Source organism: Campylobacter sp. CFSAN093227 (genome assembly GCF_012897855.1).
Classification (GTDB): domain Bacteria; phylum Campylobacterota; class Campylobacteria; order Campylobacterales; family Campylobacteraceae; genus Campylobacter_D; species Campylobacter_D jejuni.
On sequence record NZ_CP040610.1, the window covers coordinates 1 to 57671 of the forward strand.

The 57671-nt window shown below is 32.3% G+C and carries 35 protein-coding genes, 2 tRNA genes, 3 rRNA genes and 3 pseudogenes (1 of these 43 running past the window's edge); 23 read left to right on the forward strand and 20 right to left on the reverse strand.

What is annotated here, in order from left to right; genetic code table 11:
• The 3 genes from dnaA to gyrB all read left to right on the forward strand — a co-directional run bounded on the left by dnaA (position 1) and on the right by gyrB (position 4888).
• On the forward strand, positions 1-1323 hold the full coding sequence (dnaA, locus tag FBF06_RS00005) for a chromosomal replication initiator protein DnaA (protein WP_002869878.1): 1323 nt from the start codon (positions 1-3) through the stop codon (positions 1321-1323).
• Between the two features lie 159 nt (positions 1324-1482).
• Positions 1483-2550 (forward strand): DNA polymerase III subunit beta, encoded by a 1068-nt coding sequence (dnaN, locus tag FBF06_RS00010; protein ID WP_032587525.1) that lies wholly within the window; start codon positions 1483-1485, stop codon positions 2548-2550.
• A 28-nt stretch (positions 2551-2578) separates the two neighbouring features.
• Entirely contained in the window at positions 2579-4888 is a 2310-nt protein-coding gene (gene gyrB, locus FBF06_RS00015; RefSeq protein WP_032586418.1) for a DNA topoisomerase (ATP-hydrolyzing) subunit B, read from the forward strand.
• A 25-nt stretch (positions 4889-4913) separates the two neighbouring features.
• Here gyrB and FBF06_RS00020 read toward each other — a convergent pair whose 3' ends face one another.
• Both FBF06_RS00020 and FBF06_RS00025 read right to left on the reverse strand, forming a co-directional pair.
• A complete protein-coding gene (locus tag FBF06_RS00020; protein ID WP_002867504.1) occupies positions 4914-5255 on the reverse strand; it encodes a monoheme cytochrome C in 342 nt (113 codons plus the stop codon).
• 2 nt (positions 5256-5257) lie between these two features.
• On the reverse strand, positions 5258-6496 hold the full coding sequence (locus tag FBF06_RS00025) for a sulfite oxidase (protein WP_002886500.1): 1239 nt from the start codon (positions 6494-6496) through the stop codon (positions 5258-5260).
• 203 nt (positions 6497-6699) lie between these two features.
• On the opposite strand from FBF06_RS00025, the gene FBF06_RS00030 reads away from it, so the two are divergent.
• The 3 genes from FBF06_RS00030 to FBF06_RS00040 all read left to right on the forward strand — a co-directional run bounded on the left by FBF06_RS00030 (position 6700) and on the right by FBF06_RS00040 (position 14086).
• Complete coding sequence (locus FBF06_RS00030; RefSeq protein WP_077409349.1) at positions 6700-8007, forward strand: Na+/H+ antiporter family protein; 1308 nt, start codon at positions 6700-6702, stop codon at positions 8005-8007.
• 133 nt (positions 8008-8140) lie between these two features.
• Positions 8141-12631, forward strand: coding sequence for a glutamate synthase large subunit (gltB, locus tag FBF06_RS00035; protein WP_002859726.1), 4491 nt, complete (start codon positions 8141-8143; stop codon positions 12629-12631).
• 9 nt (positions 12632-12640) lie between these two features.
• Positions 12641-14086, forward strand: a complete 1446-nt coding sequence (locus FBF06_RS00040) for a glutamate synthase subunit beta (protein ID WP_002859727.1) — start codon at positions 12641-12643, stop codon at positions 14084-14086.
• On the opposite strand, the gene FBF06_RS00045 is transcribed toward FBF06_RS00040, so the two are convergent.
• The 3 genes from FBF06_RS00045 to FBF06_RS00055 all read right to left on the reverse strand — a co-directional run bounded on the left by FBF06_RS00045 (position 14087) and on the right by FBF06_RS00055 (position 15646).
• Entirely contained in the window at positions 14087-14662 is a 576-nt protein-coding gene (locus FBF06_RS00045) for a ribonuclease HII (RefSeq protein WP_002853153.1), read from the reverse strand.
• Positions 14663-14694: 32 nt separating this feature from the next.
• Positions 14695-14934, reverse strand: coding sequence for a ComEA family DNA-binding protein (locus FBF06_RS00050; RefSeq protein WP_002853093.1), 240 nt, complete (start codon positions 14932-14934; stop codon positions 14695-14697).
• 64 nt (positions 14935-14998) lie between these two features.
• Positions 14999-15646, reverse strand: a complete 648-nt coding sequence (locus tag FBF06_RS00055; protein WP_002855562.1) for a ferritin family protein — start codon at positions 15644-15646, stop codon at positions 14999-15001.
• 159 nt (positions 15647-15805) lie between these two features.
• Between FBF06_RS00055 and ilvD the strand changes: the two genes are divergently transcribed.
• Positions 15806-17482 carry a dihydroxy-acid dehydratase gene (gene ilvD, locus FBF06_RS00060; RefSeq protein ID WP_002860154.1) on the forward strand — a complete coding sequence of 559 codons (1677 nt, stop codon included), beginning with the start codon at positions 15806-15808 and terminating at the stop codon, positions 17480-17482.
• 11 nt (positions 17483-17493) lie between these two features.
• Here ilvD and FBF06_RS00065 read toward each other — a convergent pair.
• Positions 17494-17890 (reverse strand): annotated as a pseudogene (locus FBF06_RS00065) (DUF1440 domain-containing protein).
• A gap of 91 nt (positions 17891-17981) precedes the next feature.
• Complete coding sequence (locus tag FBF06_RS00070; protein WP_002855588.1) at positions 17982-19208, reverse strand: HD domain-containing protein; 1227 nt, start codon at positions 19206-19208, stop codon at positions 17982-17984.
• A gap of 77 nt (positions 19209-19285) precedes the next feature.
• On the opposite strand from FBF06_RS00070, the gene queC reads away from it, so the two are divergent.
• Complete coding sequence (gene queC, locus FBF06_RS00075; RefSeq protein WP_002859730.1) at positions 19286-19960, forward strand: 7-cyano-7-deazaguanine synthase QueC; 675 nt, start codon at positions 19286-19288, stop codon at positions 19958-19960.
• Between the two features lie 20 nt (positions 19961-19980).
• Here queC and dsbI read toward each other — a convergent pair whose 3' ends face one another.
• The 6 genes from dsbI to FBF06_RS00105 form a co-directional block, all read right to left on the reverse strand.
• Positions 19981-21507, reverse strand: coding sequence for a disulfide bond formation protein DsbI (gene dsbI / locus FBF06_RS00080; protein ID WP_002859731.1), 1527 nt, complete (start codon positions 21505-21507; stop codon positions 19981-19983).
• An 11-nt stretch (positions 21508-21518) separates the two neighbouring features.
• On the reverse strand, positions 21519-21686 hold the full coding sequence (gene dba / locus FBF06_RS00085) for a disulfide bond formation protein Dba (protein WP_002779270.1): 168 nt from the start codon (positions 21684-21686) through the stop codon (positions 21519-21521).
• 105 nt (positions 21687-21791) lie between these two features.
• The gene (locus FBF06_RS00090; RefSeq protein WP_002853148.1) at positions 21792-23570 is read right to left on the reverse strand and encodes a methyl-accepting chemotaxis protein; all 1779 of its coding nucleotides are present in this window, start codon (positions 23568-23570) and stop codon (positions 21792-21794) included.
• Positions 23560-24474 carry a cytochrome-c peroxidase gene (locus FBF06_RS00095; protein ID WP_032587527.1) on the reverse strand — a complete coding sequence of 305 codons (915 nt, stop codon included), beginning with the start codon at positions 24472-24474 and terminating at the stop codon, positions 23560-23562. The genes FBF06_RS00090 and FBF06_RS00095 overlap by 11 nt, the downstream gene beginning before the upstream one ends.
• A 63-nt stretch (positions 24475-24537) precedes the next feature.
• Positions 24538-25416: a fumarylacetoacetate hydrolase family protein gene (locus tag FBF06_RS00100; protein ID WP_002857697.1), complete on the reverse strand. Its 879-nt coding sequence runs from the start codon at positions 25414-25416 to the stop codon at positions 24538-24540.
• A gap of 112 nt (positions 25417-25528) precedes the next feature.
• Complete coding sequence (locus tag FBF06_RS00105; protein WP_002877921.1) at positions 25529-26431, reverse strand: RluA family pseudouridine synthase; 903 nt, start codon at positions 26429-26431, stop codon at positions 25529-25531.
• A 77-nt stretch (positions 26432-26508) separates the two neighbouring features.
• Between FBF06_RS00105 and purB the strand changes: the two genes are divergently transcribed.
• A complete protein-coding gene (gene purB / locus FBF06_RS00110) occupies positions 26509-27837 on the forward strand; it encodes an adenylosuccinate lyase (RefSeq protein ID WP_002877927.1) in 1329 nt (442 codons plus the stop codon).
• A gap of 15 nt (positions 27838-27852) precedes the next feature.
• Positions 27853-30222 (forward strand): ribonucleoside-diphosphate reductase subunit alpha, encoded by a 2370-nt coding sequence (locus FBF06_RS00115; protein ID WP_002877929.1) that lies wholly within the window; start codon positions 27853-27855, stop codon positions 30220-30222.
• Positions 30223-30259: 37 nt separating this feature from the next.
• On the opposite strand, the gene FBF06_RS00120 is transcribed toward FBF06_RS00115, so the two are convergent.
• Together FBF06_RS00120 and thyX are read right to left on the reverse strand one after the other, a co-directional pair.
• On the reverse strand, positions 30260-31645 hold the full coding sequence (locus tag FBF06_RS00120) for a cation:dicarboxylase symporter family transporter (RefSeq protein WP_019109162.1): 1386 nt from the start codon (positions 31643-31645) through the stop codon (positions 30260-30262).
• 119 nt (positions 31646-31764) lie between these two features.
• Complete coding sequence (gene thyX, locus FBF06_RS00125) at positions 31765-32388, reverse strand: FAD-dependent thymidylate synthase (RefSeq protein WP_002853111.1); 624 nt, start codon at positions 32386-32388, stop codon at positions 31765-31767.
• Between the two features lie 119 nt (positions 32389-32507).
• Here thyX and FBF06_RS00130 point away from each other — a divergent pair, with 119 nt between their 5' ends.
• The 12 genes and pseudogenes from FBF06_RS00130 (at position 32508) to FBF06_RS00185 (ending at position 51424) form a co-directional block, all read left to right on the forward strand.
• Complete coding sequence (locus tag FBF06_RS00130) at positions 32508-34139, forward strand: CTP synthase (protein WP_002855601.1); 1632 nt, start codon at positions 32508-32510, stop codon at positions 34137-34139.
• A complete protein-coding gene (recJ, locus tag FBF06_RS00135) occupies positions 34126-35697 on the forward strand; it encodes a single-stranded-DNA-specific exonuclease RecJ (protein ID WP_052805636.1) in 1572 nt (523 codons plus the stop codon). The genes FBF06_RS00130 and recJ overlap by 14 nt, the downstream gene beginning before the upstream one ends.
• A gap of 83 nt (positions 35698-35780) precedes the next feature.
• A complete protein-coding gene (locus FBF06_RS00140) occupies positions 35781-36788 on the forward strand; it encodes a type II asparaginase (protein ID WP_261007750.1) in 1008 nt (335 codons plus the stop codon).
• Positions 36789-37376: 588 nt separating this feature from the next.
• Positions 37377-38889: ribosomal RNA gene (locus FBF06_RS00145) — 16S ribosomal RNA — on the forward strand.
• Positions 38890-38991: 102 nt separating this feature from the next.
• Positions 38992-39067: transfer RNA gene (locus tag FBF06_RS00150), tRNA-Ala, on the forward strand.
• Positions 39068-39075: 8 nt separating this feature from the next.
• Positions 39076-39152 (forward strand) — tRNA-Ile (locus FBF06_RS00155).
• Positions 39153-39686: 534 nt separating this feature from the next.
• Positions 39687-42593 (forward strand): 23S ribosomal RNA (locus FBF06_RS00160).
• Positions 42594-42828: 235 nt separating this feature from the next.
• Positions 42829-42945, forward strand: a 5S ribosomal RNA gene (gene rrf / locus FBF06_RS00165).
• The 16S, 23S and 5S rRNA genes sit together here with 2 tRNA genes alongside, the layout of an rRNA operon.
• Before the next feature lie 105 nt (positions 42946-43050).
• Positions 43051-44251, forward strand: a pseudogene (locus FBF06_RS00170) (PD-(D/E)XK nuclease family protein).
• 60 nt (positions 44252-44311) lie between these two features.
• Positions 44312-48068: pseudogene (locus FBF06_RS00175) on the forward strand (TaqI-like C-terminal specificity domain-containing protein).
• Positions 48056-49249 carry a hypothetical protein gene (locus tag FBF06_RS00180; RefSeq protein ID WP_002875468.1) on the forward strand — a complete coding sequence of 398 codons (1194 nt, stop codon included), beginning with the start codon at positions 48056-48058 and terminating at the stop codon, positions 49247-49249. Before FBF06_RS00175 ends, FBF06_RS00180 begins: the two are co-directional and overlap by 13 nt.
• A 72-nt stretch (positions 49250-49321) precedes the next feature.
• Positions 49322-51424: a pentapeptide repeat-containing protein gene (locus FBF06_RS00185; protein WP_032583917.1), complete on the forward strand. Its 2103-nt coding sequence runs from the start codon at positions 49322-49324 to the stop codon at positions 51422-51424.
• A 29-nt stretch (positions 51425-51453) separates the two neighbouring features.
• On the opposite strand, the gene FBF06_RS00190 is transcribed toward FBF06_RS00185, so the two are convergent.
• Positions 51454-52155: an SIMPL domain-containing protein gene (locus tag FBF06_RS00190; RefSeq protein WP_002888660.1), complete on the reverse strand. Its 702-nt coding sequence runs from the start codon at positions 52153-52155 to the stop codon at positions 51454-51456.
• On the reverse strand, positions 52152-53354 hold the full coding sequence (locus FBF06_RS00195; RefSeq protein WP_002888661.1) for a multidrug effflux MFS transporter: 1203 nt from the start codon (positions 53352-53354) through the stop codon (positions 52152-52154). The genes FBF06_RS00190 and FBF06_RS00195 overlap by 4 nt, the downstream gene beginning before the upstream one ends.
• Before the next feature lie 102 nt (positions 53355-53456).
• Between FBF06_RS00195 and FBF06_RS00200 the strand changes: the two genes are divergently transcribed.
• Entirely contained in the window at positions 53457-54806 is a 1350-nt protein-coding gene (locus FBF06_RS00200) for a DUF2130 domain-containing protein (protein WP_002888662.1), read from the forward strand.
• A 23-nt stretch (positions 54807-54829) separates the two neighbouring features.
• Here the strand turns inward: FBF06_RS00200 and FBF06_RS00205 are convergent, their stop codons facing one another.
• The 3 genes from FBF06_RS00205 to typA form a co-directional block, all read right to left on the reverse strand.
• Complete coding sequence (locus tag FBF06_RS00205) at positions 54830-55873, reverse strand: c-type cytochrome (RefSeq protein WP_002859743.1); 1044 nt, start codon at positions 55871-55873, stop codon at positions 54830-54832.
• Between the two features lie 177 nt (positions 55874-56050).
• Entirely contained in the window at positions 56051-56698 is a 648-nt protein-coding gene (locus tag FBF06_RS00210; protein WP_002888663.1) for a hypothetical protein, read from the reverse strand.
• Positions 56698-57671 carry the 3' portion of a translational GTPase TypA gene (typA, locus tag FBF06_RS00215; protein WP_002859745.1) on the reverse strand. 835 nt of this gene lie beyond the right edge of the window, so 974 of the gene's 1809 nt are visible here — the last part of the coding sequence; the start codon falls outside the window, past its right edge — the gene reads right to left on this strand; its stop codon occupies positions 56698-56700. The genes FBF06_RS00210 and typA overlap by 1 nt, the downstream gene beginning before the upstream one ends.

Sequence of the window (57671 nt, forward strand, 5' to 3'; positions counted from 1 at the left end):
ATGAATCCAAGCCAAATACTTGAAAATTTAAAAAAAGAATTAAACGAAAACGAATACGAAAACTATTTATCAAATTTAAAATTCAACGAAAAACAAAGCAAAGCAGATCTTTTAGTTTTTAACGCTCCAAATGAACTCATGGCTAAATTCATACAAACAAAATACGGCAAAAAAATCGCGCATTTTTATGAAGTGCAAAGCGGAAATAAAGCCATCATAAACATACAAGCACAAAGTGCTAAACAAAGCAACAAAAGCACAAAAATCGACATAGCTCATATAAAGGCACAAAGCACGATTTTAAATCCTTCTTTTACTTTTGAAAGTTTTGTTGTAGGGGATTCTAACAAATACGCTTATGGAGCATGTAAAGCCATAGCACATAAAGACAAGCTTGGAAAACTTTATAATCCTATCTTTGTTTATGGGCCTACAGGACTTGGAAAAACACATTTACTTCAAGCAGTTGGAAATGCAAGCTTAGAAATGGGAAAAAAAGTTATTTACGCTACCAGTGAAAATTTTATCAATGATTTTACTTCAAATTTAAAAAATGGCTCTTTAGATAAATTTCATGAAAAATATAGAAACTGCGATGTTTTACTTATAGATGATGTGCAGTTTTTAGGAAAAACCGATAAAATTCAAGAAGAATTTTTCTTTATATTTAATGAAATCAAAAATAACGATGGACAAATCATCATGACTTCAGACAATCCACCCAACATGCTAAAAGGTATAACCGAACGCTTAAAAAGTCGTTTTGCACATGGGATCATAGCTGATATAACTCCACCTCAACTAGATACAAAAATAGCCATCATAAGAAAAAAATGTGAATTTAACGATATCAATCTTTCTAATGATATCATAAACTATATCGCTACTTCTTTAGGGGATAATATAAGAGAAATCGAAGGTATCATCATAAGTTTAAATGCTTATGCAACCATACTAGGACAAGAAATCACACTCGAACTTGCCAAAAGTGTGATGAAAGATCATATCAAAGAAAAGAAAGAAAATATCACTATAGATGACATTTTATCTTTGGTATGTAAAGAATTTAACATCAAACCAAGCGATGTGAAATCCAATAAAAAAACTCAAAATATAGTCACAGCAAGACGCATTGTGATTTACCTAGCTAGGGCACTTACGGCTTTGACTATGCCACAACTTGCGAATTATTTTGAAATGAAAGATCATACAGCTATTTCACATAATGTTAAAAAAATCACAGAAATGATAGAAAATGATGGTTCTTTAAAAGCAAAAATCGAAGAACTTAAAAACAAAATTCTTGTTAAAAGTCAAAGTTAAGTGAAAGGATGTGAAAAATAAATTCTAGAGTGTGAAAAAAAGAAATTAAGCAAAGTATGATAAAATACAAATTTGATTATTTTGCTTTGAAGAATTTCACAATTTCAACAAGCTTATTATTACAACGAATTTAAAATTAAAATAAACCAAGGAGAAAAAATGAAGTTAAGTATCAATAAAAATACTTTAGAATCTGCAGTGATTTTATGTAATGCTTATGTAGAAAAAAAAGACTCAAGCACCATTACTTCTCATCTTTTTTTTCATGCTGATGAAGATAAACTTCTTATTAGAGCTAGTGATTATGAAATAGGTATCAACTATAAGATAAAAAAAATCCGCGTAGAATCAAGTGGTTTTGCTACTGCAAACGCAAAAAGTATTGCAGATGTTATTAAAAGCTTAAACAATGAAGAAGTTGTTTTAGAAACCATTGATAATTTTTTATTTATAAGACAAAAAAGCACAAAATACAAACTTCCTATGTTTAATCATGAAGATTTTCCAAATTTTCCAAATACAGAAGGAAAAAACCAATTTGACATTGATTCAAGTAACTTAAGTCGTTCTCTTAAAAAGATATTACCAAGTATTGATACAAACAACCCAAAATACTCCTTAAATGGTGCATTTTTAGATATAAAAACAGATAAAATTAACTTCGTAGGAACTGATACAAAACGCCTTGCAATCTATACTTTAGAAAAAGCAAATAATCAAGAATTTAGTTTTAGTATCCCTAAAAAAGCTATTATGGAAATGCAAAAACTTTTCTATGAAAAAATAGAAATTTTTTATGATCAAAATATGCTTATCGCTAAAAATGAAAACTTTGAATTCTTTACAAAACTTATCAATGATAAATTTCCAGATTATGAAAAAGTTATACCAAAAACTTTCAAACAAGAACTCAACTTTTCAACTGAAGATTTTATAGATAGTCTTAAAAAAATCAGCGTTGTAACTGAAAAAATGAAACTTCATTTTAACAAAGATAAAATCATCTTTGAAGGTATAAGTTTAGACAATATGGAAGCAAAAACAGAGCTTGAAATTCAAACAGGAGTAAGTGAAGAATTTAATCTTACTATAAAAATCAAATATTTACTTGATTTCTTAACTTCTATAGAAGAAGAAAAATTCACTTTAAGTGTAAATGAACCTAATTCAGCATTTATAGTCAAATCCCAAGGACTATCAATGATTATTATGCCTATGATTTTGTAATAAAACAAGTAAAAGATAAAGGAAAAATATGCAAGAAAATTACGGTGCGAGTAATATTAAAGTCCTAAAAGGCCTAGAAGCTGTTAGAAAACGCCCAGGTATGTATATAGGAGATACAAACATAGGCGGACTTCATCATATGATTTATGAAGTTGTGGATAATTCTATCGATGAAGCTATGGCAGGACATTGTGATACTATAGATGTAGAAATCACTACTGAAGGAAGCTGTATAGTTAGTGATAATGGTCGTGGTATTCCTGTTGATATGCACCCAACTGAAAATATGCCAACTTTAACTGTTGTTTTAACTGTCCTACATGCAGGGGGAAAATTCGATAAAGATACTTACAAAGTTTCAGGCGGTTTGCACGGTGTTGGGGTTTCAGTTGTAAATGCACTCTCTAAAAAACTTGTAGCTACAGTTGAAAGAAATGGAGAAATTTATCGTCAAGAATTTTCAGAAGGTAAAGTTATCAGTGAATTTGGTGTGATAGGAAAAAGTAAAAAAACAGGAACAACTATAGAATTTTGGCCTGATGATCAAATTTTTGAAGTGACTGAATTTGATTATGAAATTTTGGCTAAAAGATTTCGTGAACTTGCATACTTAAATCCAAAAATCACTATAAATTTTAAAGATAACCGCGTAGGCAAACATGAAAGTTTTCACTTTGAAGGTGGAATTTCTCAGTTTGTTACAGACTTAAATAAAAAAGAAGCTTTAACTAAAGCAATTTTCTTTAGCGTAGATGAAGAAGATGTAAATGTTGAAGTAGCTTTGCTTTACAATGATACTTATAGTGAAAATTTACTCTCTTTTGTAAATAATATCAAAACTCCAGATGGTGGAACACACGAAGCTGGTTTTAGAATGGGTTTAACTCGTGTGATAAGTAACTATATAGAAGCAAATGCAAGTGCTAGAGAAAAGGATAATAAAATCACAGGCGAAGATGTGCGTGAAGGTTTGATTGCTATTGTGAGTGTAAAGGTGCCTGAACCACAATTTGAAGGACAAACCAAAGGAAAACTTGGTTCAACTTATGTGCGTCCTATAGTTTCAAAAGCAAGTTTTGAATATTTGACTAAATATTTTGAAGAAAATCCTATCGAAGCTAAAGCTATAATGAACAAAGCCTTAATGGCAGCTAGAGGAAGAGAAGCAGCAAAAAAAGCTAGAGAATTAACGCGTAAAAAAGAAAGTTTAAGCGTAGGAACTTTACCAGGGAAATTGGCTGATTGTCAAAGTAAAGATCCAAGTGAAAGTGAAATTTATCTTGTGGAAGGGGATTCTGCAGGAGGTTCTGCAAAACAAGGTAGAGAAAGATCTTTCCAAGCTATACTGCCTTTGCGTGGTAAAATTTTAAATGTTGAAAAAGCAAGATTAGATAAAATTTTAAAATCTGAGCAAATTCAAAATATGATTACCGCTTTTGGCTGTGGTATAGGTGAAGATTTTGATCTTTCAAAACTTAGATATCATAAAATCATCATCATGACAGATGCGGATGTTGATGGATCACATATACAAACCTTGCTTTTAACTTTCTTCTTCCGTTTTATGAATGAACTTGTAGCAAATGGACATATTTATCTAGCACAACCACCTTTATATCTTTATAAAAAAGCTAAAAAGCAAATTTATTTAAAGGATGAAAAAGCTTTGAGCGAATACCTGATAGAAACAGGAATAGAAGGTTTAAACTATGAAGGTATAGGAATGAATGATTTAAAAGATTATTTAAAAATCGTTGCAGCTTATCGTGCGATTTTAAAAGATCTTGAAAAACGTTTTAATGTGATTTCTGTGATACGCTATATGATAGAAAATTCAAATTTAGTTAAAGGAAATAATGAAGAATTATTTAGTGTAATCAAACAATTTTTAGAAACACAAGGACACAATATCTTAAATCATTATATCAACGAAAATGAAATTCGAGCTTTCGTTCAAACTCAAAATGGCTTAGAAGAACTTGTGATCAATGAAGAACTTTTCACTCATCCACTATATGAAGAAGCAAATTATATTTTTGATAAGATTAAAGATAGAGGCTTGGAATTTGATAAAGATATTTTAGAAGTTCTTGAAGATGTTGAAACCAATGCTAAAAAAGGTGCTACTATACAACGCTATAAAGGTTTAGGGGAAATGAATCCTGAGCAACTTTGGGAAACCACAATGGATCCAAGTGTAAGAAGACTTTTAAAAATCACTATTGAAGATGCACAAAGTGCAAATGATACCTTTAATCTCTTTATGGGTGATGAGGTTGAACCAAGACGCGATTATATCCAAGCACACGCTAAAGATGTAAAGCATTTGGATGTGTAAATTTATCATTGAAGAAATGATTTCTTCAATGAGTTTTGTTTTGTAAGAGTATAGCTAGAGGAATTCTTCTTCTTGTATCGTATTTTTCTCCATAATATTTTTCAAGATAATTTAAAATTTTTTCTTCATCTTCAGGTTCTATTTCCCAAAGTCCTTCACTATCTTGCATCCATCTTATAGCTGCTAACCAAGCTTTTCTACTTGCATGCATATTAGTAATGAGATTGGATCCATGACAAGCTAAACAATTTGCTTCCACTAAAGGTGAATCAGGATCGATAATCAATCCTGTATCAGGGTTAATTTCAAGATTTTGAGCCCAACTTGCACTTAAAAACAATACTAAGATCAATATAATTTTTTTCATACTTAAACTCCATAAACATTAACTCTATGGCATGCATTATTGATATATCCTCCTGGATTCCACTGTGCTAAAACCATAGGTTGACTGTTACCTTGACTATCGATAGCTCTTGCCCAAATTTCATAATATCCTTTTGTTGGTATTGATATTTGAGCACTCCATTTTTGCCATGCTAATCTATTTAATGGTTTTTCTACCTTTGCTTTAGTCCATGTTACGCCATAATCATTGCTTATATAAACTTCACTAACTTCAAGTTCTCCAGCCCAAGCTTTACCTCTAACTTCAAATTTTTTATTTGCTTTTATTTCAGAACCATTTTTGATATTAGTAATTACAGATCTTATAGGCATTGATTCTATGATTTTCATCTCGCCTTTATAGTTAAAATCTCCTGGTTTTACCGGATTTACAGGAACTTTATAAGAACCTTCCATTTTTTCACCATCATGAATTTTATTTCTTACTGAAATTTTATAAAGCCATTTACCGCTTGTACTTGCAGGGTAACCACCACAAACAAGTCTAAGTGGATAGCCATTGACTAAAGGAATATCTTTGCCTTCATAAGCCCAAGCTATTAGAGTTTCATCTTGTAAAGCTTTAGAAATAGGAACTCCTCTACTAATAGGTGAAGTTTCTTCACCATTTAATTTTGTATCTATGCCATAATATCCGATATAAACCGCATCATTTTTGATGCCACAATCTTTTAAAATATCTTTTAAACGCACTCCTGTCCATCTACCGCAAGCTACTGCACCATAACCCCATTGAGTTCCTTTTGTGCTAGGTATAACTTCGGATCTACCATTTCCACCGCATTCAACTGTTAAGGCATAAGTATAGGTTTTAAATTTCTTTTTTAAATCTTCTATGGTGTAAGATTTTTTATTGATAATGCTTTCTCCATCGATTTCTAAAGTCCAACCTTTGTGAAGTCTTTCTTTTATCGTTTCTAGGCTTGGTAGTAAGCCATTATTTCTAACAAAGAAATTTTCAGGTTTGGTAAAATCAGAATCAAGAGCATAAATTTCAGTTTCTGCTGTTAATGGTTTTTCGCCATGGTAGATAAGATCTTTTTTACCTTCTATTTTAAAATCAGGCAATTCTTTTGCCAAAGCCTTACTTCCTAAAAAATTCTCAAAAGAAAAATTTGACAATACACTGATGCCAAGCAAACCAAATCCTATATTTTTTAAGAAATTTCTGCGATCTTCTTTTTGATTGTTTTGTTTCATTGAAATATCCTTATATTTTTATGATTTTTTTATTTTATTATAAATTTTTAGGAATTTAATAATTGATTATATTAATCTTTTTGATTAAAAAAATTAATTATTTTTATAATTTTGCATATTAAAATAAAATCATTATATGTTCGAGTTTTATTACATTTTAACTAAGTTTTTTCTACAATTAAATTTTTAAAATTATTTAAGGAATAATTTTGACTTTACTTACTAATCCTATTATTATCAGTGTTGTTTTGATGACTTTACTTTGTTTGTTTCGTTTTAATGTACTTTTGAGTCTTTTGATCTCAGCTCTTGTTGCAGGTGTATTTTCTCATCTTGAACTCGTAGATACTATGAATATACTTATAAGCGGAATGAAAGAAAATTTAAAAACAGCTCTTAGCTATATACTTTTAGGGGCCATTGCCGCAGCGATTTCAAAGACAAATTTAACTGCATATTTGATTAAGATAGTAAGTCATTTTATATCTCATAAAAAATATTTATTGCTTTTGTCTATAGCTTTGATTTCTTGTTTTTCTCAAAATTTAATTCCTATTCATGTGGCTTTTATACCTTTGTTGATTCCACCTCTTTTAAGTCTTTTTAATAAACTTAAAATCGATCGTAGAGCGGTTGCTTGTGCTTTAACTTTTGGACTTACTACGCCTTATATGGTTTTGCCAGTAGGCTTTGGACTTACTTTTCAAGATCTTTTAAAAGATAATTTAAATGCAAATAATGTAAGTGTATCTTTAAATGATGTTACAAATACTATGTATTTCGCTGCTATTTGTATGATAGCAGGACTTTTTCTAGCGCTTTTTGTGTTTTATCGTAAGTCAAGAGAGTATCAAGAAGTAGAAATTGCTAAAGTGGATTTAGAAAATCTTGAAATGACGCGTAAAGAATGGGGTGTTTTAGCTGGGCTTGTTTTAACTTTAGTTTTGCAAATTTTGACTATGAATTTACCTTTATCAGGGCTTTTGGGTTTTGTTTTAATGGTTATTTTGGGTGGAGTTGAATTTTCAAAAGTCAATGAAGTTTTTGATGATGGGCTTAAAATGATGGGTTTTATAGCTTTTGTTATCCTTGTTGCTGCAGGATATGGAGAAGTTTTAAAAGAAAGTGGATCAGTAGTAGATCTTGTAAATTCAGTCGTTCCTTGGATGGAGCAAAGTAAATTTTTAGCAGTATTTTTCATGCTTTTAATAGGACTTATCATCACTATGGGTATAGGTACTTCTTTTGGAACTATACCTATCATAGCTACGCTTTTTTGTCCTATTTGTTTGGAACTTGGTTTTAGTACAGCACTTATTATATTTATCTTAGGAGTAGCAGGAGCTTTAGGAGATGCAGGAAGTCCAGCCAGTGAAACAACCATGGGAACTACTGTAGGATTAAATGCTGATAAACAACACGATCACATTAAAGATACTTGCATACCAACTTTTATTTTTTATAATGGTCCATTATTGATTTTGGGTAGTATTATCGCCATGTTTTTATAATTTTTGCAAATCTATCAAAATATTTTTTAATTTATTTATTTTTAAGATAAAAATTATATCGATTTTAAAAAAATGTATGCTATAATCCTTATAAAGCTAACAAAATTTAAATCAGTCTTATAAGGAGAGCAAAATGGATTTAGAAAATATCCTAGAAAATAATCAAAGCATAGGTTTATACCACCCAAAGAACGAACACGATGCCTGTGGTATCGCTGCAGTTGCTAATATACGCGGTATTGCTTCTTATAAGGTTATTTGTGATGCTTTAGAAATTTTGATGAATCTTGAACACCGAGGTGGTGCAGGAGCTGAAGAAAATTCAGGTGATGGGGCGGGGATTTTAATCCAAATTCCACATGATTTTTTTAAAACTCAAGAATTGGGTTTTGAACTTCCTAAAAAGGGTGATTATGCTGTAGCACAGATGTTTTTATCACCCAATACTGATGCAAAAGAAGAAGCAAAAGAAATATTTTTACAAGGTTTAAAGGATAAAAAACTTGAATTTTTAGGTTTTAGAGAAGTGCCTTTTAATCCTAGCGATATAGGTGCAAGTGCTTTAAAAGCTATGCCTTATTTTTTACAAGCCTTTGTGAAAAAACCAAGTAAAATAAGTGCAGGACTTGAGTTTGAAAGAGTGCTTTATAGTACGCGTCGACTTATAGAAAAAAGAGCTATTAATGTGCCAAAATTTTATTTTTCAAGTTTTTCTTCACGCACCATAGTTTATAAAGGAATGCTTCTTTCAACTCAATTGAGCGATTTTTATCTTGATTTTAAAGATGTCAATATGAAATCAGCCATCGCTTTGGTGCATTCTCGCTTTTCGACTAATACCTTCCCAAGTTGGGAAAGAGCCCATCCAAACCGTTATATGGTGCATAATGGAGAGATTAATACCATACGCGGAAATGTTGATAGCATAAGAGCTAGAGAAGGCTTGATGCAAAGTGAGTATTTTGAAAATTTAGATGAAATTTTTCCTATCATAGCTAAGCCTAGCAGTGATTCTGCAATGTTTGATAATACTTTAGAATTTTTAGCTCTAAATGGTCGTACTTTAGAAGAAGCTTTTATGATGATGGTGCCAGAACCTTGGCATAAAAATGAAAATATGGAAAGCAAAAAGCGTGCTTTTTATGAATATCATTCTTTATTGATGGAGCCTTGGGATGGGCCTGCTGCTATAGTTTTTACTGATGGAGTGATTATGGGGGCGAGTTTGGATAGAAATGGTTTTCGTCCTTCAAGGTATTATCTTACAAAAGATGATATGCTCATACTTTCAAGTGAAACAGGGGCTTTAAAACTTGATGAAAAAAATATCAAAGCCAAAAAACGCTTAGAACCTGGAAAACTTTTACTCGTTGATACAGCAAGAGGTAGGGTTATAGCTGATAATGAAATCAAAGAGCATTATGCTAATGCTAAGCCTTATAAAAAATGGCTTAAAAATTTAGTTGAACTTGAAAAACAAAAAAGCGGAGTTTATAAACATCAGTTTTTAAAAGAAGATGAGGTTTTAAAACTCCAAAAAGCTTTTGGTTGGAGTTATGATGAGCTTAAAATGAGTGTGGCTGCTATGGCTCAAAATGGTAAAGAAGCTATAGCAGCTATGGGTGTAGATACTCCTTTGGCTATACTTTCTAAAACTTATCAACCTTTGTATAATTATTTTAAACAACTTTTTGCACAAGTAACTAATCCTCCTCTTGATGCCATAAGAGAAGAGATTGTTACTTCTACAAGGATTTATCTAGGAAGCGAAGGCAATTTATTAAAACCTGATGAAAACAATGCAAAACGCGTAAAAATAGCCTTGCCTGTGATAAGCAATGAAGAACTTTTTGAAGTTAAGGCTTTAAATAAATTTCAAGTTAAAGAATTTTCTATACTTTATGATTATTCTAAAAAAACTTTAGAAAAGGCTTTAGATGAGCTTTGCGTTAAGATAGAAGATGAGGTTAAAAAAGGTGTTTCTATTATCATTTTAAGCGATAAAGGAGTGGATGAAAAAAACGCTTATATCCCCGCTTTGCTTGCTGTTTCTGGAGTGCATAATCATCTAGTAAGAAAAAATTTAAGAACACACACAAGTCTTATTATCGAAAGTGGTGAACCTAGAGAAATTCATCATTTTGCATGTCTTTTAGGTTATGGTGCGACTGTTATTAATCCTTATTTGGTTTATGAGAGTATACAAAAACTCATTGCCAATAAAGATTTAAATTTAAGTTATGAAAAGGCGGTAGAAAATTTCATCAAGGCAAGTTCAAGTGGCATAGTCAAAATTGCTTCTAAAATGGGAGTTTCTACCTTGCAAAGTTATAATGGCTCTGCACTTTTTGAATGTCTGGGCTTAAGCTCTAAAGTGATTGATAAATACTTCACTTCTACAACTTCACGCATTGAAGGTATGGATTTAGAAGATTTTGAAAAAGAGCTCATTGCTTTACATAAACATGCTTTTAACGATACGCATAAGGCTTTAGATTCTAAAGGAATTCATGGTTTTAGAAGTGCTAAAGAAGAACATTTAATCGATCCACTTGTGATTTTTAATCTTCAGCAAGCCTGTCGCAACAAAGACTATAAAAGCTTTAAAAAATACTCGGCTTTAGTAGATGAAAAACAAGTTAATTTGCGTTCTTTGATGGAATTTGATTTTAGTGAAGCTATCAGTATAGATAAGGTTGAAAGTGTAGAAAGTATAGTTAAACGCTTTAGAACAGGGGCGATGAGTTATGGTTCTATTTCTAAAGAAGCACACGAGTGTTTAGCACAGGCTATGAATAAAATAGGTGCTAAATCAAATTCAGGTGAAGGTGGTGAGGATGAAGAACGTTATGAAATCAAAGAGGGTGTGGATAAAAACTCAGCCATTAAGCAAGTAGCAAGTGGGCGTTTTGGCGTGGATTTAAACTACTTAAGTCATGCAAAAGAAATTCAAATCAAAGTCGCTCAAGGTGCAAAACCAGGTGAGGGCGGACAATTAATGGGCTTTAAAGTCTATCCTTGGATAGCTAAGGCTAGACATTCTACTGCAGGTGTGACGCTTATTTCCCCACCTCCTCATCATGATATTTATTCTATAGAAGATTTGGCTCAACTTATTTATGACCTAAAAAATGCTAACAAAGACGCTAAAATTTCAGTAAAACTTGTAAGCGAAAATGGCATAGGAACGGTTGCTGCAGGTGTGGCTAAGGCAGGCGCGAATTTAATCCTTGTTTCAGGTTATGATGGAGGTACGGGTGCAAGTCCTAGAACTTCTATACCGCATGCTGGAATTCCTTGGGAGTTAGGCTTAGCTGAAACGCATCAAACTTTGATCTTAAATAAGCTTAGAGATAGGGTAAGATTAGAAACTGATGGAAAGCTTATGAATGGGCGTGATTTAGCCATAGCAGCACTTTTAGGAGCTGAAGAATTTGGTTTTGCAACCGCGCCTTTGATTGTTTTAGGTTGTACAATGATGAGAGTTTGTCATCTAAATACCTGTCCTTTTGGTATAGCCACTCAAGATACAGAACTTAGAGATCGTTTCAAAGGCAAAGTAGATGATGTGATTAATTTCATGTATTTTATAGCCCAGGAGCTTAGAGAATACATGGCAAGGCTTGGTTTTGAACGCCTAGATGATATGATAGGTCGCGTGGATAAACTCCGCCAAAAAAGTGTGCAAGGTAAAGCAGGAAAGCTAAATTTAGATAAAATTTTAAAATCCTTGCCTACTTATAATAGAACCGCTGTGCATTTTAAAGATTATAAAGACAATAAACTTGAAAAAACGATTGATTATAGAATTTTACTACCACTTTGTAAAAATGCTGTGGAGAAAAAAGAGCCTATCAAACTTTCTTTAGAAGTAGGAAATCAAAGTCGTACTTTTGCAACTATGCTTTCAAGTGAAATTTTAAAAACTTATGGAAAAGATGCTTTAGATGAAGATAGTATCCATATCAAAGCTATAGGCAATGCAGGCAATAGCTTTGGAGCGTTTTTGTTAAAGGGTATTAAACTTGAGATTATAGGCGATAGCAATGATTATTTAGGCAAGGGTTTAAGTGGTGGTAAAATCATAGCAAAAATTTCAAATGAAGCCACTTTTTCACCTGAAGAAAATATCATCGCAGGAAATGCTTGTTTATACGGAGCTACAAAAGGTGAAGTGTATTTAGATGGTATAGCAGGGGAAAGATTTTGTGTAAGAAATTCAGGGGCTTTGGCTGTGGTTTTAGGAACAGGCGTGCATGGTTGTGAATATATGACAGGTGGACAAGTTGTAGTTCTTGGAGATGTGGGTGCGAATTTCGCTGCTGGTATGAGTGGGGGCGTTGTTTATATCTTTGGAAGACACAATGAAGCTCATGTAAATACCGAGCTTGTGGATATTAAAGATCTTAATGCTAAGGATGAAAAAGAATTAAAAGCCGTGATAGAAAAACATATCACTTATACAGATTCTAAAAAGGCTAAAGATATTTTAGAAAAATTCGATAAAAAAGACTTTTTTAAAGTCATGCCAAGAGATTATGAAAAGATGTTAAAAATGCTTGATCTTTGTAAAAATGAAAAAGATCCAAATTTAGCAGCATTTTTGAAAATCACACAAAAATAAGGAGTAAAAATGGGAAATGCAAGAGGTTTTTTAGACTTTAAAAGAATGGATTTTAAAAAAATTGCTCCTAAGGAAAGGGTTTTAAATTTCAAAGAATTTACTATACCTTTGGATAAAAAAGAACAAGAAATTCAAGGTGGACGATGTATGGATTGTGGGGTAGCTTTTTGTCATACGGGTGTGATGAGCGAAGGAAAAGATGTGGGCTGTCCTTTAAACAATCTCATTCCTGAATGGAACGATCTTGTTTATCGTTCTTTATGGAAAGAAGCTTATGAAAGACTTGATCTTACCAATCCTTTTCCTGAATTTACCGGTCGTGTTTGCCCTGCTCCTTGTGAGGATTCTTGTGTGTGTGCGATAAATGGTGTTAGTGTGAGCATAAAAAATAATGAATTATCCATTATAGAAAATGCTTTTAAGGAAAATTTAGTAAGAGTAAATAAACCTAAGCAATACAATGGCAAAAAAATCGCTGTCATAGGAAGTGGGCCTGCTGGGCTTGCTTGTGCCAATACTTTAAATTCACTAGGTTATAAAGTAAGTGTTTTTGAAAGAAGCGATAAAATAGGCGGACTTTTGATGTATGGCATCCCTGATATGAAGCTTGATAAAAGTATAGTTCAAAGACGGGTGGATTTGCTTAAAAAAAGTGGGATTGAATTTAAAGTGAATGAAAATATAGACAGCAAAGATAAGGTTTCAAAACTTCTAAAAGAATTTGATGCTTTGGTGCTTTGTACAGGAGCAAGTAAGCCTATAGATCTTGATATAGAAGGTAGAAAGCTAAAAGGGGTTGAATTTGCCCTTGATTTTTTAACGCAAAATACCAAAACTTTGTTAAAAACAGGCAAGGGTGCAGATATGGCCAAAGGTAAAAATGTCTTGGTTATAGGAAGCGGGGATACAAGTGTGGATTGTATCGCTGTAGCGACAAGACAAGGGGCTAAATCTATAGTGCGTTTTGAAAGAAGTCCAAAAAGACCTTTGCAAAGAAGCCAAAACAATCCTTGGCCTTTAAAAGCTGACATTTTTACTACTGATTATGGTTTAGAAGAAGCCATTGCTGTATATGGCAAAGATCCTAGGGAATATCAAAAAATGACAAAGAAATTTTTAGGAAAAACTCATGTAGAAGGTGTTGAAGCAAATGATTTAAAACGCGAGTTTAAAGAAGGCAAAGCTATAAATGTCGAAATTTCAAATTCTAAAAAAACTTATAAAGCGGATTTAGTGCTTTTAGCTATGGGTTTTAGCGGGTGCGAAGAAGCTATCTCTAAAAATTTTGGAGTGAAATTAGATGAGAAAAACAACATAAGCACAGAAAATTTCCAAACCACTCATAAAAAAATCTTTGCTTGTGGAGATGCTAGAAAAGGACAATCTTTAGTTGTTTGGGCTATAAAAGATGGTATAGAATGTGCTTTGAGTTTGCATCAAAATTTAGCAAAATAATCATAAAAGTTTAAAACTTTTTCGGTGGAGTTTGCAAATTCCAAATTTAGCTATAAATTCTTTATGAGCTTTTGTGCCATAGGCTTTGTTTTTTTCAAATTCATAACAAGGAAAGTCTTTAGCTAAGAAATTCATCACCCTATCTTTACTAACTTTTGCAAGTATGCTAGCTGCACTTACTTGCAAAATGCTAGTGTCGGCTTTGATTTGTGTTTTTATCCCGTTTATACCTAGGTTGGTGTTTCCATCATATAAGAAGTTATTTTCTGTTTTAAAATGCTTTTTTATAAGTTTTAAGCCTTTTTTTAAACAAGTGCTTAAGCCTAGTGCGTCGATTTGTTCTGAAGAAAAAGCAAGTATGAGATAGTTTGAATTTTTGATGATGATTTCATAAAGTTCTTCGCGTTTTTTTTCGCTTAGTTTTTTAGAATCACACAACCCATCAAGTTGTTTGTTCAGTTTGCAAGCTGCCATCATCATAGGACCTGCTAAAGCACCGCGTCCTGCTTCATCAATACCGATTAAATTTATATCAAATTCGTTTAAAAGTTCTTTTGTGTCAAATAAAGTTTTCAAATTTTTCTAAAAAGAAGGGCAAAAATGCCCTTTTATTCTATTGTGATATCATTTTTGATTTTTTCAAAAAGCTTATCACCTATGCCTTTAACTTTTTTAAGATCATCAATACTTGTAAAATTTGCTTCTTTGCGGTATTCTAAAATCGCTTTAGCCTTAGCTTCGCCAATACCATTTAAACTTTTTAATTCTTTTAGTGTTGCAGTGTTGATATTTACAGCACCAAAGAGAAAAGCCGTTAAAGCAAAAAATAAAAATAGTAATTTTTTCATTTTCTTATCCTTTTATTAAAAAATAATTATAATATTATCTTAAAAAGGATAAGAATTTCTTAACTTAACCCAAAAATTCGCGTTTAAAATACTCTTTTGGTGCTTTACATAAAGGACAGGCTGCTGGAGCTTTTTTGCCACGATGTATATGTCCGCATACTTCACAAACCCATAATTCTTCTACTTCACTATTAAAAAATTCTTCTTCTTCGAGCATTTTTTTAAGCGCTAGATATTCTCTTTCGTGTTCGATTTCTACTTTACCAATAGCTGTAAATAATCTTGCTATAGCCTTTTTACCTTCATCTTCAGCAATTTTTGCAAAATTTGGATACATAGTTGTGTGCTCATAGTTTTCACCTTCTGCAGCACTTACTAGGTTTTTTGTAGTTACTTCTAAAGGTTTTCCATCAACGATTTCATGATAAGCTTTAAATTCTGCTCTTGCATGCCATTTTTCATTTTCAGCTGCTTCTCTAAAATGTCTAGCAACCGCATGCCAACCTTCTTCTTCAGCTACATCAGCAAATAAATCGTATTTGTTTCTTGCCATAGATTCGCCCGCAAAAGCTTTCATCAAATTTACTGCAGTTAAATCTGTAGTGATACATTTCATTTCTTCACCGCAACAACTAAGCTTACCTCCACCTACATTTTGAACTTCTACTTCATTACCACATTTTTGGCATTTATAGGTTTCATATTGTCTCATTTTGACTCCTTTTTTGATTATCAAAAAGCATTGTATTATAAAAAAATATTTTTGTCAATTAATAATTTTTATCATTTATGAAAATGTATATCAAAATAAATTTCACAAAAATTAAGCTTTGCTAAATATAATTTTAAAAAATTATTATCAGGAGTTACAATGAGAAGCGATGCGATAAAAAAAGGACATTTAAAAGCACCTAATCGTTCTTTACTTCGTGCTTGTGGTTTGAAAGATGAAGATTTTGACAAACCTTTTATAGGTGTAGCAAATAGCTATATAGATATAATCCCAGGACATTATTTTTTAAATAATTATGCTAAAATCATTAAAGATGAGATATGCAAAAATGGTTGTGTGCCTTTTGAGTTTAATACCATAGGTGTAGATGATGGTATAGCTATGGGACATGAAGGTATGCTTTATTCTTTACCAAGTCGTGAAATCATCGCAAATTCCATTGAAACAGTGATGAATGCTCATCAACTTGATGCTTTAATCTGTGTTCCAAACTGCGATAAAATCACTCCTGGTATGTTAATGGGAGCTTTAAGAGTAAATGTTCCAACCATTTTTGTAAGTGGTGGGCCTATGGCTTCAGGGGTAACTAAAAAAGGAGAAAAGATTAGTCTTAGCTCTGTTTTTGAAGCTGTAGGGGCTTATGAAGCCAAAAAAATTAGCGAAGAAGAATTTAAAGATATAGAATGTTCAGCCTGTCCAAGTGGTGGATCTTGCTCGGGAATGTTTACAGCAAATTCTATGAATACCTTATGCGAAGCTATGGGTATAGCACTAGAAGGTAATGGAACCATCTTAGCTTTAAGCAAAGAAAGAGAAGAGCTTTTAAGAAAAGCAGCGCGTCGTATTTGTGAAATCGCCTTAGATGAGCGTTTTAAAATTCGCAATATCATCACTCAAAAAGCCGTGCGTAATGCTATGGTAGTAGATATGGCAATGGGTGGAAGTAGCAATACTGTTTTACACATGCTTGCCATTTCGCGTGAAGCAGGGGTGGCACTAGATATTAAAGATTTAAATTTCATCTCAAGCAAAGTTGCACACATAGCAAAAATAGCCCCGTCGCTAAATAGTGTTTATATGGATGATATCCACAAAGCAGGCGGTGTGAGTGCAGTTATGGCTGAAATTTCAAGCAGACAAGGACATATTTTAGAACTTGATGCACTGACCATTACAGGAGAAAGTCTCAAAGAACGCTTAAAAAATGCCAAAATCAAAGATGAAAATATCATTCGTAAAGTAGATAATGCTTACTCAAAAGTAGGTGGGCTTGCCATTTTGTTTGGAAATTTAGCCGAGCAAGGTTGCGTTATAAAAACCGCAGGAATAATCGGAGAAAGAAAATTTAAAGGCAAAGCTGTTTGTTTTAACTCTCAAGATGAAGCTATAAAAGGCATTATCAAAGGCAAGGTGCAAAAAGGAAATGTTTGTGTAATACGCTATGAAGGTCCAAAAGGGGGTCCTGGTATGCAAGAAATGTTAAGTCCTACTTCACTTTTAATGGGTATGGGTTTAGGTGCTGATGTAGCTTTAATCACCGATGGTCGTTTTAGCGGGGCTACAAGGGGTTTAAGCGTTGGTCATATTTCCCCTGAAGCAGCTGAAGGTGGTCTTATAGGACTTTTAAAAGATGGAGATGAAATAGAAATTGATGTAGATGCTTATACTATCCATGCAAATGTAAGTGAAGAAGAAATTGCTAAACGTAAAAAAGAATTTGCATTGCCTCAAAAAGAGGTGTCTTCAAGATGGCTTAGAATGTATCAAAAACTTGTTAGCAATGCTAGTAAAGGTGCGGTTTTAGATATGGAATGAAAGGTTTCCTTTCATTCTTCTATGTCTTTGGTTATACGATTTCTTATATCTCTACGAACTATTTCCATGCCCCACAGCCAAACAATATGGCCAAAAATTTCAGACAGGTGTTCATCAAAAGGAATTTCAGAAAGTGGTGGAACTTCTGCAATTAAAGGCATTACAATAACATGGGCAAAAAGATAAACAAAAAATCCAAAAACTGCACCTTTCAGTAGGTAAGCCTAGTTGTTCTAGAAAAATTTTAGGTGGAGTAACACGTTCTAAAGCATCTGCTGGTCAAAAAACATTGGGATTTCTTGGAGGAAAAGGTACTTCCCAACCCCATTTAACAATAGCTCCGAAAATACCCGCTAATATACCTATAAAAAAGGCTAAAGTATAGCGCTTTTGAAAGTATTTTTTCATAATAACTCCTTTATATTTTATACAAAATAAAATTTGAAATTATAATATTTTTATTTAAAACATATTGAAAATAGTAGTATAAAAATCTTATTTAAATTTTAAAATACTCTCTTAAACTTTCACAAATTTCAAAAAAATTCACCCCATCTATGGTAGGATTTTCTTTAAAAAACTCATACATTCCTAAAAAACCACTTTCAAGTTCTTTAGACTTTACACCATAACTTATACTAAGTCCTGCTTCTATATAAGCAGCAATTTTATCGCAGTATTTAAGCGCCTTACCATCTATAGCACCAAATTCATTTTCATTAAAAGAGCTTAAACTTCCGCTGCAAAGCTCGATTTTAGCATTTTTATAAGTGCGATTTTCAAACTCATTTTTTACAAAATTTGACTCACCGTTTCTACCTTCTCTAATGCCTAAAATATAAGAAAACTCAGCCCTTAAACCCTCAGGTACAAAGGGTAAAATTCTTTCATTAATAAGTTTCATTTCATAATCATTTATGATATCATGAAGTCCATCAATGCCGTATTTTACAGGGCTGATAATATCACGTGTTAAAGACTCTGGCAAATCATGAAACAAAGCACAATAAAAATTATTCTCAAGTCTTTTATCGCAAGCCTTGATTTTTAGTGAGTAAAAATATCCTAAAATCGCCACCACAAGCATATGTCCTAAAACCGCGGTTTCTGGTATGCGTGGAGTTTGAGCCCAACGTTTTTGAAAGCGAAGTCTTCCGCTAAGATCAATAATTTTGGCTATTTTTTGATTTAAAGCAATTTTTCTAGCTCCTATAAGCTCATAGTAATCTTCTAATTCTTCTTCAACTTTGTTTTTAATCTCATCAATATCATTTAAAAAAGCTGAGGTTTGATAAACTATGTTAAATTCCCATCTTGTAGCAAAATATGAAGCTGCTTTTAAGATAAGTCTTTCTTTAGCATAAGCATTACCGTTTAAATACGCTTCAAAACGCTTTAGAAATTCCCCATCTTCTATATCTTCTATCATAGGTTCGATTTTGCTTAAAACCCAAGCATTAACTTCAGCTTTTTTTTGACGCACGATTTCATGATACACATCAGGGCGTATATCAGTTACCACAACACGACTTAAAAACTCAAAAATTCCCCCTTCTATAATCACTCTCATATCCACATCTTTTTCCATTTTAGCGATAAAATATGCGATGATGAATTTATGAGCTTGTTTGTCAAGTTCAACCAAATTTGCCATTCTTGGATAATCATTCCAACGACTGATAGAAGCGGCTTTAAAAATGTGTTCTATGAGTTTTATGTTTATCATGCTTTTGCCTTTTTTTGCAATTTAAATTTAAAAATTTTCGTTAAAATTGTGAAATTATAGCAAATTTAAGGATAAAAATGAGTAAAAAAGCACTTTGTATCATAAGTGGCGGTATGGATAGTACTTTGTGTGCTTATCTGGCCAAAAAAGAAGGTTATGAAATCATCGCTTTGCATTTTGACTATGAACAACGCACTCAAGAAAAAGAAAAAGAATGTTTTAAGCAAATTTGCAAGGCTTTAAAAGTAGAAAAATCTTATATTTTAGATGTGAGTTTTATCAAAGATATAGGGGGTAATGCCTTAACCGATAAAAGTATAGATATCCCTAAAAATGAGCTTTGCATAAGCGATGTCCCACCTATCACTTATGTGCCTTTTCGCAATGGAATTTTCTTAAGCATAGCAGGATCTTTGGCTGAAAAGGAAAATTGTGAGAGTATTTTTATAGGGGTGGTAGAAGAAGATGGCAGTGGTTATCCTGACTGTACTGATGAGTTTATACAAAAGGCACAAGAATTTATCAATGAAGGTACGAGTAAGAATTTCAAAGTTTGTATAAAAACTCCGCTTGTTAGACTAAACAAAGCTAAAATTGTAGAACTAGCCTTAAAAGAAAATGTACCTTTAGAACTTACTTGGTCTTGTTATGAGAGTGAAGATGAAGCTTGTGGGGAGTGCGATAGTTGTTTGCTTCGTTTAAGAGGTTTTGAAAAAGCAGGATTTAAAGATAAGATTAAATATAAGTCCTAGTTTTCACTAGGACTTAAAGCTTAGTTTAAAGTATAAAGCTTGTTTGCTCCATCTTGATAAGAAAGAATATTGATTTTTCCATCTTTAAAGAAAATGCTTCTAGCATTAGTGATAGAGCTTGGGAAAGCGATAGTTTTCACTACTTCTTCTTTGACTGGATCAATTACGGCAATCACATTGTGATTTTTGCTAAGTGCATAAATTTCCCCATCTTTAAAAGTCATAGAAGTTACATAAAGATCGCCTAAAGTTTTACCTTCTTTAAGATTTGCTTTTGGAGTAAATTCTCCTGAAAGAACACGATCTTTTAAAGAAACTTTAGAGATTACAAAAGTTTTAGCGTCTTTGTTGTTTGGAACAGTTGCAAGATAAAGATAATTTCCATCTGTAGTCATACTTGCTACATGGTTAAATTTTGCTCTTACGGTATCAAGTCTTCCGCGACCTAAACTTTCGCCTTGACCTTTAAATTTATCATTGCCTTTTACAAAGTCAGCGTATTGTTTAGCGATATCTTCTTCACTTGCATTAGGATTTTTTGCAAATCTTAAGAAAGATTTGTTTGAGCCCATAAGAATGAATTTATCGTTCATATAAGGTATGATACCGATGATTGGATCAATAGTAGCTGAAAAATAAGGATCAAGTTCAAAACCTTCTTTAACGCTAAAATTATTATCTAAGAAAGCTACATCCCATTTAGAACTTGCTACAAATTCGTTATTGATATAATCAAGAGTATTGATGGCTTTGTCAAAATTTATGGTTTGTTCATTTGTGATTTTAAGCTCATCATTGATTTTTGCAAATGGAGCATTGTTGATATCATTATCAAATTTTATGCCAAGTTTTTCACTTGCAGGTGCAAAAGCATAATCAGGAGCTTTAACATCGCGTTTTCCTAAGAAAGAAATATTTTGCCATAAACCATTCCAACCTTCTTTACTCCAAATGATGTATTTTGGATTTAAACTAAATCTTACAGGATCGCCTTGTCCTACATAAGGAGGAATACCTGTGCTAACAAAGGCTTGGAAAACATTTGATGCTACGATGATAGCACTGATTAAAACTGCTGCAAAGCTAAATTTAGTATATTTTCTAAACTTTTCTCCATTTAGTTCAGCTTCAAAAGCATTAAATTTAGGAGCAAAAGCAAAAATCACACCTAAGAGCAATACAACAGCCCAAAATACTACTTCAGCCCAAAAATAAGTATGGATACCAAAAACTGCTAAACCAAAACCTTGATCTAAATCTCTATGAGCGTGATTACCATAGTGAGCAAAAGATTGATAAAGCCCTACTGCTGTCATGATTAAAAGAGCAGCAAGGTATTTACCTTTCATACCATAACGAACAATGAAAAGCGCCATTACACCGATAAAGATCATTGCTTCTCTTTGTCCCCAGCAAAGCGTGCAAGGACTATCGCCCAACATATAACCAAATATCAAATTTGCAATACCTACAGGCAAGAGTATGATCAAAAAGCCTGCTAAACACATTAGTGTGTAGAAATTTTTTGTTTTATTGATTTCGTTCATTTAGCCCTTCCTTACAGATTCATTATTGTTAATAGTGCGCCTGTTTTGTGGCCAACATAGAAAAAAACCATTAAAAGCCAAGCTACCATTACCAAACCAAAAGCCAAATTTTCTTTTTCTGGTTTTTTGATAATCAGTATCAAGGCGATTAAAACTAATAAAAGTTCAAGAAACTCCATAGTATCTCCTTTGAAATAAAAACTGCTAATTTTACTTGAAAAACATAAATTAAAAATAAAATTTTTATTGAAATTTCACGTTAAGTTAAATTAACGTGAAAAAAGTTACTGAAAGCTACTTAATTTTTCGGAGAGTTTAGAGGCACCATTTAGAACATTTTGAGAGATATTATTGATTTCACATGATAAATCTTTAACAGAATTTGCAAGTTCGTTAACTTTATCTATATTTGTTCCTAAGATAAGCATTTTATCTTTTACTTCCATGCTTTTATCTTTCATGGTTTGGGTTGATTCTATAGAGCTTTCCAATTTATGCATAGAATTTACAAGTTCTTGTTGTAAATCATTGGTTTTTGAAGAGGTTTCTTTCATAGAATCATGGATAAGATCCATTAAGGCTTTGTTGTCATTGATTTGTTGGACTATAGTATTAACAGTAGCATTGATGTTTAAAAGAGATTTACTTGTTTTATCAGCAAGCTGTCCAACTTCATCGGCTACAACAGCAAATCCACGCCCATGTTCACCTGCTCTTGCAGCTTCGATAGCTGCATTTAGGGCAAGTAAATTAGTTTGATCAGCTATGTCTTTAATGGAGTTTGTGATTTCTATAATATTATCCGCACTTTGGGTTAGATTGTCCATATTGGCTACTATATTTTGTTCTTTTTCATTGTTTTCATTTATTAAATTTACAAGTTCAGATAGAGTAAGTTCTACTTTATCCATTAGTATGTGCATATCTTGCATATTTTCTATACTTTCTTGTGCTAAATTTCCCGCAAGATTGATATGATCATCTAAAACATGAGTGATTTCTTTAACTCCTTGAATTTGTTCATGTTGCGAATTAGAGCTGTTTTCAAGCATCATAGAGTTGTTTTTGAGTTTTTGTGAATTTTGATGACTTGATTTAGCATTTTCTATGGCTTCTATGATTGAGTTTTGAACGGTGGAAATAAATGAATTAATATATTGAGCACTTTGTCCAAGCTCACTTTTTGGATCTATATTTAAACGAGAGTGTAGATTGGCTTCTTTGCTAGCTAAATTAGCGCTTAGTTTTTCTAAAGTATGAATTGGCATGATGACTTTTTTTAGTGTTAATAAAATAAAAAATACAAATAATACAAGAGTGATTCCAAATACTGCTAAAGCGATATAAAATTTAAATAAATTAGATTGTTCTATAGTATTTTGGGTAAAAGTGTTAAGTTGTTTTAACTCTTTCATGAGAGAATTATTCTCATAAATAGAAGAATTATCTTGCATAATAGAAATTTGCTTTACAATCATTTTATAGTGTTTTAAAAAAAGTTGTAAATTTTCACTTTTTGTATCATTTTTGATTTCTTTCATAAGATTGTTGAGTTGATTTAGTGTTGTTTTTTGTAAAATATTTTCAGTTGAAAGAACGCTTAACATAGAACTCATTGTTTTATAGTTGTTTTTATTTGTTTCATGGTTTTGTTCCAATTCTTCAAAATAATTTTTAGCTAGTTCAAATAAATAAAGTTTTGAATTTACTGCTATGGAATTTGCGGATTTAAAATAATTAAGCTGGATTAGTTTGGCATTAAAAATTTCTTCTGCTTTGTTTATGTCAATCCCAAAAGTTTTAAGTTTTGTAAAGTTTTCTTGCATTTTTTTTATTGCTTGCACACTTGGATCGTAGTTGATAAAATTAAAACTATTTTGAAAAATAGAATTGATTTTTTCATCTGAAATTTCTAGTTGCTGAACTATGTTTATCAAGTCTTTGTTATTTTTAGATGAAGAATAGTTATTAAAAATAATAGCCAATAAAACAAGAATGAAAGTCAAAACTAGTATAGATAAGATAATAAATTTTATCAAAAATGAACTTTTTTTATTTGTCATGATATTCTCCTGTTAAGCTTTCTAAGAATGCAACTATATTGTCAACTGTTTCTTGATCTAAAAATTTTCCTAGTTGATAGTAAGCCATAAACTGAACACAAGCATCTAAAGTAGGTATAGAACCATCATGAAAATAAGGCGCGGTTTTGGCTATATTTCTAAGACTAGGAACCTTAAATACCATTTTATCAGCTTCTCTTTTTGTGATTTCATAACGCCCTAAATCTTCTTGGTTTGGGTATTCTTCAAAAATACCGATTTTTTGAAACATATTCCCGCCTATATTTTGACCTTGATGACAAGAGATGCAGCCATTAGCTTTAAAATCTTCGTAACCTTTTTTAGCTTGAGTTGAAATAGCATTTTGATCCCCGCTAAGATAGCGATCAAAAGGAGAATTTGGGGTGATTAAGGTTTTTTCAAATTCAGCAACTGCAAGGGCTATGTTTTTTACCGTAACTTCTCCATAAAGTTTTTTAAAAGTTTTTACATAATTTTCATTTGAATTAACTTTTTGTAAAAGAAGTTCAGGACTTAGCCCCATTTCTTTTGGATTGAAAAAAGGTCCCATAGCTTGTTCTGTTAAATCTTTAGCTCTGCCATTCCAAAATTGCACAAAATTAAACACAGAATTAAAGGTTGTAGGAGTGTTAAAGGGTTTATCGAGTTGATTATCAACTCCTATTGAAAATTCAAGTCCATCAACGCCGTGTTGATCAAGCCTATGGCAAGTATTGCACGAAACTTTTCCATCTTTGGATAAACTTTTATCCATATAAAGACTTTTTCCAAGTTTAGCTTTTTCTTTATCATAAGAGATGGAATTTGGAATAGGGGTTATCATATCTACTGCAAAGACTATATTTGCATAAGATAAACATAAAATCATTATTATTTTTTTCATGATAAATTTCTGCCTTAATTTAAGTTTTTAAAATGCCATTATAGTATAATTTTAGTAAATTATTTAATAATTGATATTTTTTATTTTATTACAAAGTTCTCCTAAATTTTCTATAACGCAACGTACTTTATCTCCTGATTTTAAAAAAGTAGGTGGATTTAACCCCATACCTACTCCACTAGGAGTTCCCATAGATATAATACTTCCAGCTTTTAAAAGCATGCCTGCACTAAGTTCTTCTAAGACATAAGCAATATCAAAAATAAACAATTGAGTGTTAGAGTTTTGGCGTAGTTCATCATTGACATAGCTTTGAAGTTGGAGTTTAGGAGGATAAGAAATTTCATCTACGCTTGTGATATAAGGTCCCATTATAGTGCTACCTTCAAGACTTTTTGCTCGGTAGAATTGTTTGTGGCGTTTTTGAAGTTCGCGAGCTGAAATTTCATTGATAATAGTATAGCCAAAGATATAATCTTTTGCATCTTTAGCTTTGATTTTATAAGCATCTTTACTTAAAATAAATGCAAGCTCACATTCATAATCAAGCTGAGAAGTTACATCTGCATGTAAAGGTATATCGCCAAAAGGTGGCGTAGCTTGATTGCAACGTTTTCCAAAATATACAGGATATTCTCTTTCTTCAAATTTTTCACCCTTAAATTTGGCAGATTCTTTGGCATGATCTAAAAAATTAATCCCAAGACATATAATATCTTGACGAGGTTCTATAATAGGGGCTAGATAATTTTCTTGAGGAATTTCATAGGCTATTTTAGAATCCAAGTCTGTAAGTTTGTGTTTAAATTTATCAAAATGGATAATAAATTCATTCATATCGTTAGTTTCAATGCCAAGATCATCAAAACTTACAATTTTTCCACTAGAATTTAGTACTCCTAGATTGGGTTTTTGACCCTGTATAAAATTAACAAATTTCATTTGGAAAATCTCGCTTTTTTATTTAATTATACTTAAAGTTTTAGCAAGAATTATTTTTTTGTTTTAAAATTTGGTAAAAAAGTGATTGATTGTAGCGTAGTGAAACATCATTTTATTTTATAGAATTGTTGAAAATTTCTTTTATGTTTATTTTTGAGTTGATATTAAAATTTTGATTTTTATATTGAAATTTCAAACGATAAGAATGCAAACACAAACGCAAGGCACCTGTAAGTTTTAAGCGTTCTTTGGGGGTTAATTTTTCATCTAAAATACTTTCGATTTGTTCTTTGCTAAGCCCATAAAGTGGATCGCCTAAAATGGTATGATTTTTATAGTGTAAATGCACTCTTATTTGGTGTTGTCTGCCTGTTAAGGGTTTGCAGAGTAAAAGAGTAGCGTTGATTTTAGGAAAGTATTCTAAAATTTCAAACTCAGTGATAGCTTGTTTTCCTTCCTTGCAAATTTGCATCCTTGTTTTTACATCATCGTAGTTTTTGGCTAAATTTATGGCTTTATCAATTATAAAATTTTCTTCTATTTTTCCGTTAGCTAGAGCAAGGTATTCTTTTTGAACCAGTTTTTTTTCAAACAAAGCTTTAAGATCAATTTGAGCTTTTTTATTTTTGGCTACAAGTATAAGTCCGCTCGTTTCTTTATCAAGTCTGTGTGCTACGCAAGCTTCTTTTCCCCAAAGATGCCAAATTTCATCACTAAGACTGTATTTACAATGTCTACCATTTGGATGACTTAAGATCCCACTTTCTTTTTCAAGTATGGCAAAGTCTTCATTTTCAAAGACAATTTCTACTCCTTTGGGATTGTTTTCATAGACTATAAGCTCTACTAAACCATTTAAAATTTCATTCTTTTCTTCTACTAAAATTCCATCACAAAAAAGTCTTTTTTTGTCTATGAGTTTTTGTGCTTCATTTATGCTAATTTTTAAATTTTCCATAAGGACTTGAAATGCCTTTTTTCCATTATTTGAGAGTTTTATTTTTATGTAAGCCATTTAATAACTTTCTTAGGATAATTTGATATAATTTCTGTTTTTTAAAATATAAAATTATAGCTAAAAAGGTTTCAAAGATGGTTGAAAGATATAGCAGAGAAATCATGGCTAAAAAATGGGACATGCAAGCAAAATACGATGCGTGGTTAAAAGTAGAATTAGCCGCTGTAAAAGCTTGGAATAAACTCGGTCTCATTAATGACACAGACTGCGAAAAAATTCTTAAAAATGCAAAATTTGATATTGCAAGAATAGACGAAATAGAAAAAACCACAAAACACGATGTTATCGCTTTTCTTACAAGTGTAAGTGAAAGTTTGGGAGAAGAGAGTCGTTTTGTGCATTATGCAATGACAAGTTCTGATTGTATAGATACGGCTGTTGCTTTACAGATAAAAGAGAGTTTGGAGCTTATTTTAGAAGATGTTTCTTTGCTTTTAGAAGTGATCAAAAAGCGTGCTTTGGAGCATAAAAATACCTTAATGGTAGGAAGAAGTCATGGAATTCATGGAGAGCCTATCACTTTTGGTTTAGTGTTAGCTATTTGGTATGATGAAATTTTGCATGCAAAAGAGCTTTTAGAACATGCAAAAGAAGTGGTAAGCTATGGAAAAATCAGTGGTGCAATGGGAAATTTTGCTCATGCTCCTTTAGAATTTGAAGAAGAAGTTTGTAAAAATTTAGGTCTTAAAGCTGCCCCTGTTTCAAATCAAGTGATCCAAAGAGATCGTTATGCTCAAGTTATTTCTGCTATTGCAATTTTAGCTTCAAGTTGTGAGCAAATCGCTGTAGCCATAAGACATTTTCAAAGAACTGAAGTTTATGAGGCTGAAGAGTATTTTAGTGTAGGACAAAAAGGAAGTTCAGCTATGCCACATAAAAGAAATCCTGTTTTAAGTGAAAATATCACAGGGCTTTGTCGTGTGCTTAGATCTTTTGTAACTCCAGCTTTAGAAAATGTTGCACTTTGGCATGAAAGAGATATATCTCATTCTAGTGTTGAAAGATTTATTTTGCCTGATGCTTTTATCACGGCTGATTTTATGCTTATGCGTCTTACAAATTTGATTGATAAGCTTTTAGTTTATCCTGAAAATATGATGAAAAATTTAAATCTTACAGGTGGGCTTGTATTTTCAGGGAGGGTGCTTTTAGAGCTTCCATTTAAAGGCATTAGTCGTGAAGAAGCTTATAAAATAGTTCAAAGAAACGCTATGAAAGTTTGGGCAGATTTGCAAAATGGTAAGGCTGCTATCAATGAAAAAAATGAAAGTTTGTTTTTGTTAGCGCTTTTAAGCGATGAAGATTTAAGAAAAAGTTTGAGCGAAGAGGATGTAAGAAAATGTTTCGATTATAACTACTATACAAAAAATGTTGATGTAATTTTTAAAAGAACATTTAAATAAAAAGCAAGGAAGGCAATGAAAGTTATTAAAAGAAATGGTCGTACAGAAGAATTGGATGTTTCTAAGATCAAAAAATGCACCTCTGATGCTGTAAAAGATTTAGAAGGTGTGAATTTAAGCGAACTTGAACTCGATGCAAAGATTCAATTTCGTGATGGAATTTCAACTGAAGAAATTCAAAAAACTTTAATTAAAACTGCAGTAGATAAGATAGATATTGATTGTCCAAATTGGACCTTTGTTGCAGCTAGACTTTTTTTATTTGATTTATATAAAAAAGTTAATGGTATGAATCGCTATAATCATTTGCGTGAGTATTTTGAAAAGGGCGAAAAAGAAGGAAGAATCTTACTTGGTCTTAAAGAAAAATACGATTTAGATGATTTAAATGCTTATATTAAACCTGAACGCGATATGCAATTTACTTATCTTGGTATTAAAACTTTATATGATAGATACTTGATTAAAGATAGTAAAGGTATGCCTATAGAACTTCCTCAACAAATGTTTATGGCCATTGCGATGTTTTTAGCGCAGAATGAATTTAATCCTCAAGAATGGGCGAAGAAATTTTATGATTTAATTTCTAAATTTGAACTCATGCTTGCAACTCCGACTTTATCTAATGCAAGAACAACGCGCCATCAGCTTAGTTCTTGTTATATAGGATCAACCCCTGATAATATTGAAGGTATTTTTGATTCTTACCAAGAAATGGCTTTGCTTTCTAAATTTGGTGGCGGTATAGGTTGGGATTGGTCTAAAGTGCGTGCTATGGGTGGAAGCATAGATGGGCATAAAAATGCCGCAGGAGGGATTATACCTTTCTTGAAAATTACTAATGATATTGCCGTGGCAGTAGATCAGCTAGGAACCAGAAAAGGAGCTATAGCTGTTTATATAGAACCTTGGCACATGGATATAAGTGATTTTATTGATTTGCGTAAAAATTCAGGTGAAGAAAGACGCCGTGCTCATGAACTTTTCCCTGCTTTATGGATCAATGATCTTTTTATGAAGAGAGTAAGAGCTAATGATAAATGGACTCTTTTTGATCCTGCGGATACGGCGGATTTGTGTGATTTATATGGTGAAGCTTTTGAAAAACGCTATGAAGAATATGAAAAAGATGAAAGCATTACCAAAGAAATCGTAGAAGCTAAAGAGCTTTGGAAGAAAATTTTGCTAAATTATTTTGAAACAGGCTTGCCATTTTTATGTTTTAAGGATAGCGCTAACAGAGCAAATCCAAATGCTCATGTAGGAATTATTAGAAGTTCAAATTTATGTACTGAAATTTTTCAAAATACCGAGCCAAATTATTATCAAATTAAAGTAGTTTTTGAAAATGGAGATGAACTTCATTTTGATGAAGAACAAAAAGTTGTAATCGATGGGGGATATGAAAAACCAGCCAAAAAAATCTCAACTTTAGATAGTATTGATGGTAATAAAGTTTATATAGTAGAAAAATATAAAAATGATGGAAAAACAGCCGTTTGTAATCTAGCAAGTATAAACCTTAGCAAAGTGTATACTAAAGAAGATATAGAGCGTGTTGTGCCAACTGCTATTCGTATGCTTGATAATGTGATAGATTTAAATTTTTATCCTCATAGAAAAGTAAAAGATACAAATTTAAAATCTCGCGCCATAGGTCTTGGAGTCATGGGTGAGGCACAAATGCTTGCTGAGGCTAAGATTTATTGGGGAAGCGATGAGCATTTAAATAAAATCGATGAGATTATGGAACAAATTAGCTTTGAGGCTATTAATGCGAGTTCAAATTTAGCTCTTGAAAAAGGTTCTTATGAAGATTTTGAAGGATCAAATTGGAGCAAGGGGATTTTTCCTATTGATGTAGCAAGTCCTAAGGCTAAAGCTTTAACTTTAAGAGAGGGCTTATTTGATCAAAGTGAATGCGACTGGGTTAAACTTAGAGAAAAAGTTAAAAAAGATGGTATGAGAAATGGTTATTTGATGGCCATTGCACCTACTTCTTCTATTTCTATTTTGGTGGGTACTACGCAGACTATAGAACCTGTTTACAAAAGAAAGTGGTTTGAACAAAATTTAAGTGGTATGATACCTGTTGTTGTGCCAAATTTAAGCCTTGATACTTGGCAATACTATACTCCAGCCTACGAACTTGATCAAAAAATTCTTGTAAAGGCTGCTGCTGTGCGTGGTAAATGGATCGATCAAGGGCAGAGTTTAAATATCTTTTTATCGCTTGATAAAGCAAGTGGGGGATATTTAAATGAAATTTATCAACTCGCTTGGGAGCTTGGAGTAAAATCTACTTATTATCTAAGAAGCGAAAGCCCTGATAGTGAAAAAGTCAATGTTGCAGATCGTAGCATAGAATGTGAAGGTTGCCAATAAATACTAAAACCCAATGAAAATATTGGGTTTTAAGAGATTAAGAATTGTAAATTTCTTTATCTAGGGCTTTTAGATTTTTTGCAGTACAAAGTGCCGAAGTCATAGCTCCTGAGACATTACTTGCTGTTCTTGCCATATCTATAATAGGATCTATAGCTAAAATCAAACTTAGCATGACAAAATTATTACCAAATCCAATCCCTGCTAGCATAATAGAAGCTGCCATAGTTGCACTTCCAGGTACTCCAGCTATACCCAAGGATCCAATAACAGCTACCAAAACTATCATTAAAGCAAATGTAAAATCAATATGTGTATGTGTAGCAAAAGCTACAAAAACTGCCGCTAAAGCTGGAAAATATCCCGCACAACCATTAAGTCCTGTTGTTGTACCTATAGATGCTACAAAATTAGCTATAGCTGAATTAACTCCAAATTTATTTTGCAAAGTTGAAGTAGTCATAGGCAAAGTGCCCAAAGAAGATCTTGAGCTAAATGCAAATAACCATACAGGAAATGCTTTTTTTGCATATTTTATAGGGTTTAGCCCTTGTGAAGCAAGAAGTAAAAAATGCACCCCGAACATTATTAACATAGCTATATAAATAAGCATTATAAAAAGTCCAGCTGTTTTGATAGCTTCAAAACCATTGCTTAAAAGCACATTAGCCATCATACAAACTACAGCATAAGGCATAAATCTAATAACTGTAGCAGTCATGTTCATCATAATATTATAAAAGGTTAGGATAAAATTATGAAAACTTTTAAAGGCTTGTTCATGCTCTTCTTTTTTAGAAATTTTTTTAGCACTAATTCCTATAAAAAAAGAAAAAATGACAATAGCTATAATATTTTCTTTATTAATAGCTGCAATGATGTTGCTAGGTATTAGCCCTAGTATAATATTTGAAAAAGTTTGAATTTCGCGAATTTGTTTATTTCCTTCATATATAGCAAAATTACTTCCTAAATCAAAACTATAACCTAAAAATATACCCAAGGTTGCAGCTATGGCTGTGCTAAAGAGTATCCAAAAAAGACTTATTCCAAGCAAGGAGGATATTTTGATATTTTTATCAATTTCTATAATTACTTTTATAATGCAAATGCTTACAAGAGGAACAACCAGCATTTTTATAAAAGCTACAAAAACAGAACTTACAAATGCAAACCAATGTTTTGTTTCGCTATACCAAAGAATATTACTTGCTTCTTTAGCATCTGGAAAATTTGCCAAATATTGCAAAGCAAAACCAAACCCCAAACCCATTAAAAGCGCAAATAGCATGCGAAGAGAAAAATTGATTTTTATATCCCGCATTTTTTTTAATGCGTAAAAAACAACACAAAGCATAGCAAGAGTAGTTATAGTATGAGCTTGTGAAAGCATTAGAAAATCTTGAAAAAATTGTTTATCCATAAAAAGTCCTTATAAGAAACTATAATCAAGCACAAGGTATATGAAAATATACTTGCGTAAAGCTTGATTTTATAAATGGTAGCATAACAATATTTTAAATAAGATAAAATTAGTATGGTTTATTCTATATCTTTATGTAAGCAATGTTCAAATATAAATTTGTGTTCTTGTGGCAAGGCTTCAAATAAAGCATTTGCTAAATTTCTAATCTCCCAAAGAGCTGATTTTGAACTACGCAAAGAAATGAAATTCTGCAAACTTCTTGCATTAATCGTTAGTGTAAGTTCAGTTTTATAGCTTTCTGGTAAGCAGTATTTGGCTATATCTAGACTAATGCTTTTTTGTAAAATAGTGCGTAAATTTTCTAAGGCTTTAATGCTTGCGTTATCAACCTCTTCATTACCACAAAGCACAAGATAACGGCTTGCATTTTCAAAATCTCCTATTTTAAATTCAGCTTCATTGCGAAGTTCTTTTAAGGTATAACGCGTGCTTTTTACACTAGGACTAGTGTGACGGTGTCTTGCAACTTCTTGTAAGCAAGCTCTTGAAATTCCTTGTATATAAAAAGTATAGTTTAGATGTTCTAAGGTTGAAGCGTGTTTGAATTTGTTGCCCACGCGATCGATAAGTTCTTTATCTTTTTCGCCACCGCAATCGCCTTTTTCAAAGCTTTGCCAACAAGTTCTTGTTGCATGAGAACAAACAGATAATGGAGTGTGAAAAAGTAAAGTGATTTGCATGCTTATTCCTTTTTTGATAAAAATATTTTTTGTAATTCTTGCATTTTTTACTTAAAATTCTAATGAAATAAAAAGTTTTATCAAGCTATAATTAGATAAAAAAATAAGGCTTATTATCAATGAAACAAACAAAATATATTTTTGTAACAGGTGGAGTTTTAAGTTCTTTGGGTAAAGGGATAGCCGCTGCTTCTATCGCAACACTTTTAAAAAATTCAGGGCTTAAAGTGAGTATTTTAAAAGCTGATCCTTATATCAATGTTGATCCAGGCACTATGAGTCCTTTTGAGCATGGAGAGGTTTTTGTAACTGATGATGGAGCAGAAACGGATCTTGATTTGGGGCATTATGAGCGTTTTTTGGATGAGAGTTTATCTCAAGATAATAACTTCACTACAGGACGGGTTTATCAAAGTGTGATTGAAAAAGAAAGGCGTGGAGAATATCTTGGCAAAACCATTCAAGTTATCCCTCATATAGTAGGAGAAATCAAAGATCGCATTAAAAAAGCAGGAGAAGGCAAAGATATACTTATCGTTGAAATAGGCGGAACTGTTGGGGATATAGAAGGCTTGCCTTTTTTAGAAGCTATTCGTGCTTTGCGTTTGGAAGTGGGTAAAAATAATGCTATGAATATTCATCTTACTCTAGTACCTTTTATTAAGGCTGCAGGGGAATTAAAAACAAAGCCAACTCAACATAGTGTAGGCGAGTTAAGGCGCATAGGCATTAGTCCTGATATGATTATTTGTCGTAGTGAAAAAGCTCTTGATAGAGATTTAAAAGATAAAATTGCTATTTCTTGCGGGGTGGAAAAAAATTGCGTGATAGAAAGTGTTGATGCGGCTAGTATTTATCAAATTCCACTTAATTTTTTAAAGCAAGATATTTTAAGCCCTATTGCTGAAATTTTGGATTTGAAAAATTTAAAACCTAATATGGAAAATTGGGACTCTTTGGTAAAAAGAGTTATAGCTCCAAGCAATGAAGTTAAAATCGCTTTTGTAGGCAAATATGTGGATTTAAAAGAAAGTTATAAAAGCCTTACTGAAGCTATTATACACGCAGGTGCAGCCCTAGATACTAAAGTGGAGTTAAAATGGGTAGATAGTGAAAAACTTGAAAATATGGAAAGTTCTGAAGTATTTAAAGATGTGAGTGGAATTTTGGTTGCTGGGGGATTTGGATATCGTGGTGTAGAAGGTAAGATAAAAGCCATTCAATACGCAAGAGAAAATAAAATTCCTTTTTTAGGAATTTGTTTAGGTATGCAGCTTGCTTTGGTGGAATTTGCTAGAAATGTATTAAAACTTAAAGATGCAAATTCAAGTGAATTTAATGAAAAATGCCAAAATCCTGTGGTTTATTTGATTGATGAATTTATGGATACAAATGGAGAAAAACAAATTCGTACTGCAAAAACTCCTTTAGGTGGAACTATGCGTTTAGGGGCTTATAAATGTGATATCAAGGAAAAATCCCTTTTGGCTAAGGTTTATAATGAAGTAAAGAGTGTAAAAGAACGCCATCGTCATCGCTATGAAGCAAATCCAAAATATAGAGCAGATTTTGAAAAACACGGTTTGATTGTAAGTGGTGAAAGCAAAGGATTGATTGAAGCAGTTGAGCTTAACTGTCATCCTTTTTTCTTGGCTGTGCAGTTTCATCCAGAATTTACATCAAGACTTGAGCATGTTAATCCTGTGATTTGTAGTTTTATCAAGGCAGCTATAAACTATGAAGATAATTAATAAAAATGAAATTAAAAAAATTTTGGCTTCACGCTTTGAAAAAGATTTGCATACCAAACTTTGTGATCTGCCTTTGCCATGCTGTTTAAAGGATGCATATAAAGCAGCTAATCGCATCAAAGAAGCTGTAGAAAAAAATGAGAAAGTCGCTATAGTAGGAGATTATGATGTTGATGGAATCATTTCTTGTGTTATTATGGCAGAATTTTTCGATGATATAGGTTTTGATTATATTATAAGAATTCCGAATCGTTTTAAAGATGGATATGGATTAAATGCTGAGATCATCAACGAACTTGATGTAAATTTAATAATAACAGTAGATAATGGAATAGCTGCTCTTGAAGCAGCCAAACTCTGTAAAGAAAAAAATATAGATTTGATTATCACTGATCATCATATGCCTCAAGATATTTTACCTGATGCTTTTGCCATTATCAATCCAAAGCAAAAAGATTGTGATTTTCCAGAAATTGAAATTTGTGGAGCTCAAGTCGCATGGTATTTGATAGCGGCTTTAAAAGAGGTGTGCAAGCTTAAATATGACATGTGTAAATTTTTAGAACTTTTGGCGATTGCAATTGTTGCAGATATGATGGAACTTAGAGATTTAAATCGTGCTTTAGTAAGGCGTGGTATAGATCATATTAACAAATCTAAAAGGGCTGCTTTTAGGGCTATTAAGCATTATTATCAAAAGGATAAATTTGCTCTTGATAATATAGGATTTTTAATTGCTCCGCTTATAAATAGTGCTGGAAGAATGGATGATGCAAGTATTTCTTATGAATTTTTACACACTAAAGATTTTAATAAAGCTTTAGAATATCTAGAGCAAATTGTTAGTTTTAATGAAAGTCGTAAAGATGAAGAAAAACAGCTTTTTGAAGATAGTTTAAATCAAATCGATGAAAACGATTCTTGTATTGTGGTATCGGGTTTAAATTGGCATGAAGGGGTTTTAGGGATTGTGGCAAGTCGTTTAGCTAAACATTTTAATAAACCTGCTTTTGTATTTTCTCAAAATGAAGAACACTTAAAAGGTAGTGCAAGAAGTGTTGGCAAGATTGATATTTTGGCTTTAATTTCTAAGACAAATTCTATATTAAGCAATTATGGTGGTCATAAAGGTGCTGCTGGAATCAGTTTAAACTCTGAAAATTTTGAACAATTTAAAAATAAAATCAAAAAAGAATGTTCGCAAATTTCTGAAAGTGAATTTTTGGATACGGATGAAATTTTAGGAATCTTAGAACCTAGCGAAATTGATTTTGAAATGCTTGAAATTTTAGAATCTTTTGAACCTTTTGGACATAAAAATCCACGACCTTTTTTTGTTTTAGAAAATCTTTGTGTAAAAAATAAAAAACTTCTAGGTAAAGATGAAAAACACTTAAAGCTTATTTTAACCAAGGAAAATAAAACCATAGAAGCTTTATTTTTTAATTTTGATAAAGAGCCAGAATTGAATCAAAATATTTCTTTGCTTGGAAGTATTTCTAAGAATGAATTTAGGGGAATGGTAACTCCACAGTTTGTTGTTAAAGAGATTTTATAAAAATTTTTACTTATAATTTGCATTAATAACATTAAAAAATTAATATACAAGAGATTAAAAAATTATTTATATGTTGTCTTTTTATAGGAGTATGTATGAAAAAAGCTAAATCAAGGATTGCTATTTTAGGAACAGGCGGAACGATAGCAGGCTTCATTGATAGCACTATTGCTACAACAGGATATACGGCCGGAGCCATTGATATAGATGTATTAATTAAAGCAGTTCCGCAAATTAGAGATTTAGCAGATATTAGTTGGGAGCAAATAGCAAATATTGATAGTTCAAATATGTGTGATGAAATTTGGTTAAGGCTTGCTAAAAAAATTGCTAAGCTTTTTGCTGAGGGGATAGACGGTGTGGTGATAACTCATGGTACTGATACTATGGAAGAAACTGCTTATTTTTTAAATTTAACCATTAAAAGTGATAAGCCCGTAGTTCTAGTTGGCGCTATGCGTCCATCAACTGCTATAAGTGCGGATGGTTCGAAAAATCTTTATAATGCAGTGGCATTAGTTGCCAATAAAGAAGCTAAGAATAAGGGTGTTATGGTAGCTATAAATGATAAAATTTTAAGCGCTAGAGGCGTAGTAAAAACTCATAGTTTAAATGTTGATGCTTTCTCTTCTCCTGATTTTGGGGATTTGGGTTATATAGTAGATGGTAAAGTCTTTTTCTATAATAATGTTACTAAAGCTCACACAAAAAACGCTCCTTTTGATGTAAGCAAACTCACAAGTTTGCCAAAAGTAGATATTCTTTATAGCTATTCAAATGATGGTAGTGGTGTCGCTGCAAAAGCTTTATTTGAACATGGAACTAAGGGCATAGTTGTTGCAGGAAGTGGAGCAGGAAGTATGCACAAAAATCAAAAAGATGTTTTAAAAGAGCTTTTAAAAAAAGGGCTTAAGGTTGTTGTAAGTTCAAGGGTTGTAGCAGGTTGTGTTGCTGTGAGTGATTCAGATGAAAAATTAGGTTTTATTAGTGCTGAAGATTTAAATCCTCAAAAAGCAAGAGTTTTGCTTATGTTAGCACTTACAAAAACAAGTGATCCTAAAAAAATTCAAGAGTATTTTTTAAAATATTAAAATTTTTTAAATATTTCTAAACTTAGGGAACTTATCTTCCCTAAGTCAAGCCTTTCAATCCTATTAATAGTATATTATATCTTGTATTTTTTATTATCATTAAAATCCCCCCCCCCATTTTTAAACCCACCAAATACTTATATAAATACTTACACAAATATTTATACTATTTAATCCTTTGTTTAATACACTTTTAAGTTTAATTGGTTATACTTTCATTTCCTTTTTTTGAAAAAAGGACTTAAAATCTTTTAAATTATAAAGTTTCACTAGCTTAGTAGATTTTATAAATTAACTCTTTTGGTTTTTGTCTTATAAACTAAAAGCTTTTTTATAAATCTTGTTTTTTAATTTAAAAACTTTTCTTTTAAAAATGATTTTTTGTTTTGTTCTTTTAACTTAGTATTGTTATTCAAATCTTATTAGTCAATCTTTGAAATCTAAATAAGTGATCGATTGAGCCAGAAAGATTTAGGCATAAGTAATTATGTAAAATCTATTCAATCTAATAATTAAAAAGATTAAAAGTTTTTCTTTTAATCTTTCATAACTTTTTCTTTGAAGAAAAAGATTAAACTATCTATAATTTTTATGGAGAGTTTGATCCTGGCTCAGAGTGAACGCTGGCGGCGTGCCTAATACATGCAAGTCGAACGATGAAGCTTCTAGCTTGCTAGAAGTGGATTAGTGGCGCACGGGTGAGTAAGGTATAGTTAATCTGCCCTACACAAGAGGACAACAGTTGGAAACGACTGCTAATACTCTATACTCCTGCTTAACACAAGTTGAGTAGGGAAAGTTTTTCGGTGTAGGATGAGACTATATAGTATCAGCTAGTTGGTAAGGTAATGGCTTACCAAGGCTATGACGCTTAACTGGTCTGAGAGGATGATCAGTCACACTGGAACTGAGACACGGTCCAGACTCCTACGGGAGGCAGCAGTAGGGAATATTGCGCAATGGGGGAAACCCTGACGCAGCAACGCCGCGTGGAGGATGACACTTTTCGGAGCGTAAACTCCTTTTCTTAGGGAAGAATTCTGACGGTACCTAAGGAATAAGCACCGGCTAACTCCGTGCCAGCAGCCGCGGTAATACGGAGGGTGCAAGCGTTACTCGGAATCACTGGGCGTAAAGGGCGCGTAGGCGGATTATCAAGTCTCTTGTGAAATCTAATGGCTTAACCATTAAACTGCTTGGGAAACTGATAGTCTAGAGTGAGGGAGAGGCAGATGGAATTGGTGGTGTAGGGGTAAAATCCGTAGATATCACCAAGAATACCCATTGCGAAGGCGATCTGCTGGAACTCAACTGACGCTAAGGCGCGAAAGCGTGGGGAGCAAACAGGATTAGATACCCTGGTAGTCCACGCCCTAAACGATGTACACTAGTTGTTGGGGTGCTAGTCATCTCAGTAATGCAGCTAACGCATTAAGTGTACCGCCTGGGGAGTACGGTCGCAAGATTAAAACTCAAAGGAATAGACGGGGACCCGCACAAGCGGTGGAGCATGTGGTTTAATTCGAAGATACGCGAAGAACCTTACCTGGGCTTGATATCCTAAGAACCTTTTAGAGATAAGAGGGTGCTAGCTTGCTAGAACTTAGAGACAGGTGCTGCACGGCTGTCGTCAGCTCGTGTCGTGAGATGTTGGGTTAAGTCCCGCAACGAGCGCAACCCACGTATTTAGTTGCTAACGGTTCGGCCGAGCACTCTAAATAGACTGCCTTCGTAAGGAGGAGGAAGGTGTGGACGACGTCAAGTCATCATGGCCCTTATGCCCAGGGCGACACACGTGCTACAATGGCATATACAATGAGACGCAATACCGCGAGGTGGAGCAAATCTATAAAATATGTCCCAGTTCGGATTGTTCTCTGCAACTCGAGAGCATGAAGCCGGAATCGCTAGTAATCGTAGATCAGCCATGCTACGGTGAATACGTTCCCGGGTCTTGTACTCACCGCCCGTCACACCATGGGAGTTGATTTCACTCGAAGCCGGAATACTAAACTAGTTACCGTCCACAGTGGAATCAGCGACTGGGGTGAAGTCGTAACAAGGTAACCGTAGGAGAACCTGCGGTTGGATCACCTCCTTTCTAGAGTACAAAGTAATAAGTCTCACAACTATTACTTCAATATATAAACTCAATTGATTCTTGTTTAGATTTCAAAGATTGATGATAAAGCTAATTGTTTATGGGGAATTAGCTCAGCTGGGAGAGCGCCTGCTTTGCACGCAGGAGGTCAGCGGTTCGATCCCGCTATTCTCCACCATTTATTAAGGGCCTATAGCTCAGCTGGTTAGAGTGCACCCCTGATAAGGGTGAGGTCACAAGTTCAAGTCTTGTTAGGCCCACCATAAAAAAGATTTGAATAAAGAAGCTTTAAAATCTAAAGCAAGTATATAAAATAGATTAAATATAAAATATAAACTCTATACTTAGATTTATTTTTATCTTTAACTATAAAAGAATATACTTTAATAGATATAAGTAGCATATACATTATGCATTTATATTTATAATGATTATGTTAATATATATACTTCCTTTAGGTTTTAAACCTAAATGTTCTTTTTAATTATCATTGTTAAGAGTCACAAGCAAGTTTTAATAAAAACAATTTTACAGGACTTGTTAAAGGATAAAACCTATTTATCTTTTCTTTAGTTTAACTTAACTTTTAGCTGTCTTCTCTTCTATGAATAAAGAGAATATTAGATTTAAGGATTATAAATTAAAGACAAGTTTCAAACTCACTGCTTAGTTGAGACTAAATCATTTAGTTTTATATTAAGTGTTTGAATGCTTTCCGTCTTAAGATAAAGAAGTCTTATCATAAAAACTTTAACAAGGAAGTGATGCGTTTTAGAATCAATAATAAAAGGTAAAAAAGGTAAGCTACTAAGAGCGAATGGTGGATGCCTTGACTGGTAAAGGCGATGAAGGACGTACTAGACTGCGATAAGCTACGGGGAGCTGTCAAGAAGCTTTGATCCGTAGATTTCCGAATGGGGCAACCCAATGTATAGAGATATACATTACCTATATAGGAGCGAACGAGGGGAATTGAAACATCTTAGTACCCTCAGGAAAAGAAATCAATAGAGATTGCGTCAGTAGCGGCGAGCGAAAGCGCAAGAGGGCAAACCCAGTGCTTGCACTGGGGGTTGTAGGACTGCAATGTGCAAGAGGTAAGTTTAGCAGAACATTCTGGAAAGTATAACCATAGAGGGTGATAGTCCCGTATGCGAAAAACAAACCTTAGCTAGCAGTATCCTGAGTAGGGCGGGACACGAGGAATCCTGTCTGAATCCGGGTCGACCACGATCCAACCCTAAATACTAATACCAGATCGATAGTGCACAAGTACCGTGAGGGAAAGGTGAAAAGAACTGAGGTGATCAGAGTGAAATAGAACCTGAAACCATTTGCTTACAATCATTCAGAGCCTTATGTAGCAATACAGGGTGATGGACTGCCTTTTGCATAATGAGCCTGCGAGTTGTGGTGTCTGGCAAGGTTAAGCAAACGCGAAGCCGTAGCGAAAGCGAGTCTGAATAGGGCGCTTAGTCAGATGCTGCAGACCCGAAACGAAGTGATCTATCCATGAGCAAGTTGAAGCTAGTGTAAGAACTAGTGGAGGACTGAACCCATAGGCGTTGAAAAGCCCCGGGATGACTTGTGGATAGGGGTGAAAGGCCAATCAAACTTCGTGATAGCTGGTTCTCTCCGAAATATATTTAGGTATAGCGTTGTGTCGTAATATAAGGGGGTAGAGCACTGAATGGGCTAGGGCATACACCAATGTACCAAACCCTATCAAACTCCGAATACCTTATATGTAATCACAGCAGTCAGGCGGCGAGTGATAAAATCCGTCGTCAAGAGGGAAACAACCCAGACTACCAGCTAAGGTCCCTAAATCTTACTTAAGTGGAAAACGATGTGAAGTTACTTAAACAACCAGGAGGTTGGCTTAGAAGCAGCCATCCTTTAAAGAAAGCGTAATAGCTCACTGGTCTAGTGATTTTGCGCGGAAAATATAACGGGGCTAAAGTAAGTACCGAAGCTGTAGACTTAGTTTACTAAGTGGTAGGAGAGCGTTCTATTTGCGTCGAAGGTATACCGGTAAGGAGTGCTGGAGCGAATAGAAGTGAGCATGCAGGCATGAGTAGCGATAATTAATGTGAGAATCATTAACGCCGTAAACCCAAGGTTTCCTACGCGATGCTCGTCATCGTAGGGTTAGTCGGGTCCTAAGTCGAGTCCGAAAGGGGTAGACGATGGCAAATTGGTTAATATTCCAATACCAACATTAGTGTGCGATGGAAGGACGCTTAGGGCTAAGGGGGCTAGCGGATGGAAGTGCTAGTCTAAGGTCGTAGGAGGTTATACAGGCAAATCCGTATAACAATACTCCGAGAACTGAAAGGCTTTTTGAAGTCTTCGGATGGATGGAAGAACCCCTGATGCCGTCGAGCCAAGAAAAGTTTCTAAGTTTAGCTAATGTTGCCCGTACCGTAAACCGACACAGGTGGGTGGGATGAGTATTCTAAGGCGCGTGGAAGAACTCTCTTTAAGGAACTCTGCAAAATAGCACCGTATCTTCGGTATAAGGTGTGGTTAGCTTTGTATTAGGATTTACTCCGAAAGCAAGGAAACTTACAACAAAGAGTCCCTCCCGACTGTTTACCAAAAACACAGCACTCTGCTAACTCGTAAGAGGATGTATAGGGTGTGACGCCTGCCCGGTGCTCGAAGGTTAATTGATGGGGTTAGCATTAGCGAAGCTCTTGATCGAAGCCCGAGTAAACGGCGGCCGTAACTATAACGGTCCTAAGGTAGCGAAATTCCTTGTCGGTTAAATACCGACCTGCATGAATGGCGTAACGAGATGGGAGCTGTCTCAAAGAGGGATCCAGTGAAATTGTAGTGGAGGTGAAAATTCCTCCTACCCGCGGCAAGACGGAAAGACCCCGTGGACCTTTACTACAGCTTGACACTGCTACTTGGATAAGAATGTGCAGGATAGGTGGGAGGCTTTGAGTATATGACGCCAGTTGTATATGAGCCATTGTTGAGATACCACTCTTTCTTATTTGGGTAGCTAACCAGCTTGAGTTATCCTCAAGTGGGACAATGTCTGGTGGGTAGTTTGACTGGGGCGGTCGCCTCCCAAATAATAACGGAGGCTTACAAAGGTTGGCTCAGAACGGTTGGAAATCGTTCGTAGAGTATAAAGGTATAAGCCAGCTTAACTGCAAGACATACAAGTCAAGCAGAGACGAAAGTCGGTCTTAGTGATCCGGTGGTTCTGTGTGGAAGGGCCATCGCTCAAAGGATAAAAGGTACCCCGGGGATAACAGGCTGATCTCCCCCAAGAGCTCACATCGACGGGGAGGTTTGGCACCTCGATGTCGGCTCATCGCATCCTGGGGCTGGAGCAGGTCCCAAGGGTATGGCTGTTCGCCATTTAAAGCGGTACGCGAGCTGGGTTCAGAACGTCGTGAGACAGTTCGGTCCCTATCTGCCGTGGGCGTAAGAAGATTGAAGAGATTTGACCCTAGTACGAGAGGACCGGGTTGAACAAACCACTGGTGTAGCTGTTGTTCTGCCAAGAGCATCGCAGCGTAGCTAAGTTTGGAAAGGATAAACGCTGAAAGCATCTAAGCGTGAAGCCAACTCTAAGATGAATCTTCTCTAAGCTCTCTAGAAGACTACTAGTTTGATAGGCTGGGTGTGTAATGGATGAAAGTCCTTTAGCTGACCAGTACTAATAGAGCGTTTGGCTTATCTTTAATAAAGCATCACTTCCTTGTTAAGGTTTTTAAGAAGACTTTGAATATAGATAATATTTAGAGTTTAATAGAAATCTTTCAAGTAGAGTTTGTATTAGAACTTGCTCTTAACATTGTTTTTTAAGTATTCTATATAAAAACTTATCAAAGATAAAAGATAAGAAAAGAAGAAAGAGAATAAAAGATTAAGTTTTATTCTTAAATTCAATTTTTCAAAGAATATTTAAATAACAATGTCCGTGATTATACAGATGTGGAAACGCCTTGCTCCATCCCGAACCAAGAAGCTAAGCACATCGTGGGTGATGATACTACGCCTTACTGGCAGGGGGAAAGTAGCTCATTGCGGACTTGTTAATTCTGCTTAACTTGCCTATAAAATTAACAATCAGTTTTTTTAGTTTGTAATTAAAAATTTATTTACATGTAAAATTGTATAAAATTTGGAAAGTGATACATGGAAAAATTTATTGAAAGGCTGCTTGAAGAAGATATTAAATTTGAAAAAGATGTGAATAATGGTTTGAGTGATATAAATATATTTGATGCTTTGAATATTGAAACAAAAGAAAATTATCATTCTAAATTTATAGCTTATTTAATTGATATAAATAAGGATCATTATCAAAAAAATTTTGCAAAGGTATTTTTAGAAAAACTTGGTAAGAGTTTAGTAAATACGAAATTTGAAAATTTAAACATAGAAGATATAAAAAGCGTAGAAATAGAAGCCTGCATAAAAGATAATAGAAGGATAGATATTTTAATAACATTAAGTGATAAAAGATATATTATAATAGAAAATAAAATTTATGCAAAAGATCAAAAAAATCAATTGAAAGATTATATTAATTTTGTAAGAAAAAATATCAAAAATATAAAAGATTGTTATAAAAACATATTGACTATATATTTGCATCAAGATGAGTGTGCTAGTCCTAGTGATTATAGTTTGGGAAATTTTACAATGGTATATGACAGATGAGTATACTCAAAGAGATGATGTATTAGAATTTATTTTTCAAGACATTATAAAAATGCAAAATTTAAAAAATGCGATGATTTTATATAGATATAACAAAAACAAATCAGAGCTTAAAAATTTAAATGAAGAAAAATATAAAAAAGCTAAAGATATTATTCAGCATAAATGGAGCAACATCTGTGAATATATAATAGAAGAATTTTTTGATAGTTTTGAACACAAGGAAATTAAAATAGGTGATATAACTTTTATCGGCAATAAAATAGAAGAAAATCGTGTTAATCATGGTGTGTTTATATTTTATCCTATTGATTATAAGAATGAAAGCATATATCCATGTATATATTTATTTTAAAAAAAATACTATGATATTATTGGTTTGACATTTGAAATTTCAAATGATGATGAAGAAGATATAGAAAATGAAAAATATAAAGAATGTTTAAAATTATTTAAAGATGTAAAAGAAGAAAATGTTAGAAAATATCAAAATCACTATTATTGTGATAAATTAATAAACAATGAAAAATTAGAAGGAGAATACGCTTTTATTTATTGGTTGATTGAAAATCAAAATTCTAAAAAAGATTTTATTCAAATTTTAAATGATTTTTTTATTAAAAAACCTATACAGGAAGCATATAAAGGTATTAATGATATATTAAATTCTTAAAAAATTTTATATAAAAGTAAAATTTGATAAAATACAAAATATTTTTTATAAAGGTTAAAAATGCATTTCACTTTGCTAAATGAAAAAGATTTTTTCAACCCATACTACCGCAAAAAGCAAATCATGCAAAATGAATTTGATATATTTAACAAGGCTTTAATGCAATATCTAGAAAGACTTGAAAGTTCGCAAAGTGAAAATGAAGATTATCTTGTAGCTAATGCACTTAGTCCATTTTTAACCATGTTAAATTTCAAAACTCACATCAAAACCAAGCAAAAAGGCAAAAGTGAGATTGACTTATCCATCTCTAAAGATGAGTTTAGTAAAGACTTAGAAGTTCTTATTGAGGCTAAAAAGCCAAATTCAAAAGAATTTATCACTCATACAAAGGTAAATTCTAAAGCCTTACACGAGACTATTTTATATTATTTTAGAAATAGAGAGTATAGTTTTAGCTTAAAATTTATTATCATCACAGATTTTTATAAATTTTACATTTTTAAAATTAGTGAGTTTGAAGAGCTTTTTTATAAAAATCCAAGTTTTAAAAAACTTTTTGAAGAATTTTGTAATCCAAATTCACTTTTCAAAGGTAATACTGAAGAATTCTATAAAGAAGTAGCCAAACTCATAGAAAATTCCAAAGAAAACTTAAAAGGCTTTTTGATTGACTTGACATTTTTAAAAGACAAACAAAAATCAAATTTTAAAAACCTAGCAAGTATTTATAAAACTTTTCATAGAGACTTTTTGCTAAGTGAGTTTAACCCCAACGATGCAAATTCACTCAACAATGCTTTTTACAAAGAGCTTTTATATATCTTAGGGCTTTGCGAAAGTAAACAAAACTCAAAACTCATCATCGCAAAAAGTGAAGAAAGCAAAGAAGAGCAAGGCACTTTCTACACCGCTATAAACTCTAAGCTTAAAGAAGAAAATTTTGAAACCATCTTAAAACTTTTGATCTTATGGCTTAATCGCATTTTGTTTTTAAAGCTTATAGAGTCAAATTTGGTGCGTTTTAATGATGATAAAAATTTGAAATTTTTAAATTTCAAAAAAATCCCTGATTTTGACAAGCTTAGCGAACTTTTCTTTGAAGTTTTAGCCAAAGAAAAAAGCACAAGAAAGAAAAGCGAATTTACCTATCTGCCTTATCTAAATTCTTCTTTGTTTGAAAAACAAAGCATAGAAAACACACTTGAAATTTCAAGCTTAAGCAATGACTTAAAGCTTTTTTACTATAAAAACACTGTGCTAAAAGATGATAAATGCAAGGCTAAAAAAGGACAAGTGGGGCTTTTAGAATACTTGTTTGAATTTTTGGATAGCTTTGATTTTGGTAGTGATGATGAGCAAAGCGAAATTTTAAGCCAAAAAGAACTCATAAGCTCAAGCGTTTTAGGAAATGTGTTTGAAAAACTCAATGGCTACAAAGAAGGGAGCTTTTACACGCCAAGCTTTATCACTTCTTATATGTGTAAAGAAAGCATCACAAAAGTTGTGCTTGATAAATTCAACGCTCAATTTGATCTTGATGCTAAAGATATAAGCGAACTAAGAAAGTCTTTAAGAAAAGAAGACAAAAAAGCACAAAAAGAGCTTTTAAACTCTATAAAAATTTGCGATCCTGCAGTGGGAAGCGGGCATTTTTTGGTTTCTGCTTTAAATGTTATGTTAAGCATTTATGATGAGCTAAATCTTTTTGATGAAGAATTTTATCTAGAAGTGCAAAACGATGAAATTCTCATCACGGGTAGAAAAGGTGAGTTTATAGAGTATAAACGCCCAAAAACACCTAAAGATAAAGCCCATCTTATCCAGCAAGAACTTTTTCATACCAAAAAAGACATCATAGAAAACAACCTTTTTGGAGTCGATATCAACCCTAACTCATGCGAGATCACCAAGCTAAGGCTTTGGATAGAGCTTTTAAAACATAGTTTTTATCAAAGCTTTGATGATGAGAATTATCACGATCTTAAAACCCTGCCAAACATCGATATAAACATAAAATGCGGAAATTCTTTGGTATCTTACTTTGAAACAGGCAAAAGCCTAAACCACTATCCTAACATCAAAGAACGCATTAACAAATACAAACGCATAGTAAAAGACTATAAAGAAGGCTTTTACACAGATAAAAGCCACATCAACCAAGAGATAAAAAATCTCAAAATTTCTTTTAAAAATTTCTGCTTTGCGGATAAATTTAAAAAAGAAATGAAAGGCTTTAACGATAAATGTGAAAAATACTCTAAAAAATACGGAAATTTCTTAGCCGTAGATGATGAAAATTTGAAATTCTTTGTTAGCGCGAATTTGACTCTTTTTGACTTTGATGAAAAAGAAGCCACAAAAGAATTTGCAAATCTTAAAAAAGAATACGACAATATCTTCAACCTAGAAAGCAATCATCCTTTTGAATGGCGTTTTGAATTCCCTGAAATTTTGGACGATGATGGAAATTTCAAAGGCTTTGATCTCATCATCGGCAATCCACCTTATATAAGACAAGAGGAGCTTAAAGAACTCAAGCCCCATTTAGCTAAAAATTATAAGGTTTATAAAGGCACGAGCGATATTTATACTTATTTTTATGAACTAGGATTTAATGTTTTAAAAGATAGGGGGGGGGGTATTGAGCTATATTACTTCTAACAAATACACGCGTGCAGGATATGGGGAAGCTTTGCGTGAATTTTTGCTTAAAAATGTTAAGTTTTTAGAATACACTGATTTAAATGGTATAAAAGTTTTTGATAGTGCTACAGTGGATACTTCCATACTTTGTTTTGAAAAATCAAAAAGCAAAGATAATAAATTCAAATACCTTGCCCTAAGCAATGAAATTTTAAAAACTTGTGCTTATGACATTGGCTTATATAAGGACTTTGCAGAATTTTCGCAAAATTCTTTAAGCAAAGAAAGCTTCACTTTTAGTGATGAGAATACTAGTGCTTTAAAGGCCAAGATAGAACGCATAGGAACTCCGCTTAAAGAATGGTATGGGCTTAATATCAACTATGGGATAAAAACAGGCTATAACGAAGCCTTTATCATCACTACTGAAAAAAGAAATGAAATTTTAGCAAATTGCAAAGATGAAGCCGAAAAAGAACGCACCGCCAAACTCATACGCAAAATGCTACGCGGACGCGATATAAAAAGATATAGTTACGAGTGGGCGGGACTTTGGGTGATAGGAACTTTTCCAAGTTTAAAACTCGATATAGAACAATATCCCGCATTAAAACAATATTTATCTCAATTTTTACCACGCATAGAACAAAGCGGAGAAAAAGGTTGTAGAAAGAAAACTAGCAATAAATGGTTTGAAACTCAAGACAATATCGCTTATTATGAAGAATTTGAAAAGGAAAAGATAGTTTGGAATAGAATTTCAAGTGATTTATGCTTTTCTTATGATAATCAAAAGAATTTTATTTTGGATTCTATGTTTTCTATAACTTTTTATTCTAATATAAATTTAAAATATTTAATAGCAAATTTAAATTCTAGTATTTCAAAATTTTGGATAAAAAATAATGCTGCTACATTGGGTGATGGAATTTATGGTGCAAAAATTTATATAGAAAAACTTCCTATACCAAAAATAAATTCTAAAAATCAAAAATTAGTCGATGAGCTTATAAATTTAGTCGATGAAATTTTAAAAGCCAAAGAGCAAAACAAAAACGCAAGCACCCAAGAACTAGAAAATAAAATCAATTCTTTGACTTATAAACTTTACAATCTCACCGAAGATGAGATAAAAATCATTGAAAATAAGGAGCAAAAATGGAAAATTTAACTAAAGAGCAAAAAAAGTTATTTTATAAATTTATTAAAAACATTAAAGATGAAAATTCTTTAAAACAATTAGAGCAATTTCTTGATCTAATCGAAAATAATGCTATACAAAATTCATTGAAAGATATTGCGGAATTTAATTCTGTTTATAAAGGAAACGGCAATAATGAAGAAATGTCTATAAAAGATATGATTGAAGATATAAAAATCGGACAAAAAGATATAGATGAAATTTATTGGAAAATTTTTGATATTCAATCTGATAATAAAAATGAAAGTAGTGCTTTAATCGAGATAGAGAAAGCTAAAGAATATGCAAATAAAATGCAAAATGATTATATGAAATTTTATGATCAAGATCATCAAGGTAATATAACTGAGGGTATTATTTCGAAGTTAAAACAAGCTTGTAATGATATAGAAACAAATAAAGATAAAATAAAAAAATTTGAAGAATTTTATAATGAAATTTTTGTTGGCATTAAAGCAGATGAAAATGGAAAAGGCGGAAAATTATCTCTTAAAGATCGTTTAAATGAACAAAAGACTGAAATAAACAATTTAATTTCTAGTAAAAAACAAGAATTAGAAAATTGTTTAAATGATTATAAAGATAAATTTGAAAATTTGTATAAAGAAAAAAATGATAAAATAGATGAATTATTGCCAGGTGCAACTTCTAAAGGATTAGCCGAAGCTTATAAAGACGAAAAAGAAGATATGCAAGAAAATATTAAAAAGTGGAATGGTATTTTTATTGGCTCCATAGTTCTTTTTATAACTCTTTTTGTAATTTATTTTATTATATCATTAAATAAAGATTTTACATTTGCAAGTTTTTTTAGAGCTTTTCCGTTTTTATTTTTTAGTGGATTTTTTACTTATTATTCTACAAAACAAATTGCAGAGTATAAAAGAATGGCAAGCGAATATGCTTACAAACAAAGATTAAATCAAACTTATAAAGGATACGAAACTCAAATTAAAGAAACGAATAATGAGGAATTAAAAAATCAACTTTTAAAAATTATGTTAGATTCTGCCGAAAATAATCCAAGCAAAATACTTGATAAAAAAGGTGAAATTCCTAGTTTAAGTGTGATTGAAAAAATGCTTGATATTCTTCCATTTGATACATTAAAGAGGATTCAAGATAAAATTAAAGCAAAAATAGAAAAATAATTATAAAAAACTATTTAAAAACCGCACGAAAAAATTCCATAGTGCCAAGTTGAAAAAGATAGGAAGGATAAAATGATAAAAGAAACACATCGGAAAAATATGAGAGAGTATAAAATTAGAAGACAGTTATTTAATATTCTATCAAAAAACAATCCAAATAACATAAAAGAATATGATATATCTATTCCAGAGTATAAAAAAATAAAAAAAATAATAGAAAAAATAAAAGGAAAAGAAGACTTTAGGCAAAGCGATGGGTTATTTTCTGATGATGAAAAATGGTATTTGGTTTGCAAGGCAACACTAGACTTATCTTCATTATGTGATAATATGAACAATATCCAGTATAATGCTATTACCCAGTGTAATATTATTTTTAGCGAATGTAATATTAGTTTAAATGACAAGCAATCAGAGAATAATCGCATTGTTAAAACCAAACTATACTTTTACAATTGTACTTTTGAAAAAACATTAAATTTGAAAAATATTATTTTTGAAAAAACATTAACTTTTAATCAGTGTAAATTTAAAAGAAAAATACGTATGTATAGTAATATTTTTTTAAGCCATTTAGTTTTTCGAGATTGCTACGATAAACAAAGTAAAAAAATCACATCTTTAGATTTGCAAGAAAACGAATTTAAAGGATATTTTTTTATAAAAAACTGTGCTATCGAAAAAATAAATTTGTGGAAAAATAAATTTAAAAATAGATGTTATTTTATGGATTGTGAATTTGGATATAGGCAAGATAAAGATAATCAAGCAAAATTAAATTTTTCAAATACTCATTTTGAAGATAATGTTTATTTTAATAATTCTGAATTTTATAATTATGCTGATTTTCACGAGTGTGAATTTGATGATATAGCTTGTTTTTATGGAGTGAAGTTTTATAAAACTCCGAATTTTAGCGCTTGTTATTTTAAAGAACCAAAAGCTGTAAATTTAATCAATGTCGATATAGATAAGTTAGATTTTAAATCAGTGGAGAAATATATAGAAGATAATTATAAAGATGAAAGTTACAAAAACGAAACCAAAGGAATACAAGATGAAAAAGAGATTTTTAAAATTCAAAATGAATATAGATTAAGATATGCTAAAAATTTAAAAGATTCTTTCAGGGTTATAAAAGATGTTTTAATCACTCAAAATAATACCTTAGAAGCTCAAGAATGGCATAAATTAGAACTTTATGCGAAAGAGAAAGAAAATCATATAAATTTAAGCATCAAAGACAGAGAAAAAAATGCTGATATATTTAAGAATATATTAATATGGTTTAATTGTGTTTTGTTAAATGTGTATAGAAATACTAGCGATCATCATAATGATTTTTTAAAAATTTTAAATTTTACTGTGGGGATGATTGTTTTATATGGGGTGTTTATTTTCTTTTGTCAAGCTTGTATAGAACCTTATAGTAAATTTTTTAACGAATTGAAATCGAGCGTTATCTTTATTATCATCGGTATATTAGTTTTTCTTTGCTGCATCATGTTTTATTTTAATAGAAAAAAAAGCATTTTTGCAAAATCAATATTTTTTATTATTGCTATGGTGTTTATAGTCTTATATCTCGTAACTTATTTTTATAAAACTAATGAATATAAGACAATTTTATATTTAGTAATGTGTTATATATTAAGCATATATATATGTTATTTCTTTTTTAACATTAAAAATATTATTTTTAATATAGTATTTAAATTTATGTTATATTTAGTATTTTTATTCTTTTTGATTAATAGCTCACAACTTATAAACCCTTTTACAGGTGTATTTTCATCAGATAAGCTTTATGAAAGTCAATTTGAAAAAAGTTTAAATGATTTAAATACGAGTGCTATTATAAATCTAGCAAGTATATTGCAGAGTGATTTTAATCTCCATTTAAAAGATCAAAATATTTCTTTTACAGAGTTAAATTCAGCTAAAGCATTGATAGTAGCAAACAAAGAAAATCTTTTAAAATTAAACGATGCGAATTTAAATAGAGCCAAGGAAGTTTTAGGAGAAAAATATACAGAACTTTTAAAGACTATAAATCAAGACAAGATTACAGAAAACACCATAAAATCTACTAGTGTTTTATATGGCATTATCCTTTTGCTTTGTATTTTCTCACTCCAAAAAACCGCACGAAAAAATTCCATAGTGCCAAGCTAAGCTTTAAAGCTTAGCTTGAAATTTTATCATCAGTCCTTTAAGTAGTATTCTATAGTAGAAACCACTCTTATGGTTTTGATATAAGGGGTGTTTTTATCCCTGTTGCTGATGCTAAATTGTCCTTGATAAGCCTTTTTTATCTTGCCTAGATGGCTGTTTGAGTCTTGTGCGAATTTTATTGCTGCGTTTCTAGCATTGAGCGTTGCTTCTTCTATCATTTGTGGTTTTATCTCATTTAGCTTGGTGTAAAGGTATTCTATATCATAATTATCGATTTTTGTTACTATGCCAAATTTTGCAAGACTTGAAATGTTTTCTAGTATGCTTTTTCCAAGCTTTACATTTTGAGTATAGATGAGTAAATTCGCAGTGCCTATGTATCGGTATGCAGCTTGAGTGTCGTTGCTATAAGGATCGCTTAAACGATCTATGATATTTGGCGAGTTGTAGCTGATCTCATCTTCTTTTACGCCTTGTTCTTTTAAAAATTTGATGATATTTTCTTTATCTTGTTCTAGTTCTTCGTATAAATTTGTAAGATTGTTGTTTGATCTTGTGAATTTTATAGGAAGTATCAAAGTATCCGCTTCGACTTCTTTTTGACTTAAACCCTTTACGCTTACACTTCTTTCAAGTGTTTTAAAATCGCTTAAAGCCTTGTTAAATCCAAAAGCTAGAATCAAACTTGCTAAAACTATGGCTAAAGCCATAAAGATATTATTTGTTTTCATTTTTTCTCCTTTATTTTGATTAGAAAATATATCATATTTGCAACCAATACGCAAGCACACATTACAAAAGCAAGGATTATCGGCGTATTTGCGTTAATAGCCCCAACCACAAAAGAAATAAGCCCTGCAAAACCAAATTGCACCGTTCCAAGCACCGCAGAAGCAGTTCCGCTATGTTCTTTAAACCTTGCCATAGCCAAAGTCGTGGTATTGGGTGCGATGAAACCAAGCATAGCGATACTTGTAAAAATACTAAGTTCAAAAAGCAAGAAATTTGGATGAAAAAAGGCATTTGCAAGTAAAATCACAGTCGATATAAACATTATCATCAAAGCTTTTGCCAAAATTTTTTCGCTTTCGTATTTTAAAACCAATCTTGCATTGATATTTGCACAGATGACAAAACCTAAAGCATTTGCCCCAAAAAGCAAAGCAAATTTTTGCTCACTCAAGCCAAAAAACTGCGTAAAAACAAAGCTTGATCCTGTGATATAAGCAAACATCGCCGCCAAAGCAAAAGAAGCACATAGTATATAAACTAAAAAGCGTTTATCGCTTAAAACAAATTTGTAGCTTTTCATCGCTTCATGATGGGAAAATTTTTTGTTTTTAAGATGAGGTGCGGACTCTTTTAAACCAAAAAGTATCATCAAAAAAAGTAAAATTCCTAAAGCAAACAAAGTCGCAAAAATACTATGCCATGAAAAATACTCTAGCAAAATTCCCCCAAAAGTTGGCGAAAGCATAGGAGCAAGAGAACTAAAAACCATCATCAAAGCAAAAATCCCTGCAGCTTCTTTGATCTCAAACAAGTCATTGACAATAGCCCTTGCGATAACCACACCTGCACAACCCCCAAGTGCTTCAAAAAATCTCAAAGCGATAAAAGCATAAATATCATCGATAATCACACAAAACAAACTCGAAACGATGAAGAAAAATATCCCCACCAAAGCTGGAATTTTACGCCCAAAAATATCACTTAAAGGCCCATATATAAGCTGTCCTAAAGCAAAAGCGATAAAAAAACTTGCGATACTAAGTTGGGTTAAAAAAGAATTAGTTTGAAAACTTTGCTCCACATGAGAAAGTGCAGGCAAATACATATCTGTAGAAAGTGGTGCTATGCTTGACATCAAAGCAAGGATAACGATGAGTTTAAATTTAGCAAAGCCGTGAATTTTGGTGTGTTTTTGCATTTGTAATCCTAATTATTTTAAAAGAATGATTTTAACGAGTCAATCTTAGAATAATCTTTGTTTTTCTATGTTAAATTTAGGGAAAAATTCTAAGGAAATTTTATGCAAAATTTAAACCAAAATGAACAAATCAAATGCCCAAGTTGTGGAAGTTTTATCGATATTAGCACTGCTTTATATGTTCAAATTTTAGATAAAGCCAAGCAAGAAATGCTAAAACAAAAAAAAGAATTTGATGATGAGGTAAATGCTAAAAGAGCTGAATATACCAAAGCTTTAAATGATTTAAAAACTCAAAAGATAGAACAAGAAAAACTCATAAACGAGCAAGTAAGCCAAAAGCTTCTTTTAGAAAAGCAAAAATTTGAACAAGAACTTCTCACACAAAAGCAAAATTTCCAAAAAGAATTCAGCGAGAAATTTAACAAAGAGCATGAAAATGAAATGAAAATCATGCAAGAAGAACTCGAGAAAAAAAGCAAAGAACTTAGCGAGTTTTTAAGCATAAAGGCTGAAAATGAAAGGCTAAAAAGAGAGCAAAAAGAAAATGAAGAAAGATTGAAATTTCAAGCCAAAGAAGAGGCTTTTAAAGAATTTAAAGAACAAGAAAGCAAAAATTTGGAATTTGAAAGAGAAAAAATGCGTCTTGAATTTCAAAAAAGCACTCAAGAGCAAGATCTTAAATACAAAGAACTAGAAACGAATTTTAAAAGTGTAGCCCAAAAGTTAGAAGACGCACAACGCAGGATAGAGCAAGGCTCACAGCAACTCCAAGGCGAAGCAGCCGAACTACTCATAGAAGAATACATACAAAGTGAGTATTTAAGCGATGAAGTAAAAGAAGTGCCAAAAGGCGTAAATGGAGCTGATTGTCTGCATATAGTAAAGGATAATTTTGGAAATATTTGTGGAAGTATTTTGTATGAGAGCAAACGCACTAAAGAATTTAATAAAGAATGGCTTGATAAACTTAAACTAGACAGTATAGCCGCAAAAAGTGATATAGCAGTTTTGATCACAAAAACTATGCCAAAAGATAAAGAAAAAACGCATTTTAAAGAAGGAATTTTGATTTGTACTTTTAATGAATTCAAAGGTGTTTTAGCAGTGCTTAGAGAAAGCATTATAAACGCTTATAAACTCAAAAATGCCCTGCAAAACAAAGATGAAAAAAATCACATTTTATACGAATACTTAAATTCTAAGGAATTTAACACGCAAATCACTTTTATACTCAAAACTTACCAAAATATGAAAGAAGAGTTAGAAGCTGAAAAAAGGGCTTTGCAAAATATATGGAAAAAAAGAGAAAGAGCTATAGAAAATCTAAGTTTTAATTCCACTGCCATAGTGAGTTCTTTAAATGCGATATTTAGCGACTTACAAAGTGGAAATTTGATAGGCGAAGAAGGGATTAAAAGTCTTGAAAATTTAGCCAAAGATGAGGATTAATTTTGGGCTAAGCCCAAAATTAATCATTCTCCTGGGAAGTGATTTGGATTTTTCCAAGGTCCGTATTTTACTTTTATGTATTCTTTAGGGTCTAAATTTTGTTGTGGTGAAGCAAAATACTCAGGTTTTAATGATGGGGATTTGCTATAAGCTGTATCAAGTCCTGCACGATTTTCTGTAGTGGTTATAGGCATTCTTACAAAACCTGTATTGACATAAGCTGCTATATCCAGTGCATCTTCATCGCTTAATATAGGATTATCTGCACTCGCACCAAAAGGCATGGCTGATTTTAAAAATCTTGCTAAAAATGGTATCATAGCCATGTGTCCACCATCAGGATAGATAAGTAAAGATGGATATAAATGTCCGCTACCTTGTTCGTAATTATCATTTTTTACCCCAAGTCCTCTTTCGCCATGGCAAGCAACGCAATTTTCTTCAAAGAGTTTTTTTCCACGCACAGGGTCAGCTGGGCGATTTGGAAAATTCATCTTAGCGAAAAAATCTCCTTCAAGCTTTACGCCGTCTTTGATGCCATAAGCTTCTTTTAGCCATTTAAAATAAGCTAAAATTGCTTTCATTTCTTTAGAATCATTAGGAAATCTATGAGAGTCAGTTCCACCCATTCCGCGAATTCTATCTTCAACAGAGATGATTTTCATCGTTTCTATATCAAGTTTTGGATAATTGTTTAGGACATTTAAAAATGGAATAACATATTTTTTTGTCCCTGGTAAACCATTGCCGTCATTGTCCATGTGACAGGAAATACAGTTTACTTCGTTGCTTGTCTTTTTTAGCTTGCTATAGGGTCCTAGAGTACTTTCTGTCTTGCTTAAAAGCTCTATGCCATAACGGATTAAATCCCCTTGCTTGCCTTTTGGAACATCATTGATGCTTAAATTTTTATTTGGCCATTCTTGCACAGGTCTTTTGGAAAGTTCCTTAAAATACTCTACTCCTTCCTTGTCGCTTAATTCTTCTCCTACTTTGTAATCACTCACGCTTTTAGCACTAAGACTCAAACTAAGACATAAACCAAGCAATAAAATGTGTTTTTTCATGATTTTCCTCCTTTTTATTTGCAGTTCAAATTGATTTTAGTGTATTTTTTCTTAAATATTAAGCATAATAAGAATAATTTAAATAAAATTAAATTTTAGAGTGTTACTAAAAGTAATATATTTTTAAAGTATATAATTAATATTTATTAAAATTTTATGATATTAACTTTATGTTAATTATTTAAATAGTTTGTTTTTTATAGAATTTAGATTTTCTTCTAAATCTTTGAAATTGCTTTCTAAATCTTTTTTTACATCTATAAAGAAAGGATTGCTTAAAGTAGCAATAAGATAATGATTTTCTTTAGAAAAGATATGATTTAAAGTGAAATTTTTATCTTGAAGTTTGATGTAAATTTGCTCTTCATTTTCAAAGCTAGGATTTTTGTTTGCACTTAAAATTTCGAGCAAAATTCCGCAAAAAAAGCGTTTATTTTCGTCCAAAAACTGAATATCATAAATTTTAAAATCCTTAAATTCAAAGCAGTTTTGACTTTTAAATTCTTTCAAATCCTTTATAAGTCCTAGTTTTAAAAAGTCTTTTTGGCTTAAACTTTGCTTTTTAAATTTCGCCCCAAAACGACGCAAAAACAAATTTAAAGCATTAATTTGTAATTCTTTTTGTGCGAGTTTTAGTTTTTTAGCTGTAAAACGAAAGAAAAAAACACCTACAAAAACAGCTAAAATTACTGCGATTAAGGCATCTCTTATAAAAACAAAGGCTAAAAAACCTACAAGTAAGGCTTCGATAATGCTTAGGAATTTTAAGATTCCTAAGCGTTTAAGTATATAAAGTCTATTATTTTCTAAGCTTTTTAAATCCATTAAGATTTTGCTTTTTCCATTCTTTTTCTTTGAGTTGGGTCAAGATAGCGTTTGCGAACACGCACATTTACAGGTGTAACTTCTACAAGTTCATCTTCTTCTATCCACTCTAAAGCTCTTTCAAGACTTAATTTTCTAGGTGGCACAAGTTTGATTGCATCATCGCTTCCACTTGCTCTTACATTGGTAAGATTCTTTCCTTTGATAGGATTAACATCTAAATCATTTGGACGAGAGTGCTCACCTATAATCATACCGGTATAAACTTTAGTTTGAGGCTCTATGAAAAGTACTCCACGCTCTTGAAGGTTAAACAAAGAATACCCTAAAGCCACGCCATTTTCCATAGAAATTAACGCTCCATTATTACGCTTTTCAACCGCACCGCTAAAAGGACGGAATTCTAAAAAGCTATGATTCATCACGCCTTCGCCTTTGGTATCAGTTAAAAACTGACTTCTAAAACCTATAAGTCCGCGTGCTGGAATTTCAAACTCAAGCCTTGTTTGTCCATCGCCCGTTGGTGCCATGGTTTTCATTTCAGCTTTTCTTTTGCCAAGTTTTTCTATTACCGCACCGCTAAATTCTTCAGGCACATCGATAACTAAATGTTCAAAAGGTTCTGTTTTAACTCCATCTTCAACCTTTACGATAACTTCAGGTCTTCCCATACAAAACTCAAAACCTTCACGACGCATATTTTCAGCTAAAATAGTGATTTGAAGTTCGCCCCTACCGCTTACTTTAAATTTGCCTTCGCCTGTGCTTTCGTATTTCATAGCAATATTAGTTTTCATTTCAGCTTCTAAACGTTCAGCGATTTTATTTGAAGTTACATGTTTTCCTTCAGTTCCTGCTAATGGTCCATCATTTACAGAAAATACTATGCTTAAAGTCGGCTCTTCAATGTGTAAAGGATCAAGTGGCATAGGATTGTTTGGATCTACAACGCTATCACCCACATCTAAAGCTT

Bases quoted from the DNA above. Each gene is read 5' to 3' on its own strand.
- dnaA (WP_002869878.1), top strand. From the start codon at position 1: ATGAATCCAAGCCAAATACTTGAAAATTTAAAAAAAGAATTAAACGAA.
- dnaN (WP_032587525.1), top strand. From the start codon at position 1,483: ATGAAGTTAAGTATCAATAAAAATACTTTAGAATCTGCAGTGATTTTA.
- gyrB (WP_032586418.1), top strand. From the start codon at position 2,579: ATGCAAGAAAATTACGGTGCGAGTAATATTAAAGTCCTAAAAGGCCTA.
- FBF06_RS00020 (WP_002867504.1), bottom strand. From the start codon at position 5,255: ATGAAAAAAATTATATTGATCTTAGTATTGTTTTTAAGTGCAAGTTGG.
- FBF06_RS00025 (WP_002886500.1), bottom strand. From the start codon at position 6,496: ATGAAACAAAACAATCAAAAAGAAGATCGCAGAAATTTCTTAAAAAAT.
- gltB (WP_002859726.1), top strand. From the start codon at position 8,141: ATGGATTTAGAAAATATCCTAGAAAATAATCAAAGCATAGGTTTATAC.
- FBF06_RS00040 (WP_002859727.1), top strand. From the start codon at position 12,641: ATGGGAAATGCAAGAGGTTTTTTAGACTTTAAAAGAATGGATTTTAAA.
- FBF06_RS00050 (WP_002853093.1), bottom strand. From the start codon at position 14,934: ATGAAAAAATTACTATTTTTATTTTTTGCTTTAACGGCTTTTCTCTTT.
- FBF06_RS00055 (WP_002855562.1), bottom strand. From the start codon at position 15,646: ATGAGACAATATGAAACCTATAAATGCCAAAAATGTGGTAATGAAGTA.
- ilvD (WP_002860154.1), top strand. From the start codon at position 15,806: ATGAGAAGCGATGCGATAAAAAAAGGACATTTAAAAGCACCTAATCGT.
- FBF06_RS00070 (WP_002855588.1), bottom strand. From the start codon at position 19,208: ATGATAAACATAAAACTCATAGAACACATTTTTAAAGCCGCTTCTATC.
- queC (WP_002859730.1), top strand. From the start codon at position 19,286: ATGAGTAAAAAAGCACTTTGTATCATAAGTGGCGGTATGGATAGTACT.
- dsbI (WP_002859731.1), bottom strand. From the start codon at position 21,507: ATGAACGAAATCAATAAAACAAAAAATTTCTACACACTAATGTGTTTA.
- dba (WP_002779270.1), bottom strand. From the start codon at position 21,686: ATGGAGTTTCTTGAACTTTTATTAGTTTTAATCGCCTTGATACTGATT.
- FBF06_RS00090 (WP_002853148.1), bottom strand. From the start codon at position 23,570: ATGACAAATAAAAAAAGTTCATTTTTGATAAAATTTATTATCTTATCT.
- FBF06_RS00095 (WP_032587527.1), bottom strand. From the start codon at position 24,474: ATGAAAAAAATAATAATGATTTTATGTTTATCTTATGCAAATATAGTC.
- FBF06_RS00100 (WP_002857697.1), bottom strand. From the start codon at position 25,416: ATGAAATTTGTTAATTTTATACAGGGTCAAAAACCCAATCTAGGAGTA.
- FBF06_RS00105 (WP_002877921.1), bottom strand. From the start codon at position 26,431: ATGGCTTACATAAAAATAAAACTCTCAAATAATGGAAAAAAGGCATTT.
- purB (WP_002877927.1), top strand. From the start codon at position 26,509: ATGGTTGAAAGATATAGCAGAGAAATCATGGCTAAAAAATGGGACATG.
- FBF06_RS00115 (WP_002877929.1), top strand. From the start codon at position 27,853: ATGAAAGTTATTAAAAGAAATGGTCGTACAGAAGAATTGGATGTTTCT.
- FBF06_RS00120 (WP_019109162.1), bottom strand. From the start codon at position 31,645: ATGGATAAACAATTTTTTCAAGATTTTCTAATGCTTTCACAAGCTCAT.
- thyX (WP_002853111.1), bottom strand. From the start codon at position 32,388: ATGCAAATCACTTTACTTTTTCACACTCCATTATCTGTTTGTTCTCAT.
- FBF06_RS00130 (WP_002855601.1), top strand. From the start codon at position 32,508: ATGAAACAAACAAAATATATTTTTGTAACAGGTGGAGTTTTAAGTTCT.
- recJ (WP_052805636.1), top strand. From the start codon at position 34,126: ATGAAGATAATTAATAAAAATGAAATTAAAAAAATTTTGGCTTCACGC.
- FBF06_RS00180 (WP_002875468.1), top strand. From the start codon at position 48,056: ATGGAAAATTTAACTAAAGAGCAAAAAAAGTTATTTTATAAATTTATT.
- FBF06_RS00185 (WP_032583917.1), top strand. From the start codon at position 49,322: ATGATAAAAGAAACACATCGGAAAAATATGAGAGAGTATAAAATTAGA.
- FBF06_RS00190 (WP_002888660.1), bottom strand. From the start codon at position 52,155: ATGAAAACAAATAATATCTTTATGGCTTTAGCCATAGTTTTAGCAAGT.
- FBF06_RS00195 (WP_002888661.1), bottom strand. From the start codon at position 53,354: ATGCAAAAACACACCAAAATTCACGGCTTTGCTAAATTTAAACTCATC.
- FBF06_RS00200 (WP_002888662.1), top strand. From the start codon at position 53,457: ATGCAAAATTTAAACCAAAATGAACAAATCAAATGCCCAAGTTGTGGA.
- FBF06_RS00205 (WP_002859743.1), bottom strand. From the start codon at position 55,873: ATGAAAAAACACATTTTATTGCTTGGTTTATGTCTTAGTTTGAGTCTT.
- FBF06_RS00210 (WP_002888663.1), bottom strand. From the start codon at position 56,698: ATGGATTTAAAAAGCTTAGAAAATAATAGACTTTATATACTTAAACGC.